Source organism: Azonexus sp., assembly GCF_041909095.1.
GTDB lineage: Bacteria > Pseudomonadota > Gammaproteobacteria > Burkholderiales > Rhodocyclaceae > Azonexus.
The window spans coordinates 167,324-221,604 of record NZ_JAYREB010000005.1; the positions used below are offsets into that span (position 1 = coordinate 167,324).

Below are 54,281 nucleotides of genomic sequence, written 5' to 3' on the forward strand. Positions count from 1 at the left end.
CGCCAGATCGGCGCGCAGCGCTGCCGCTCGCTTGCCACCACCGCCGCCGCCCTCGGCGCCAACCGCCGCGCCGGCCTCCCGCAACAAGCGGATGGTTTGCGGGTCGGCCGCCAGCATCCCGGCCAGCGCCATCATCTGCTGCTCCAGTTCGCCCTGCGACAACTCGTAGGCCGTCTTCAGACGCCGCGCCTCACTATCCAGGCTCTCGGCCAGCCGATCGTCGGCCAGCCGGGAACCGAGCAGCGCAACGCCGGCAAAAATGGACATCAGCAGCAGGCTGGCCAGCGCGACGATGACGCGATAGGACATGGGAGGGACGCCAAGTTGAACTCAGCGCATTATAGGCACCGCCCTCCCTTGCCAGTGTTGATATTTTTTGCAGAAAACCTTACCAGGCCGGCGTTGCGACCGCCGGCGGCGGCGCTGGCGGCTCCGGCAACCAGGCGCCACTGGCGGCATAAACTGCCAGCCCGGCCAGCGCCAGCGCCAGCAGCAGCGCCAGCCAGCCGCCGCCCCGGGCCGGCTCGCCGTCCGTCACTTCCTTCCAGCCGGTCACCATCGGCTTGACCAGGTTGTCCTTCTTCACCCGGGCGTAGAAGCCGATGGCCGCGACGTGCAGCACCACCAGCAGGATCAGCAGATTGATCACCAGCTTGTGCCAGCCGGTCGCCAGATTGCTCAGATCGCGGCCGACGAGCTCGTACAGCGGACCGACAAAGGCGATGTCGTCGTTGGCCACCAGCCCGGTCAGCAACTGGACGATCAGCACGCCGAGCAGGGCAAACACCGACAGCGCCCCCAGCGGATTGTGACCGACGCTGCCATGCTTCCCGCTGCGCAGGTAAGCCGCAATCCGCGCCGGCGTCGGAAAGAACTGGCCAAAACGGGCATAAGTCGAACCGACCACGCCCCAGACCAGGCGAAAGGCGATCAGGCCGGCCAGTCCGACGCCGATCCGCCCATGCCAGTCGATCAGGTTGCCACCGACCTTGCCAGTCACCACCAGGCCGACCACCGCCAGCACCAGCAACCAGTGGAACAAACGGGTCGGCAAGTCCCAGACCCGGATTTTCTTGCTGTTCATCTGCACACCTCTTCCATGCCCAGGCGCCAACGACAAGGGCGCCTTGCGGCGCCCCGGTCACTGCGTACGAGACGCCGGCGTATTACTTGTTGTCCTTGCGGTAATCGTCGTGGCAAGCCTTGCAGGTGCCACCGACCTTGCCGAACGCCGTCTTGACCGCAGCTGCGTCGCCGCTGGCGGCAACCTTGGCCAGTTCGTTGGCGGCCTGGTTGAAATCACCGGCCAGCTTGCCGACCTTCGGACCATCGGTGAACAGTTCCGGCTTGACACGGGTCTCGGCCCAGCCCTTGCCCTTGTCGCTACCCGGCACATAGAGGGCGCCCATCCCGGAATTGGCGATCGCCTGGATGACGTTGGCCGCCTTGACCACCTCATCCTTGTTATAGCTACCTTCCAGATTGGCCTTGATCCGGCCCATGCTCCAGCCCATCGTGGCATATGCCGACTGGCGCCACTTGATGGCGTCCTCGACCTTGACCTGGGCGTGTGCGGTGGCGACGGTCGCGGTGGCGACCAGGGCTAGCAGCAACTTGCGTTTCATCGTTGTATCTCCGTTGTGTTGAAGGAAAATGATTGATTTGTCGAACCACGACTCCCCCGAAGTTCCCTGGCGGATTATACGCAGCCGTCCTGCCCGCGCGCGGCTCGCTCGCTGACCGATATTCACGGAAACGTTGAATGAAATCGAACGATAAGCCAATGGCAATCATCCGCCGACACGGCAGCAGCACCGGTGAGCGCGCTTCCACGCTAAGCTGGCGGCACGACATCCTGCCGGAGTACGCATGAAACGCGACGCCAACTGCCCGCTCTGCGGCGCCAAACTACCACCGTCGGCCTGGCTCGACGCCTGCGACGAACTGCTCGACAGCGCCGCGGCCATCCTCGCCGCCCGCTGCCCGGCCTGCCAGGGCCGCCTCGAAATCCTGGCGCAAACCGGCAGTCTGCAGCTCGGCTACCGCAACGGCAAGCATTTCACCGCGGCGCTCAGCCTTGACTATCCCGGGCTGCAGGTCGAAATCACCGATGGTCGGCTCTATCTGCGGGCGGAGGAGCGGGAGTGGGTATTTGTCGAGGCGGAGGACTGAGCGGTTTCCGGGCTCAGCAGGCTCGGCACAGCGGCGACAAAGCGGGGACATGGGCAACGCGCCGGGTTCTGCGCCTAACGCGCTGGGAGGGGTTGGTTTTCGGATCCGCTGTTTTCTGCCGCTGAGCGGCGGGCGGCTTTGGTTTCTGAAGCGCTGTTTTCCGCGCCTGACGCGCGGGCGTACTTTTTCTTGTGTGGCTGAAGAAAAAGTAGCCAAAAAGAAGGCCACCCCCAGGTCGGCGCCGGGCTGCGCCCGGTCCCTTGCGCTACTCGGCGCGCCGGGCGGCTGCGGAACTCGGCCCTGCGGGCCTCAGACAGTCCTCGCCGACTTCCCCCGGCACCCCTGCGTTGCTCAGCGCCTCTCAGGGGGGCCCCGAAAAACGTCTCTGCTGAGCGGCCAAGGTTTAAACCTTCTCGTTTTCCGTTCCGCTCGGTTTGCCGGGCCACTTGGGAGGCGCCGAGCAACGCAGGCGTTGGCGGAAAAAGGGCGAGCACTGTCTGAGCCGCGCAGCGGCGAGTTGCGCAGCCCCCGCCAACGACGAGTAGCGCAGGGTACCCGCGTAGCGGGCGCCGACCTAGGGTCGCCTTCTTCTTTGGCTACTTTCTTCTTGGCGAAGCAAGAAGAAAGTACGCCCGCCGGTCAACGGCGGAACCCAGCGGCTCAGCAACCAAACACGCCCGCCCGTCAGGCGCAAAAAAACGGCGGTCGAAAAACCAAATCCGCCCGCGCCAGCAAGAAAATCAAGCTGCCTGAAACACAAAGGAAATCTTTTCTATCTTCCCGAATTCGATCTGCTGCTCGAGCGGAATGCGGAAATATTTCCCTTGCTCCGCATCCAGTGCAAACGGGATCTTCGTCCGGCCGATTTCCTTGTCCAGCACGTCGTACACCGTAACCTTGAGAAAGCCTTCCACCTTCCGTTCGGCAACGAGATAGGCGTCGATGCCGCGATTCTCGGGTTCCGTACCCGGCGGCGTTTCCTGAACCGCCGTCACCTGAACCCCAGCCGCCGCCAGCGAGGCATCCCCGGCGATGCGCTTGTCGGATTTCGCGACGCCTTTCTTGACCCCGTTGACGATATTGCCCAGGCCACTGGTCACGGATTCGGCCGCTGCGCCGCCCTTTTCTTCCAGCGCCGCACCGACCCCTTTGACGAGGTCGATTTTTTCCGCCGCCATTTCCTTGCCTTTTTCTTCTGCCGTCTTCGACGAACAGCCAAACGTCATGCAAGAAACAAGCACCGAAACCACCGCCAGAACGGGCCTTACCCGTCGATCAAAAAATTCCACGCTGCCACTCCCGAATAAAAATTATCGAGGCGGCATTATGAAATAAAACCCGGGATCAGGCGCGCAGCACAAGCATCACACCGCGAAAACGTGCTTCACCCGCAAGGCCGGCGCACCGGCCTCGATCTGCAGAAGACGGGCGATGTTCGGGTGCTTGCCGGGGTTGGCGCGTTCGTCTTCGCCATGCTCGGCGAAGATTTCGATGCCCTTCTTCGCGGCTTCGACGTTGATCGAGCCGTAGGTCTGAGCAAGGTGATTGTAGACAGCAAGCGAGCCCTGGCTGCCGGACTTGTTCTCGATGCTGGCGACGACATTGCCGTCGGCATCGAGCAGGTTGAGGGCGGCGAGGTGCGAAATACCGGGAAGTTTCTTGAGGTTTTCAGCGAAAGACATGGCAATCGGAATCAGGAAGAGGAAGAAGCGCGCCGCCAGCCGATCACCGCGCCCAGCGCGGCGAGAACAAGGGGCAACGCGAGCAGCAGCGCCTTGACCGAATCGGCGAGGTCGCCCCAGGCCAGCAGCACGGTGACCAGCAGCAGCCCTAGCGCCAGGCCACTGACGCCGCCCTTGAGCGCGCTACTGCTGACGCGCAGGCGAGCCAGACGGCGCAGGGTGGCGCAATTCGGACAGACGGTGGCGCCGTCCGGCGATTCGCCGCCGCAGTCGGGACAGGCCATCAGATGCGCTTGGCCAGTTCGGCCGCCTTGCCGGTGTAGTCCCAGGGCGTCAGCTTCAGGAGTTCGGCCTTGGCAGCTTCCGGGATATCCAGCGTGGACACGAAGGCCTGCATGCCGTCGCGCGAAACGCGGGTGCCGCGGGTCAGTTCCTTGAGCTTTTCGTAGGCATTGGGCACGGCATAGCGGCGCATCACCGTCTGGATCGGCTCGGCGAGCAGTTCCCAGTTGGCGTCGAGGTCGGCCTTCATCAGGTCGGCGTTGATTTCCAGCTTGCCCAGGCCCTTCAACAGCGAGTCGTAGCCGAGCAGCGTGTAGCCGAGGCCGACGCCCATGTTGCGGAGCACCGTCGAATCGGTGAGGTCGCGCTGCCAGCGCGAGATCGGCAGCTTTTCGGCGAGGAACTTGAGCATGGCGTTGGCCAGGCCGAGGTTGCCTTCGGAGTTTTCGAAGTCGATCGGGTTGACCTTGTGCGGCATGGTCGACGAGCCGATTTCGCCGGCCTTGACCTTCTGCTTGAAGAAACCGAGCGAGATGTAGCCCCAGACGTCGCGGTCGAGGTCGACCAGGATGCTGTTCGCCCGGGCGAAGGCGTCGAACAGCTCGGCCAGCGCGTCGTGCGGCTCAATCTGGATGGTGTAGGGATTGAAAGTCAGGCCGAGCGACTCGACGAAACGCTTGGCAAAGCCTTCCCAGTCGTAGCCGGGGTAGGCGGCGAGGTGGGCGTTGTAGTTGCCGACCGCGCCGTTGATCTTGCCGAGCAGCTCGACACCGGCGATGCGGGCGCGGGCGCGTTGCAGGCGGTAGGCCGTGTTGGCCATTTCCTTGCCCATCGTCGACGGCGTCGCCGGCTGGCCGTGCGTGCGGCTCATCATCGGGATGTCGGCGTAGGCGTGGGCCAGTTCGCGCAGTTTCTCGATGACCTTGTCGAGCGTCGGCAGCATCGCCTGTTCGCGGGCGCCCTGGCACATCAGCGCGTGCGACAGGTTGTTGATGTCTTCCGAGGTGCAGGCGAAGTGGATGAATTCGCTGACCTTGACCACTTCGGCATTGGCTTTGGTTTGTCCCTTGATCCAGTATTCGAGCGCCTTGACGTCATGGTTGGTGGTCGCTTCGATGGCCTTCACCTCGGCCGCCTGTTGCGGGCCGAAACCGGCAACCAGCGCATCGAGTTCGGCGATGGTGGCCGGCGAAAAGGCGGCGATTTCCGTGAAATGCGGCTCGGCGGCCAGCGCCTTGAGCCATTCGATCTCGACCTTGAGACGAGCGCGGATCAGGCCGAATTCGGAAAAGTGTTCGCGCAGCGCATCGACCTTGCCGGCGTAGCGGCCATCAAGCGGGGAAAGCGCGGTCAGGGGGTTGAATTCCATGGGAGCATCCTTATCGTTAAGGGCAGGATTTTACCCGCCCGACCTCACCCAGCGCCATACGCTATAATTGCGCACCCCAATCCCAGAGCCTGTAATGAAGCTGATCGGTTCGCACACCAGCCCCTACACCCGCAAAGTACGGGTCGTCCTGGCGGAAAAGAAGAAGGAATACGAATTCATCGTCGACCACCCGCGGAGTCCGGACAGCTCGGTGCCCGACCTCAATCCGCTGGGGCGCATCCCGACCCTGCTGCTCGACGACGACACGGCGCTCTTCGATTCCCGCGTAATCGTCGAACACATCGACAACATCACGCCGAACAACAAGCTGCTGCCGGCGCCCAACCGCGAACGCACCGAGGTCAAGCGCTGGGAGGCGCTGGCCGACGGACTGTGCGACGCCGCCGTCAGCGCCGTGATGGAAGGCCTGCGCCCGGCCAACGAACAAAGCCCGGACTGGATCGCCCGCCAGCGCGACGCCATCGCCCGCACCCTGCGCTTCATGGAAACCCACCTCGGCGAGAAAAGCTACTGCATGGGCACCCACTTCTCGCTCGCCGACATCGCCGTCGGCGTCGCCCTGGGCTACCTCTGCCTGCGCTTCCCCGACTTCGACTGGGCGACCGACCACCCGAACCTGGCCCGTCTGTACGAAAAACTGCTGCAGCGCCAGTCCTTCATCGACACCGTTCCCGTCGTCTGATCCCGAAAGCACAAGGGAGGCGCCGGCTGGCGCCTTTTTTTTCGAACTCGCGCCCCGCGGCGAGGTCAACCCGGCATTCCGGAGACAGGTAGACCCATGAACCACAAACTCGATTCCCTGTGCATCGCCCTTGCCGAGCGCGACCCGGAGACGCGCAGCCACTCGGACCGGGTGGCCGGGCTGGCCCTGGAGCTGGGTCGCCATATCGCGCTGCGCGACGACGAACTCGACCTGCTGGCGCTCGGTGCCTGCCTGCACGATATCGGCAAGATCGGCATTCCCGACCGCGTCCTGCTCAAGCCGGGACGCTTCGAGCCGGCGGAAAGGGAAACGATGCGCCAGCACACGCTGATCGGCGAACGCATCGTCCGCGCCGTCGATGACGAGCGGGCGTCGGAGCTGGCGGCGCTGGTCCGCCACCATCACGAAAATTTCGACGGTTCGGGCTATCCGGATGGCCTGCGCGGCACCGGTATTCCGCTGACGGCGCGGGTGCTGGCGCTGGCCGACAACTACGACGCGCTGGCGACCAGCCGCCCCTACCACCCGGGGCGGCCGCACCGGGAAATCATCGACATCCTGGCCGGGTCGGATGCCGAGAAGTTCGACCCCGACCTGCTACACGCCTTCCAGCATGTCATCGAACGCTCGGCAATGCGCGCTGGTTAGGGCTTCTCAAAGAATCACGCCGCCGCCCAGGCAGACCCGGCTTTCGTAAAGCACCACCGACTGGCCCGGGGTGAGCGCCCATTGCGGCTCGGCGAAGCGGATTTCACAGGCTTCGCCATCGACGCGCTCGATTTCACACGGCTGGTCGGCCGTCCGGTAGCGTGGCTTGGCGGTATAGACCCAGTGCGTGTGCGGCGCCCGTCCGGACACCCAGCTCAACTGCTCGGCGACCAGGCTGTCGCGCAGCAGCGCCGGATGATCGTGGCCCTGGACGACGTAGAGCACGTTCTTCTCCATGTCCTTGCCGGCGACGAACCAGGCGTCGTGGTCGCCGCCGCCGGGCTGGCCTTTTTCCTTCAGGCCGCCAATGTGCAGCCCCTTGCGCTGGCCGAGGGTGTGGTACATCAGGCCGTCGTGGCTACCGAGCACCTTGCCGTCGTCGAGGCGGCGGATTTCGCCCTGTTTCGGCGGCAGGTAGCGGCTGAGGAAGTCCTTGAACGGCCGCTCGCCGATGAAGCAGATGCCGGTCGAATCCTTCTTGGTGGCGACGTGCAGGCCTTCGGCCTCGGCGATCTTCCTGACCTCGCGCTTGTACAGGTCGGCGAGCGGAAACAGCGTCTTCGAGAGCTGCGCCTGGTTCAGGCGGTAGAGGAAGTAGCTCTGATCCTTGGTCCCGTCCTCGGCTTTCAGCAACTGGTACTCGCCGTTGAATTCGCGCACGCCGGCGTAGTGGCCGGTGGCGATCTTCTCGGCGCCGAGCTGCATGGCGTGGTCGAGGAAGGCCTTGAACTTGATTTCGGAGTTGCACAGGATGTCCGGGTTCGGCGTCCGTCCGGCCTGGTATTCGCGCAGGAACTCGGCAAACACGCGGTCGCGGTACTCGGCGGCAAAATTGACCACTTCGACGTCGATGCCGATCACGTCGGCGACGCTCATCACGTCGACCAGATCCTGGCGCGACGAGCAGTATTCGTCGTTGTCGTCGTCTTCCCAGTTCTTCATGAACAGGCCGATCACCTCCCAGCCCTGGCGCTTCAGCAACAGCGCCGCGACCGACGAATCGACACCGCCGGACAAACCGACCACTACCGTACCTTTAGACATCGGGCCCAGCCCCTTTCTTCCATTCTTCCAGCGGCAGGATCACCGCCGGTTCTCCGTTGTTCACAAACCAGCTGTCGACGACGTAATGACCGCCGCTCATCTCTTCGATCACCGCCGACCAGTGGTTGGCGATGAGACCGAGCAGATAGCGCGGCTCCGGCGCCAGCACCCGATGCCAGCGCAGGTAGCCGTAGCGCTGCAGCATCTCGAGCAGACGCGTCGTCGTCGTCGAATGGTCGATGCAATCCATCTTCCCCGACTCGTTGCCGTCGGCGTAGTTGCCGCCGCGGTCGTCATGCACCGGTGACTGTTCGCCGGCCCAGCGGTAAAGGCGGCCGATGACCTTGGCCAGAATGATGCGCTCATTGGCCGGATCACCAGCATACGCCAGCAGGCGTCGGATCTCCCCGAGTTGCCCGGACGAATAGCGGATTTCAGCCTGCGCCACGCAGCCATAACCGTAACAGACCACCACCGTCTCGTCGGCCACCGCTGCCCCGGCGAACAGCAAGGTGACGGCGGCGAGGGCATGCCGCCACATCAACCGTAATGCACCAGCAGGTCGAGCGGGTAACGCCGCCCGGCCAGATAGTCCTCGCAGCAACGCAGGATCAACGGACTACGATGCCGTTCCTGCGTCGCCCGAATTTCGTCGAGCGTCAGCCAGCGGGCGCCGACGATACCGTCATCGAGCTTGCGCTCGGGATCGTGACCGCGCAGCTCGCCGGCGAAGGCAAAGCGCAGGTAAGTCAGATCCTTGGTCGGATGCGGCCAGTTGTAGATGCCGACCAGGTGCGTCGGCTTGAAATCGTAGGCGGTTTCCTCGCGCGCCTCGCGCACCACCGCATCGACCAGCGCCTCGCCCGCCTCGAGATGACCGGCCGGCTGATTGAAGGCGAGCCCGGTCTCGGTTTCCTCCTCGACCAGCAAAAACCTGCCATCGCGATAGACGACGGCGGCAACGGTCACGTTCGGCTTCCAGATCATGCAAGGCTTCCTGCGTCAAAAGCATTATTTTAGCCGCTGATTTCGGCTAAAATTTCATGCTTTCAAGAGTGCATCACGGAGAATTCCACCATGTCCATGTCGGATCGCGACGGTTTCATTTGGCAGGATGGCAAGCTCGTGCCCTGGCGCGAAGCGACCACCCACGTCCTCACCCATTCCCTGCACTACGGCATGGGCGTCTTCGAGGGCGTGCGCGCCTACAAGACCGAATCCGGCACTGCGATCTTCCGCCTCAAGGAACATACCGAGCGCCTGTTCCGCTCGGCGCACATCTTCCAGATGCAGATGCCGTACTCGCAGGAAGAGCTGAACGAAGCGCAGAAGGAAGTGATCCGCGCCAACAAGCTGGAATCCGGCTACCTGCGCCCGCTCGCCTTCTACGGCTCGGAAAAGATGGGCGTCTCGCCGAAGGGCGCCAAGGTGCACGTGATCATCGCCGCCTGGCCCTGGGGCGCCTACCTCGGCGAGGAAGGCATGCAGCGCGGCATCCGCATCAAGACCTCGTCCTACACCCGCCACCACGTGAACATCACGATGGTGCGCGCCAAGGCTTCCGGCAACTACATGAACTCGATCCTCGCCAACAACGAGGCGACCACCGACGGTTACGACGAAGCCCTGCTCCTCGACCCGGAAGGCTATGCCTGCGAAGGCGCCGGCGAGAACCTGTTCATCGTCAAGAAGGGCAAGTTGTATACGCCGGACCTGACCGCCTGCCTGGAAGGCATCACCCGCGCCACGGTCATGCAGCTGGCCGGCGAACTGGGCATCGAGGTGATCGAGAAGCGCATCACCCGCGACGAAGTCTACTGCGCCGACGAAGCCTTCTTCACCGGTACCGCCGCCGAAGTGACGCCGATCCGCGAACTCGACAACCGGCAGATCGGCCCCGGCCACCGCGGCCCGATCACCAAGGCATTGCAGGAAAAATATTTCGACGTGGTCTATGGCCGCTCGGCGGCGCACGCCGACTGGCTGGCCCACGTCTGATCCAAGCTCAGGGAGAAAACGATGTCCGACCACAAGACCGTCGAAGTCAGCGCCGCCGACCTGCCGCTGCACTGCCCGCAGCCGGGTTCCGCGCTGTGGAGCCAGCACCCGCGCGTCTTCCTCGACGTGCTGAAGACCGGCGAAGCGGTCTGTCCCTACTGCGGCACCCGCTACACCTTCGCGGGCGAAGCGCCCAAGGGCCATCACTGAGCCAGAGGCGGCGGGTGTGAAACCCGCCGTTTTTCCATGAACAAGGCCCTGATCGTCGCGCCGTCCTGGATCGGCGACACCATCATGGCGCAGCCGCTGTTCGCGCGCCTGCGCGAACGCCATCCCGGCCTGCGCCTCGACGCCCTAGCCCCGCGCTGGGTGGCACCGGTACTGCGGCGCATGGCGGAGATCGACGACATCGTCGACAACCCCTTCGCCCACGGCGAACTCTCGCTCAAGGCGCGCTGGCGCCTCGGCCGCGAGCTTGCCGGGCGCGGCTACGACGCCGCCTGGGTCCTGCCCAACTCGCTGAAATCGGCACTGCTGCCGCTCTTTGCCGGCATTCCCCGACGCGTCGGCTTCACCGGCGAAGCACGCTACGGCCTGATCAACGTCCGCCACCATCTCGATGAAGCTGCACTGCCGCTGATGGTCGAGCGCTTCGCACAACTCGCCGCAGCGCCCGGTGGCGAGCTGCCACGGCCGATCCCGCATCCCCGGCTGCGCTCGACCGACAACGACCGGCAGCGGACGCTCTGCGAACTCGCCATGGTCCGCCCGGACAAGCTGGTCGCCTTCTGCCCGGGCGCCGAATACGGCCCGGCCAAGCGCTGGCCGGCGGCGCACTTCGCTGCCCTGGCGCGTGCCCTGGCCGACGCCGGCTACGTCGTCTGGCTGTTCGGCTCGCCGAAGGACCATGGTGTTGCCGAAGAAATCGCCGCCCTCGCCCCCGGCTGCTGCCGCAACCTGTGCGGCACCACCCGCCTCGACCAGGCCGTGGACCTGCTGGCGCTGGCCGACTTCGTCGTCTGCAACGACTCCGGGCTGATGCACGTCGCCGCCGCTGTCGACCGGCCGATCGTCGCCCTCTACGGCTCGTCGTCGCCCGGTTTCACGCCGCCGCTTTCCGAGCGCGCCGACATCCTCAGCCTCAAGCTCGACTGCAGCCCCTGCTTCAAGCGCGACTGCCCGCTCGGCCACCTCGACTGCCTGAACCGGCTGCTGCCGGCGCAGGTTTTCGCCGCCTGTCAGAAATGGATGCAAGCATGAGCCAGCCCACCCCGCCCTCCACCACCCTGGCCTCGCCGGACGACGTCGAGCACGCCTTCTACGACGCGCTGGCCAGCGGCGATGCCGACCTGCTGATGCATTGCTGGAGCGAGGAGGATGAAAGCGTCTGCGTCCACCCGACCGGCGCCCGGCTGACCGGCGTACCGCTGATCCGCGAAAGCTGGCGGGCGATCTTTGCCAGCACCCGGTTGCGCATCCACAGCGAAACCGTCGCCCGCTGGCAGGGATCGGTGATGGCGGTGCATCACCTGAGCGAAACCCTGTTCGTCGGCGACGATCCGGCGCCGCACGGGCCGCTCCACGTCACCCATGTCTATGTCCGCGGCGCCCATGGCTGGCGGCTCGCCTGCCGCCACGCCTCGGCGGCCGACGATGGCCACCAGGCGATGGCCGACGCCATCCCGCACACCCTGCATTGAGCCCCTACCGTGCCCCGGCCTGGCTGCCCGGCGGCCACGCCCAGACGCTGTGGCCGCTGCTGCGCAAGCCGCATCCGCTGCCGCTGCGCCGCGAACGCTGGGAAACGCCGGACGACGACTTCATCGACGTCGACTTCGTCGATGCCGCCGACACGGCGCCGACGCTGATCCTGTTCCATGGCCTGGAAGGCAGTTCGCGCAGCCATTACGCAATCTCCACCGCGCTCGCCTGCCACGCCATCGGCTGGCGTTGCGTGCTGCCGCATTTCCGCGGCTGCTCCGGTGAACTCAACCGCCAGCCGCGCGCCTACCATTCCGGTGATTCCGCCGAAATCGACTGGATTTTGCGCCGTGTCCAGGCGCGCTACGGCAGCCCGGTCCACGCCGCCGGCGTCTCGCTCGGTGGCAACGCGCTGCTCAAATGGGCCGGCGAACAAGGCGCAGCGGCCGCCGAGCTGGTCAGCGGGGTCGCCGCCTTCTGTCCGCCGCTCGATCTCGCCGCCTGCGGCCATCACCTGGCACAAGGCTTCAACCGCATTTACACGGCGCATTTCCTGAGCACGCTGAAGCGGGTCTCGGCCGAACGCCTGCGGCGCTTCCCCGGCCTCTTCGACGAAACCCGGATGCGCCGGGCGCGCACGCTGTGGGAATTCGACGATGCGGTGACCGGCCCGATCCACGGCTTTGCCGGCGCCGACGACTACTGGCGACGCAGTTCGGCCAAGGCCTATCTGCAATCGATCGCGCTGCCGGCGCTGGTCGTCAATCCGCGCAACGATCCCTTCCTGCCAGCCACCCACCTGCCGACCCCGGCCGACGCGGCTCCCGGCGTGCGCCTCGAACAGCCGGCCGGCGGTGGCCATGTCGGTTTCGTCGGCGGCGCCTTTCCGGGGCGGCTGGACTGGCTGGCGCAAAGACTCTTACACTTCTTCCTTTTCGAAACGTCATAAGCAGAGATCATGAGCCAAGCACTCCCCGCAGAAATCTTCAAGGCCTACGACATCCGTGGCATCGTCAACAAGTCGCTGACCGCCGACGTCGTGCGCCTGATCGGCCAGGCGCTTGGTTCGCTGGCGCTGGAACAAGGCCAGACGGCCATCGCCGTCGGGCGCGATGGCCGCCTCTCCGGCCCTGAACTGGCCGGGGCGCTGATGGACGGCATCGTGTCCACCGGCTGCGACGCGATCGACGTCGGCTGCGTGCCGACCCCGCTCACCTATTTCGCCGCCTACGAACTGGGCTGCCATTCCTGCGTCTCGGTCACCGGCAGCCACAACCCGCCGGATTACAACGGCCTGAAGATGGTGATCGGCGGCACGACGCTGGCGCTCGAGGCAATCCAGGATCTGAAGCGGCGCATCGAAGCCGGCAAGCTGAAATCCGGCCAGGGCAAGAAAACCAGCGCCGACGTGCTCGGCGCTTATGTCGAGAAGATCGTCGCCGACGTCAAGCTCGCCCGCCCGCTGAAGATCGTCATGGACTGCGGCAACGGCGTTGCCGGCGCGATTGCCCCGGAACTCTTCCAGCGCCTCGGTTGCGAGATCGTGCCGCTGTATTGCGAGGTCGACGGCAATTTCCCCAACCACCACCCGGACCCGTCGAAGCCGGAAAACCTGGCTGACGTCATCCAGGCGCTCAAGGACACCGACGCCGAACTGGGCATCGCCTTCGACGGCGACGGCGACCGCCTCGGCGTCGTCACCAAGGACGGCGAAATCATCTACCCGGATCGCCAGTTGATGCTCTTTGCCGCCGACGTGCTGTCGCGCGTGCCGGGCGGCACCATCATTTATGACGTCAAATGCACGCGCCTGCTGGCGCCGTGGATTCGCGAACATGGCGGCGTGCCGCTGATGTGGAACACCGGCCACGCGCTGGTCAAGGCCAAGCTGAAGGAAACCGGCGCCCCGCTGGCCGGCGAGATGTCCGGCCACACCTTCTTCAAGGAACGCTGGTACGGTTTCGACGACGGCCTGTACACCGGCGCCCGCCTGCTCGAAATATTGAGCCGCGCGGCCGATGCCAACGCACCACTGAAGGCGCTGCCGAACTCGCCGTCGACCCCGGAACTCAACATCAAGATGGCCGAAGGCGAACCCTTTGCACTGCTCGACAAGCTCAAGGCATCGGGCCAGTTTGCCGGCGCCAGCGAGGTGATCACCATCGACGGCGTGCGCGTCGAATATCCGGACGGCTTCGGCCTGGCCCGCCCGTCGAACACGACGCCGGTCGTCGTGCTGCGCTTCGAGGCCGACAACGACGCCGCGCTGGCTCGCATCCAGGACGCCTTCCGTCAGGCATTGAACGCCGTCTGGCCGGACATCGCCCTGCCCTTCTGAGGCGTTTCGTGAGCGTAGACGCCGATCAGCTGTTTCTCGGGCGGCAGCCCATCCTTGACCGCGAACAGCGGCTCTACGCTTACGAACTGCTCTTTCGCAGCGGCGGCCAGGACAACGCGGCGACTGTCACCGACGGCGTCGCCGCGACGGCAACGGTGATCGCCAACGCCTTCACCGAACTGGGCGTCGAAGCGGCGCTTGGCAGTTGCCGCGGCTTCATCAATGTCGACCAGGAATTCCTGTTCAGCGACATGCTGGAGCTGCTGCCCCGGCAGACGGTGGTACTGGAAATCCTCGAGACGGTGAAGCCGACGCCGGCCGTCATCGACCGCTGCCGGGCGCTGAAAGCCGCCGGCTTCACGCTGGCCCTCGACGACGTCATCGACTTCACGCCGGAATACGACGCCCTGCTGACCCTGGTCGATATCGTCAAGATCGACATCCAGGCACTCAGCCGCGTCCAGCTGATGCGGCTGACGCTGCAGCTGCGACCCAAAGGCAAGACCCTGCTCGCCGAGAAGGTCGACTCCCGGGAACAGATGGAACAATGCCTGCAGCTCGGCTTCTCCCTGTTCCAGGGCTATTTCTTCGCCCGACCGACGATCATCGCCGGCCGTCGCCTCGACCACTCGCAACTGTCGCTGATGAAGCTGATGGGACTGTTGCTCGCCGACGCCGCTACCGAGCAGATCGAAGCGGCGCTCAAATCGGAGCCCGGCCTCACCGTCAACCTGCTGCGCATGAGCAACTCGGTCGCCAGCGGCGCCACGGGCAGCATCAGCTCGCTCAACCAGGCGATCACCCTGCTCGGCCGCCGCCAGTTGCAACGCTGGCTGCAACTCCTGCTCTTCGCTTCCGGCAAACCCAATACCGACAACAATGCCCTGCTGCTCATGGCAGCCACCCGCGGCCGCCTGATGGAACTGCTCGCCGAAGAAATCCGGCCAGGCGATGCCGGTTTTGCCGATCAGGCCTTCATGGTGGGCATCATGTCGCTGATGCCGGCCCTGGTCGGCCTGCCGATCCGCGACATCGTCAGCCCCCTGCCGATCGCCGACAGCGTCAAGGCAGCGCTGTGCGAAGCCAGCGGCGTACTGGCCAGGCTGCTGGGCATCACCGAATGCAGCGAAAGCGGCGATCTGCCGGGGCTCGCCGAACAACTCGCGCAACAGCCCGGACTCGACGCCAGGGCACTGAACCGCGCGCAAACCGCTGCCCTGGCCTGGGCGGGAACGCTGACCGCGGGAAAATGAAAAGGGGGCCGCAGCCCCCTTACGTCGGACAGCTGGCGAAACTCAGAAGCGGTAACCGATGCCGATGCCGGCAGTGATCGGGTTGAGATCAAGCTTGCCGAGCTTGGTGCTGCCAAGTTTGACGTCGGTATCCATCTGGATGTACTTGACGTCCATGTTCAGCGACCAGTTCTTGTCCAGCGCGTAATCGAAACCCGCCTGTGCCGCCAGACCGACACTGGAGCGATCGACGCTGACGCCGGGAATATCGAAATTGCCACGCTTGTAAAACACCGTGTAGTTCAGGCCGAGACCGACATAAGGCTTGAAGGCACCGAGATTGGTGAAATGGTATTGCAGCATCAGCGACGGCGGCAGCGCCTTGATCGTACCGATCTTGCCCAGCACGGAGTCGATCTTCACTTTCTGCGGATAGGTCAGCACCAGTTCGGCAGCGATGTTCGGCGTGAAGAAGTAGCTGAGATCGACTTCCGGAATCCAGCGGTTCTGCGCCGTGACATCGAGCGCCTTGACCGTATCGCTCTGGCCGTTGTCGAAATTGATATGAACGGCGCGCGCCCGCACCATGAAACTCCCCTGATCGGCAGCCTGAACCGGCAGCGAAGCCGCCAGCGCGGCAGCAAGCAGGGCGGACGAAAGAACTGGCTTGAACATGAACACTCCCTTTGTCGTTGTAGAAAGTGATGATGCTAGCCCTCTGTACGCCCCACATATTGACCCAAATCAAAATGAAATAAACAATTTATAAACACTTTTCTGATAACAGAACGATGGCAACACCGTTTATTTCAAATTCGCGCGACGCTTCGTTACACACCGGTGCGCGCAAAACACAAAACTGCCGGCAGCTTGGGCGACAATAGGCGCTTTGCAGAACAACATCACCCACTCATGATCAGAGAGTCCAAGCCCTTTTCCTCTCACCTCCGCTTTTCCCGCACCCCGCAGGGCATCGTCGGCAAACTGCTGACCGCGCTGCTCAGTGTCGGCCTGCTGATCCTGGGCGTGATGTTTTCGCTGGTGGCACTGGCCGTGGCGGCGGTGATCGGCCTGGCGTTTGCCGGCTGGTTCTGGTGGAAGACGCGTGCGCTGCGCCAGGTAATGCGCGAAGCGGCACCGACCGCCACGCCTGCGGCGCATGCCGCAGACGGCGAGATCATCGACGGGGAATGCGTCCGCGAAAGCGAGCCCCGCGAACTGCTGCGCTGAGCGCTCAGCGCAGCTTCGGATTCAACGAGCCGCGGTTGTAATCCTTGTCGCCCGGCATCACGTAGCGGCCGATGCCGCCGAACACGATGCCCTGCGATTCGACCGGACGAGTCTGGTTTTCCGGGTAGTCGGCGGCCACTTTCTGCGCGGCGGCCGCCTTCGCCTGGTCCACATACTCCCAGCGCCCATTGGGGAACAGCCGAACCGGCTGGCCGTCGGCGGTCACCGCCTCGAGCGGCGTCCGGTCGAGTCCATCGGCCAGCGCCGGCCCGCAGGCCAGCGCGGCGATCAGCAACAACACCCGCGTCACAGCTTGCCTTCGACCCAGGCCTGGACCGAGGCCAGCGCCGCCGGCAGATTCTCCGGCTGGGTGCCGCCGGCCTGCGCCATGTCCGGCCGCCCGCCGCCCTTGCCGCCGACCTGCTGGGCGACCAGGTTGACCAGTTCGCCGGCCTTGACCTTGCCAGTCAGGTCGGCGGTGACGCCGGCGATCAGCGTCACCTTGCCATCAGCCACCGAAGCCAGCACGATGGCCGCCGACTTCAGCTTGTCCTTCAACTTGTCCATCGTCTCGCGCAGCGTCGCCACGTCGGCGCCGTCGAGTGTGGTCGCCAACAGCCTGGCGCCCTTGACCTCGACCGCCTGCGCCAGCAGGTCGTCGCCCTGCGAAGCGGCGAGCTTCGACTTGAGGCGGGCGACCTCCTTTTCCAGCGCGCGGACATGGTCGAGGATGCCGGCAACGCGTTCGCCGATGTCGTCCGGCTGCGTCTTCAACAGCGCCGAAATGCCGGCGACGCGGCTTTCCTGGGTCTGCACATAGGCCAGCGCGTTGTTGCCGGTGATCGCTTCGACACGGCGCACGCCGGCAGCAACGCCGGCTTCGGAAACGATCTTGAACAGGCCGATGTCGCCGCTGCGGGCGACGTGGGTGCCGCCGCACAGTTCCTTGGAAGAACCGATGGCGACGACGCGCACTTCGTCGCCGTACTTCTCGCCGAAGAGCATCATCGCGCCCGACTTCTGGGCGTCGTCGATGCCCATCACGCGGCTGTCGGTGGCGGCGTTGGCGAGGATCTCGGCGTTGACGATTTCCTCGACCTCACGGATTTCCTCGGCAGTCATCGGCGAATTGTGCGCGAAGTCGAAGCGGGTCTTGTCCGGATCGACCTGCGAGCCCTTCTGCTGAACGTGGGCGCCGAGCACTTCGCGCAGCGCCTTGTGCATCAGGTGGGTGACCGAGTGGTTGCGGGCGGTAGCGGCGCGGGCAACGGTATCGACCTTGGCGCCGACTTCCTGGCCGACGACCAGCTTGCCGGTCTTCAGGATGCCGTGGTGGCCGAACACCGCAGCCTGGATCTTCAGCGTGTCCTCGACGGCGAAGATGCCGCCAGCGCCCTTGAGTTCGCCGCGGTCGCCGCACTGGCCGCCGGATTCGGCGTAGAACGGGGTGTGATCGAGAACGACGACGCCGAGGTCGCCTTCGTGCAGTTCAGCGACCGCCGCGCCGTCCTTGTACAGCGCCAGCACCTTGCCCTTGGCTTCGAGCGACTCGTAGCCGTGGAAGGTCGTTTCGGCGCCGGCGTATTCCAGATTGACCGCCATCTTGAACTTGCCGGCTGCGCGAGCCTGTTCCTTCTGGCGGGCCATTGCGGCATCGAAGGCGGCGCCGTCGACAGTGACCTTGCGTTCGCGGCAGATGTCGGCGGTCAGGTCGAGTGGGAAGCCGTAGGTGTCGTGCAGCTTGAAGGCGGTTTCGCCGTTGAACACCGTGACGCCCTTGGCGGCCATCGCCGCGAGTTCGCCTTCGAGGATTTCCATGCCGTTCTCGATCGTCGCGAAGAAGCGGTCTTCTTCCTGCTTCAGCGTGGCGACGACCTTGGCCTGGTTTTCCTTGAGTTCCGGATAGGCTTCGCCCATCTCGCCGACCAGGTCGGGCACCATCTTGTGGAAGAAGGCGGCGCGGGCGCCGAGCTTGTAGCCGTGGCGGATGGCGCGACGGATGATGCGGCGCAGCACGTAGCCTCGGCCTTCGTTGCCCGGGATAACGCCGTCGGCGATCAGGAAGGAGCAGGCGCGGATGTGGTCGGCCAGCACCTTGAGCGATGGGGAATTCATGTCGGCGTCGCTGGTTTCGCGGGCGGCGGCGGCGATCAGCGCCTGGAACAGGTCGATCTCGTAGTTGGCATGCACGCCCTGCAGCACGGCGGAAATGCGCTCCAGACCCATGCCGGTGTCCACCGACGGCTTGGGCAGCGGGTGCATGACGCCCTGCTCGTCGCGGTTGAACTGCATGAAGACGTTGTTCCAGATTTCGATGAAGCGGTCGCCGTCTTCTTCCGGCGATCCCGGGGGGCCGCCCCAGTGCTTTTCGCCGTGGTCGTAGAAGATTTCGGTGCAGGGGCCGCAAGGGCCGGTGTCGCCCATCATCCAGAAGTTGTCGGAGGCGTAGCGGGCGCCCTTGTTGTCGCCGATGCGCACGATCTTCTCGGCCGGCACGCCGACTTCCTTGTGCCAGATGTCGTAGGCCTCGTCGTCCTCGGCGTAGACCGTGACCATCAGCTTGTCCTTGGGCAGGCCATAGACCTCGGTGAGCAGTTCCCAGGCGTACTTGATCGCGTCGCGCTTGAAGTAATCGCCGAAGCTGAAGTTGCCGAGCATCTCGAAGAAGGTGTGGTGGCGGGCGGTGTAGCCGACGTTCTCGAGGTCGTTGTGCTTGCCGCCGGCGCGCACGCATTTCTGCGAGGTGGTCGCGCGGCTGTAGGGGCGCTTGTCGAATCCGAGGAAGACGTCCTTGAACTGGTTCATGCCGGCGTTGGTGAACAGCAGCGTCGGGTCGTCGTGCGGCACGAGCGACGACGAGGCGACGATCTGGTGCCCCTTGGCGGCGAAGAAGTCGAGGAATTTCTGGCGGATTTCGGCGCTTTTCATGGAGTTTCTGCCCGACGGGCTCGCTAAATACGGAATCCGTGATTTTAAAAGAAAAACCCGCCGGACGGCGGGTTTGTCCGCCCAATACCGCGGGCGGCGTCGGCAGGTGCGCTTTACATGCCGTAGCGGGCGTAACGCTCGTGCTGCCAGCCCCTGCCCTGCCAGCGAGCATGCTGGCGGTCGTGCTTCTGGCGCTGGATGCGCACACTTTCCCGCGCCTGTGCCTGGCGCAGCATTGCCCGCTCGTGCCGGGTGACGACGCCGTCGGCCTTGACTCGGGCCTCCATGCGGGCGATCCGGTGCTGTCCGCGCTGCAACTGCATCGCCTCGTGCCGGGTCAGGCTACCCCGGGCGACGCCCTGCTCGATGCGCTGCTGCTGGCGGAACTGCTCGTGATCGACGCGCGGCGTGCCTTGGCCGGCCAGGGCAAGCCCGCTGACGGCCAGGGACAGGGTGACAACGAGAAGGGAACGGATGGCTTTCATGATGATTCTCCTTGCTGGGGTTTTGACGCTTCCCATTGAAGCGCCGAACGGGCAGGAAATCACGCCGCCAATGCAAGGCTTTGTAAGCAAAGGTCGCTGCCGGCCGGTGGTGAAACAGCTTGTTGCAACCCGCGGTGCCTTAGCCGTTGGCGGAGCGATCGGCTAGCGCCTGCGGCAGGAAGCGGTCGAGCGGGTCGACGAAGACCCCTGCAACGCCGATCCCGAACAGGTAATCGGCCAGCGCCGGTGTCTGCAGCGTGTAGGCGCGCACCGCCAGCCCGAGCCCGGCACATTCGCCGACCAGCCCCGGCGTCACCAGCGCCAGGTCGAGGTGCAGGGCAACGACGCCGAGCCGCCGCGCAGTCGAGCGCCAATCATCGGGCAATCCATCGAGCAGCCAGGCACGCGGCAAATCGGGCAGTTCGGCCTGCAGCACCTGCAATGCGGTATGCGAAAACGAGGAAAACAGCGGCGGCACGCCCGACCAGCCGGCCTTGACTGCCGCCGCCACGCACGCTGCGGTCTCCCGCTCGCGCCCGGCCGCGGGTTTGACCTCGATGTTGGCGAGCAGCCCGAGTTCGCCGCACAGGCGGGCGGCCTGAGCGAAACGCGGCGGCGGTTCGCCGCCGGCGTCGAGGGCGAACAGGGTCGCGTCGTCGGTCGTCGCGACGGCGCCACTGCCGTTGGTGGTGCGCTCCAGCGTCTCGTCGTGGATCAACAGCGGCGTACCGGAGCCCGAGAGCATGACATCGAACTCGACCGCCTGGTAGCCGAGTCGGGCCGCCAGCCGGATGCCGGCCAGCGTGTTTTCCGGCGCCAGCGTGCCACCGCCGCGATGCGCAAAATAGCGCGGCGGTGGCGCAAGCATCAGAAGGGTTGCAGCTTCTTCAGTGCCGGCTGCGCCTTGAGCAAGGAATTACCGCGCGTCACGGCAGTATCGAGCGCCGCCTTGGCCGGCTTGCGGTCAGCCCAGACCGCGGCGAGTTCCTCGTCGGCGATCAGGCGCGTATCGTCGACCCGGCTGACCTGCGCCACCGGCCCGCTGCCGGGCCCACGCAACGAGGCGTAGGCGGCTTCCAGCGCCTGCCGGCCATCCTGCAGCAGACGGCTGAGCGACGCCAGACGGGCGGCTTCGGTCAGCGGCAGACCGCCGTGATTACGCACCAGTTCGACCTGGATTTCCGGCGACAGCAGGTAATTGACGAACTTGGCCGCCTGCTTGTACTCGGCTGCCGGCTTGCCGGCACCGACCCACAGCGAGGAACCGTCAACCAGGGTCGGCCGGCGGCCACCATAGACGTCGTCGTGGTAAGGCATCGGCGCGACGCCCAGCTCGACGCCGCGGGCGTCCTGAAAGTCGGCGTACTCGCGCGAATCGGTGGTGATGATCGCGCATTCGCCTTCCTTGAAACGCGCGCTCGCCTCGTCGGCGTTGCCGTACTGACGGAAATAACGCGCCTTGCTCCAGGTCGCCATCATCGCCACATGCTTGACCTGCGGCAGGCCGTTGAATTTCAGGCCGGTCTTGGCGTCGACCGCGGGCACGCCGGAGACCGCGCTGACGTTGTCGATATGCACCCAGGTCGGCCAGGACGACGCGTAAGGACAGTCGTAACCGGCCGACTGCAGCTTGTCGAGGTAACCCTGCATTTCGAACCAGGTCTTCGGCGGCTGCTCGGGATCGAGCCCGGCCTTGCGGAAGGCCAGCTTGTTGTAGAACATCACGGGCGTCGAGTAGAGCACCGGCAGCGCGACCAGGCGCCCCTTGCCGTCGGTGACGCTCGGCTTGAGAACTTCCGACAGTTGCACCGACAGACCCACACCGGCCTTGCTCATCATCGAGTAGAGCGGCACGAAGGCTTTCGGCTGACTGAAGACATCCTCGGTCTGGAAACGACTGAGGAGGTTCAGCGTCGCCGGCTTGTCCCCCTTGTGCAACCTAACCAGCTTGATCTCGCCGCCGGTTTCCTTGTGAAAACGCTCGATCACGGCCGCCAGCTTGGCTTCGTTGGCGGCATCGAGGTTGTGTGCCAGGGTCGGCACGGTGGCAGGTGCCGGCGCCGGCTTGGCGGCAACGACCGAAACGGGAAGCAGCGCAGTGGCGGCAACCAGCAAAACACGAAAAACTTGCGACATCTGAGCCATCCTGCAAACAAAACGTGGTGAATTATAGCCCCCGGAAGGGCCGCCGATTTTTCACAGTTGGTGACAGTTGTGCGAAAATCCGGCCATGAATCTGCGCCTCCTGCTCCTCGCCCTGTCCGTCATTGCGCTACCCGGCTGCGACCAGGTTGCCGGCAAGCTCGGCCTCGAGGACCCGGCCGTCAAGGCCGCCAAGAACGAAGCAGAAGGCAAGGCGGTGGGCAGCGCCTGCCGCCACTCCGGACGGGCGATCGAGGACTGCTACTCGATCTACAGCTGGTTGCCCAAGGCCAGCATTTACGAAGGCTGGCGCGAGATGGACGAATACATGCGGGAAAACAAGCTGGAGACCATCGTCCCGCAACTGCCACCACCGGAACCGCCGGGCAGCAAGAAGAAACGCGCCGCACCCGCCGCTGCTGAAGCGGAAGCGACAGCACCCGCCAAGACTGGCGACGCAGCGACGCCTGCCGCCGACCAGAACAACAAGGAAACAACGGCCGAACACGGGAAATCGTGATCGACCACAACCTGCAGGAGGGAAGGGACGCGATGAATCGCCAGCCAAAATTCCTGCGCGGCATCCGTGGCAAACTGATCGTGATTTTCGTCCTGATCAAGGTCATTCCCCTGTTGCTGCTCGCCTGGTTCGCCTGGTACACGGCGCGCCAGCTCGGCGCCGAGGTTTCGGTCAAGGCGGCAGGCATGGCCGACACCTCGCTGCAGACCATCCAGGAAATCGGCAAGACCGTCACCGATGACTCGATTCGCGCCCTCGACGAGCGTTCGCGTGAAGCGATCGAGACGCTGACCACCGACGCCGCCCGCAACATTGCCCGCTTCCTCTACGCCCGCGACACCGACATCCTGCAGGCGGCCGACAGCGAACTGTCGGAAGCCGCCTTCCGCCGCTTCCTCGCCCAGCACCAGCGCACCCTGTACCGCCACGGGCCATGGAAACTGGCCCCTGACGGCAAATCCTGGGAACCGGTAGAAGCGATGACGCGCGAAGCCAAGGTAACGCGCCCGGTGCTGCCCGACAACGCCCGCGATTTCCACGCCAGGGCGCCGGAATACCTGGGCGAGCCCGAGCAGCGCCCGCTGTTCGTCGAGATGAGTTTCGTCGACCTTGCCGGCAACGAGAAGATCAAGGCCACCGTCGGCGACCTCACCGAGCGCACGCTGAAGAACATCGCCGACCGGCGCAACACCTTCGTCAAGGCAGAAACCTATTTCCCCGAACTGCAAAAGCTCAAACCCGGCGAAATCTATGTATCGGAAGTCATCGGCGCCTATGTCCGCACCGACCTGATCGGCCCCTACCTGCCCGAACGCCTGGAGAAGATCGGCACCCCGTTCGCGCCCGAGAAGGCCGCCTACGCCGGCACCGAGAACCCGGTCGGCCAGCGTTTCCGCGGCATCGTCCGCTGGGCGATGCCGGTCGTCCGCAACGGCCGCGTCACCGGCTACGTGACGCTGGCGCTCGACCACGACCACATCCGCCAGTTCACCGACCGGCTGATGCCGACCGCCGAACGCTACACGCCGATCATCGACGCGATCAAGGGCAACTACGCCTTCATCTGGGACCACAAGAGCCGCGCCATCTCGCATCCGCGCGACTACATGATCGTCGGCTACGACCCGCAGACCGGCGACCCCGTCCCGCCCTGGCTGGACAGCGAACTGTACGGCGAGTGGCAGGCGAGCGGCAAGCCGGCGCACGAATTCCTCACCGGTATCGAACCCTTCCGCGACCAGAACCTGAAACGCAAGCCGGCCAAGGAACAGATCAAGGCCGGACAACTCGGTCTCGACTGCCGCTACCTCAACTTCTCGCCGCAATGCGACGGCTGGAACGCGCTGACCGAACACGGCGGCTCGGGCTCCTTCGTGATCTTCTTCTCCGACCTCTGGAAACTCACCACCGCCGCCGCCATTCCCTATTACACCGGCCAGTACGGCAGGACGCCGCAGGGCTTCGGTTTCGTGACGATAGGCGCCAACGTCGATGACTTCCACGCCGCAGCGACCGAAACGGCCGCCAAGATCAACACCCTGGTCGCCGAGAAGGATCGCCAGTTCAAGGCGCAGCGCAGCGACCTGCTCGACGGCATCGCCGACAGCCTGCGCACGACGGCGATCGGTCTCTGGGGATCGACGCTGGCGATGGTCGCCGTCGTCATCTTCATCGCCATCTGGATCGCCAACCTGCTCACCGGCCGCATCACCTCGATGATTGCCGGCATCCGCGCCTTCCGCGACGGCGACCTCGGCCGCCGCCTCGACGACCACGCCAGCGACGAAATGGGCGAAATGGCCCGTTCCTTCAACGCGATGGCCGATTCCGTCGAGGAATCCTTCCGCCGCCTCGACGAAGCCCGGCAGAAGGCCGAGGAAGCCAGCCATGCGAAAACCGCCTTCCTCGCCACCGTCTCGCACGAACTGCGCACGCCGCTCAACGGCATCCTCGGCTTCGCCGACCTGCTGCGCGGCGAACTGGCCGATACCGAACAGGCCGAATACGCCAGCATCATCCACCAGAGTGGCCAGCACCTGCTGGCGCTGGTCAGCGAGATTCTCGACCTGGCCAAGATCGAAGCCGGCGAGATGCAGTTCCAGTACGACGAACTACCGCTGCACGGCTTCCTGGAAGCCGTCATTGCGCTGCACCGCGCCAATGCTGAAGCCAAGGGATTGAGCCTGGTGCTGGAACTGGCCGACGACCTGCCGAATTTCCTGCACGCCGACCCCCACCGGCTGCGCCAGATACTCAACAACCTGCTGGGCAACGCCGTGAAATTCACCGAAACCGGCAGCGTCACGCTGGCGGCGCAACGCGCCGCGGGCATGGTGGCGATTTCGGTACGCGACACCGGACCAGGCATCGCCCCCGAATACCAGGAAGTGGTCTTCGAGAAATTCAAGCAACTGGAGAATTTCCTCACCCGCGAACACGGCGGCACCGGCCTCGGGCTGGCGCTGGTCAGGCAACTGACGGAACATATGGGCGGCCGGGTCGAACTGGTGTCGCAGCCCGGTGCCGGTTCCACCTTCACCATCTACCTGCCGGAAAAGGACAGCAATGCCTGAGCGTCACGCCCTGATCGTCGACGATCACCCAACCAATCGCATGATCGCCGGCGCCCTGCTGCGCAAGCTCGGCTGGCAGACGCAGGAAGCCGAAACCGGGGCCACCGCGCTCGAACTCGCCGGACAACGCGATTTCCAGCTGGTCCTGCTCGACATCAGCATGCCCGGCCTGAGCGGCGAAGAAACCTGCCAGGCCTTGCGCCAGCGCTACGGCGAGCGGCCGATCCGCATCATCGCCTACACCGCCCACGCCTTTCCCGAAGAGCGCGCAGCCTTCCTGGCCGCCGGTTTCGACGACATCCTGGTGAAACCGATCAGCCGCGACCGCCTCGAAGCACTGGTCAGCGACCTCTGAGCCGCCCGCCGGCGATTGCAGCGCAATCGCATCGGCTGTCGCCTTCGCGCGTATAATCCTGCCCCATGTCTGAAATCAATACTCTGGCCGATCCCGCATCCGCCCAAGCCCCCGCAGAACCTGCTGCCGACCTCACCTTTGCCGAACTCGGCCTGGCCCCCGAACTGCTGCGCGCCGTCACCGAGATGGGCTACAGCAAGCCGACACCGATCCAGGCCAAGGCCATCCCGCTGGTCATCAGCGGCAAGGACATCATGGGCGGCGCCCAGACCGGCACCGGCAAGACCGCCGCGTTCACCCTGCCGATCCTGCAGCGCATTCTGCCCTTCGCCAGCAGCAGCCCGTCGCCGGCCAAACACCCGGTACGCGCGCTGATCCTGGCGCCGACCCGCGAACTGGCGATGCAGGTGTTCGAGTCGGTCAAGGACTACAGCAAGCACACGCCGATCCGCGCCCTGTGCGCTTTCGGCGGTGTCGACATCAAGCCGCAGATCGCCGAACTGAAGAAGGGCGTCGAAATCCTCGTCGCCACGCCGGGGCGGCTGCTCGACCACGTCGAATCGAAAAGCGTCAGCTTCAACTCGGTGCAGGCGCTGGTCCTCGACGAAGCCGACCGCATGCTCGACATGGGCTTCATCCCCGACGTCACGCGCATCCTCAACATGCTGCCGCAGCAACGGCAGAGCCTGCTCTTTTCGGCCACCTTCTCGGAAGAGATCAAGAAGCTTGCCGATACCATGCTGAAGTCGCCGGTGCTGGTCGAAGTCGCCCGCCGCAACCAGGTTTCCGAAACCATCACCCACCGCGTGCACCCGGTTTCCGAATACGGCAAACGCGGCCTGCTGACCAAGCTGCTGAAATCCGGCGAAATCCGCCAGTGCATCGTCTTCATGCGTACCAAGCAAGGTTGTTCAAGGCTGACCCGCGAACTGCAGCGCGCCGGCATCAAAGCCGACGCGATCCACGGCGACAAGAGCCAGCTCGACCGGATCAAGGCCCTCGAAGCCTTCAAGGGCGGCGAGACGCACGCGCTCATCGCCACCGATGTCGCCGCCCGCGGCCTCGACGTCGACGATCTGCCCTACGTGATCAACTACGAACTGCCGCACACGCCGGAAGACTACGTGCACCGCATCGGCCGCACCGGCCGCGCCGGCAAGATGGGCAACGCCATCTCGCTGGTCAGTGCGCACGAGGTCGGTTATCTGGTCGATATCGAAAAGCTGATCAAGCGGCCGATCGAGCAGATCGAAGTGGCCGGTTTCGAACCCGAAGCGGAATACGAATACCCGCCGGGCAACAAGAAGAAACGCAGCGCCCCGCCGCCGCGGGCGCCGATCGCCAGCCGTCCGGAACGCGCGGAACGCAGCGAACGGCCGCAGCGCACCCGACGCAACCCGATGATCGCCGCCGACGGCTTCGACTTCAGCAAGCCCTACGAATCGACCAAACCGCAGGGCGAGATTCCCGATTCGCCGCAGGCACCGGCCAAGGCCGATCCGCACAAGCCGAAACGGGTGGTTGCCGCACTGCTCGGCGGCCTCGGCCGCAAGTCCTGAACTGCCTCAGCGAGCCGGCGTTGCCGGCTTGAGCAGGCGGATCACTGCCAGAGACAGGTTGTCGCCGCCGCCCGCCCCGCGCCGCCGCGCCTCTTCGATGATCGTCTCGCAGGCCTGGCGCGCCGTGTTGTCGGCCAGCGCGGCACCCAGTTCGGTTTCGTCGAAATAGCCCCAGACTCCGTCCGAGCACAGCATGAAGCTGTCGCCGGGCTGCAGGTCGGTGGTTTCGCCGAAGGTGAATAAGGGTTCGTCCTGGCCACCGAGCGAGGTCACCAGGATGTTGCGGTTGGGATGAGTCAGCGCCTGCGCCGCGGTGATCTTGCCCTGCGCCACCAGATGCTCGACATAGGAGTGGTCAACCGTGCGCGTCAGCAACTGGCGACCGCGGTAGGCGTAGAAACGGCTGTCGCCGCAATAGCCCCAGCTGAGCTTGCCCGGCTGCAGCAGCAGCATCACCGCCGTGCTGTGCGGGTCCTTCTCGTTCATGAAACGCGACGCCTTGATCATCGTGTGCGCCTCGCGCATGCTGTTTTCCAGCAGCCATTGGGCGCTTTCCTCGCTCGGCGCGAAATGCTCGAGATTGTTGCGCGCGGTATGGATCACCTGCTCAGCCGCCAGGGCGCCGCCGGTATGGCCGCCCATGCCGTCGGCGACGACGGCCAGTGCCACGCCCCGGCTGCGCGGATGCGGCAGGATCGCCACCCGATCCTGCTGTTCGCGCCGGTCTCCCTGATGTTGTGCCGCGCAGGCATCAATGGCTATCGCCATCTTTCCTCCCGTTTTGCCAGGAAGATTAGCATGAATCACACTCGCTGAATCAAACCTGGGCAGCGCTGTTGAAACGCTCCAGCACGACATCGATGAATTCCGGCAGCGAGTCGTCGTCGAGACCGAGTTCCGGCAGCAGCACGCCGCGCACCTCGTCCCATTCGGGATTGGGGATGCGCTGGTCGCGGGCGTGGATGTCGATCGCCAGCGCCAGGATCGCCACCAGACTGCGCGCCTCGTGGTCGCCGAGTTCGGCCAGCGCATGCTGGTAGCGGATGGCGTCGCAGATGAAGCCGGGCAGGCACCAGTGGCGGGCGACCAGGTAACCGACCACGGCGTGATCGGTATTGAACTTGCGGTCCTCTTCCCGCCAGTCCACCCAGTGCCCCGGCGTCGCCAGCCGCAACTCCATGCCGTAGCTGGGAAAACGCTGCAGCAGCAAAGGCACGCCGCAGGCGTGGAAGATGCCGGCCAGGTAGGCCTGATCGGGAAAGATGTTGCAAACGGCAACGCGCTCCTCGGCGATCAGCATCGCCAACTGGCCGACCGCCTGCGAACGCGACCAGAAAGCCTCGTAGATCCGCTTGTCGGCAGCCGGCTTGCCGGCGTCGATCAAGGCAATCGCCTGCACCAGGTTGAAGGTCTGCTTGACGCCGACCGCGTGCAGGATCTGTTCGATGGTATCGAAAGGCTGGTGCTGGCGATACGCCGCATTGCCGACCACCTTGAACAGCATCGCGCTCAGCCCCGGATCCTGCTGGATGGTCCTGGCCAGACGGCGCACATCGTATTCCTGGCGGTTCATCATCCGCCGCATCTCGTCGAGGACGCGCGGCTGCGGCGGAATCTTGATGCCACCCTCGAGGACGCGCCGCACCCGGGCAGCATCTTCCGCCCCCAGCGAACGCGTGATTTCCGGCACCGAACTCCCCTTGCTGCTCATTCCAAAGCCTCGTCAATCAATTCTATCCAATGGCGCACCGGCGTTGTCGCACCTGCCTGCAGATGCGTCAGGCAGCCGATGTTGGCGGTGGCGATCAATGCCGGACCGCCGGCGGACAACGCCGCCAGCTTGTTGGCGCGCAATCGTTGCGACAGTTCCGGCTGCAGCACCGAATACGTTCCCGCCGAACCGCAACACAGGTGGCCGTCGGCCACCGGCGTCAACACGTACCCGGCCGCTACCAGGAGATTTTCCGCCACACCACGTATCTTCAATCCGTGTTGCAAGGTGCATGGCGACTGAAAGGCGAGCTTGCCACGTTCGGCCGGGGCCAGCAAGGCGCGCAAGCGACCGCCTTCGGCAGCGACCACTTCCGACGGGTCGCGGCACAGCGCGCTGACCCGTGCCGCTTTTTCGGCGTAGTCCGCATCGTCGGCCAGCAGGTGGCCATAATCGCGCACCTGGACGCCGCAACCGGAAGCGGTGACGACGATGGCCTCGACGCCGGCCTCGACATGCGGCCACCAGGCGTCGATGTTGCGCCGCATATCGGCGCGGGCGGCGGCCTGATCGTTCAGGTGGTGACGCACGGCGCCGCAGCAGCCGGCTTTCTTCTCTTCGAACAACTCAATGCCCAGGCGGTCGAGCACGCGCGCCGTCGCCGCATTGATGTTCGGCGCCAGCGCAGGCTGGACGCAGCCGGCCAGTGCCAGCATGCGCCGGGAGTGCTTGCCTTTCGCCGGCCACGGCTTGGCCTCGGCCGAGGCCGGCGGCAGCTTGTCGGCGAGCCGTGACGGCAGCAGCGGCTTGAGCGCGCGCCCCAGCGCCACCGCCGGCCCGAACAGCGCCGGTTCGGGCAACACGGCTTTCAGCAGGGCGCGCGGCAGCGCCTCGCTCAAGGGGCGCTTCAGCTTGTCCTCGACGAGCTGGCGCCCGATGTCGAGCAGGTGGCCGTAGTCGACGCCGGACGGGCAGGTCGACTCGCAGGAACGGCAGGTCAGGCAGCGGTCGAGGTGGAGCCGGGTCTTTTCAGTCACCGGCTGGCCTTCGAGCACCTGCTTGATCAGGTAGATGCGGCCGCGCGGCCCGTCGAGTTCGTCGCCGAGCAACTGGTAGGTCGGGCAGGTGGCGGTGCAGAAACCGCAGTGCACGCACTTGCGCAGGATTTCGCCGGCCACCTGGCCGGCGTGCGTGTCGCGGTATTCGTCGGCGATCCGGCAGTCCATCAGAACTCCGCGTAAAGTCGGCCGGGATTGAGGATGGCGGCCGGGTCGAAGACCTTCTTCAGCCGCCGGTGCAGCGCAAGCAGCGCCGGCGCCAGCGGCGTGAACGGATCGACGCGGCAGCGCAGCGATTCCGGCGCCCGGTACAGCGTCGCGTGGCCGCCAGCGGCGCTGGCAGCACTACGGATCGCCGCCGCGTCGAGGTCACCGGCGTACCAGCGCAGGGCGCCGCCCCATTCGATGGCGCTCAGTCCGTCGACCGCCAGGGCCGGCGCCGTGGATGGCAGGGCGACGCGCCACAACACCGGCGCCGCGTAGGCGGCGTGGCGCTGTTCGCGGATGTCTTCCCAGATACGCCCGGCATCGGCCAGCGGCTTGCCGCCCAGCTTGCGCGCCGCCGCGTCGACCGCCGCCGCCGCACCGGACAGGCGCAGCCACAGTCGCCCCTCATGCCAGAACGAAGCAGACACCGGCAGCGGCTGCGCGCCCCAGTCATTCAGCCGGCGCACCGCCTCGTCGGCGGCGCAGGAGAATTCCAGCGTCGTCTCGGCGACCGGTTTGGGCAGCACCTTCAGCGTTGCCTCGGCAATCGCGCCGAGCGTGCCCAGGCTACCGGCGATCAGCCGCGAGACGTCGTAGCCGGCGACGTTCTTCATCACCTGGCCGCCAAAATTCAGCACCTGACCGCGACCATCGACCAATTTGACGCCAAGCACGAAGTCGCGCACCGCCCCCGCCTGCATGCGGCGTGGGCCGGAGAGACCGGCGGCGATGCAGCCGCCGAGCGTCGCCCCGGCAAAACGCGGCGGCTCGAAAGCGAGCATCTGGCCATGTTCGGCCAGCGCCGCCTCGATTTCGGCAAGCGGCGTGCCGCATTTGGCGGTCACGTAAAGTTCGGTCGGCTCGTAATCGACGATGCCGCGATGCCCGCTCAGGTCAAGCACCTCGCCGGCCAAGAGGCCGCCGTAGAAATCCTTGCTGCCGGCGCCGCGCAGGCGCAGCGGCGTGTGCCCGGCGTGGGCGGCGCGGACGGCGGCGACGATTTCGTCCAGCGTCATCAGAAGCGCTCCAGGTCGGGAAATTTCAGCTCGCCGCGATGCACGTGCATGCGCCCGTACTCGGCACAGCGGTGCAGGCTGGGAATCGCCTTTTCCGGGTTGAGCAGGCGTTTCTCGTCGAAGGCCGCCTTCACCGCGTGGAAGGTCTCCAGCTCGGGCGTCGCGTATTGCACGCACATCTGCTTGATTTTCTCGATGCCGACGCCGTGCTCGCCGGTGATCGAACCGCCAAGCGCCACCGACAGCTCCAGGATCTCGGCGCCGAAAGCCTCGGCCTTCTCCCAGTCACCGGGCAGCGACATGTCGTACATGATCAGCGGATGCAGGTTGCCGTCGCCGGCGTGGAAGACGTTGGCGCAGCGCAGACCGTATTTCGTTTCCATGGCGGCGATAGCCGACAGCATCTCGGCCAGGCGCTTGCGCGGAATGGTGCCGTCCATGCAGTAATAATCCGGCGTGATCCGGCCGACCGCCGGAAACGCCGCCTTGCGCCCGGCCCAGAACCTGAGCCGCTCGGCTTCCGACTGCGAGACGCGGATGTCGCGGGCGCCACAACCGGTGAGCACGGCGCGCACGCGAGCGATTTCCTCGGCGACTTCCTCCGGCGTGCCGTCCGACTCGCAGAGCAGGATGGCGGCGGCGTCGAGGTCGTAGCCGGCCTTGACGAAGGGCTCGACGGCGGCGGTCGCCGGCTTGTCCATCATCTCCAGCCCGGCCGGGATGATGCCGGCGGCGATGATCGCGGCGACCGCGTCGCCGGCCTTCGCCACGTCGTCGAACGAAGCCATCACCACTTGGGCGAGTTCCGGCTTGGGCACCAGCTTCACCGTCACTTCGGTGACCACGCCGAGCAGCCCTTCCGAGCCGATGCACAGGGCGAGCAGGTCGTAGCCGGGCGCATCCGGCGCGCCGGAACCGATCTCGAAAATCTCGCCCTCGATGCTGACCATGCGCACGCGCAGCACGTTATGCACGGTCAGGCCGTATTTCAGGCAATGCACGCCGCCCGAGTTTTCGGCGACGTTGCCGCCGAGCGTGCAGGCGATCTGCGACGAAGGGTCGGGCGCGTAATAGAGGCCGAACGGCGCCGCCGCTTCCGACACCGCCAGGTTGCGCACACCGGGCTGGACGACGGCGGTACGGCTGGCGCGGTCAACCTGGAGAATCTTGTTGAAGCGCGCCAGCGACAGCACGACGCCGTCGGCGTGCGGCATCGCGCCGCCGGACAGGCCGGTGCCGGCACCACGCGCGACCACCGGCACGCCGAGCTGGTGGCAGGTGCGCAGCACGTCGACCACTTGCCCCTCGTTTTCCGGCAGGCAAACAGCCAGCGGCATCTCGCGGTAGGCGGTGAGACCGTCGCACTCGTAAGGACGCAAGTCCTCGGCCTCGACCAGCAGGCAATGGGGCGGCAGCACGTTGCGCAGGCGGCGGACCAGGGTGGCGGGATCGCAGCGGGGTGTCTCGTCGGAGCTCATGTGGCGAATTCTAAAGCGCAACGGGACAAAGACCTATCGGGAAAACCCGCGTCCGGACATGCAAAATTTTACTTTTGGCATAGATCGGCTCAATATAATTTCGCCAACACCCCTTCTCTCATTCTGTACTGGAAACGCACGCATGGCCGCATGGAGATCGCCAGCCAACCGGCAACTGCTCGAAAGGATGCTTGCAGCATTGGAGCAGCGGCACCCCAGCATCCCGGAGAGCGAGATCGTCGCCGCCGAGAGCCTCTCGCTGAACTGGCCCAACCTCAAGACCTGCCTCGCCGAATCGCTGGGCTGCGACGACGAGACCCGCTGCCAGTCGATGATGCGCGAGCTGGCGGCCACCGACACGCCGTTCATGCTCTTTTCCTACCAGTTCGGCACGCTGCGCAACCAGTTGCTCAAGCTGGCGCTGGAAGACGGCGCGATCGCCGATGCCCAGCAGGTCATGGCCTTGTTCGAGGAGATGGAAGAGAACTTCGCCGCGGTCTACCTGGAAATCTTCCTCAACCGCCTCGGCACCCGCAACCACCTCCGGCTGTCGCACATCCGCGCGCTCAACGACAAGAACCTGCTGAGCTATTTCGAAAGCCATCTCGAATGGATGGCGGCGCTGATCGAAGCCACCCGCGCCCGCGACCCGCTACAAATGCCGGAGCTCAACCCGAATCACTGCCAGTTCGGCCGCTGGCTGAACGACGAAGGCGCCCGCCTGATTCGCGACAACAGCCACATCGCCGAAATCCGCGAACTGCACGAGGCGATGCACCACATCATCGCCGAAATCGACGAGCTGATCGTCCAGCCGCGCGCCAGCGGCCCGGTCTACGCGATCCTGAAGAAGGCGGAAACCTATTCGCTCGAACTGGGCAACGAAATCTCGCTGCTCAACAGCATCGTCATCATGAGCGTCTACAGCAAGGACACGCTGACCGGCTTCCTCAGCCGGCGCTTCCTCGACCGCGTCCTGGCCAACCAGATGGAGATCGCCAAGGCGACCGAGTCGGCATTCTCGGTGATCATGTTCGACATCGACCACTTCAAGGATCTCAACGACCGCTACGGCCACCAGACCGGCGACCTGGCGCTCGAACACCTGGCCGGCATCGTCCGCGACACGCTGCGCCAGTCCGACCTGATCTTCCGCTACGGCGGCGAAGAGTTCCTCCTCGTCTGCCCATCGACCAGGCAGGCGCAGGCGCGCCTGCTGGCCGAGAAGCTGCGCCTGCGCATCGAAGCCTGCCCGGTGCCGCATGACCCGCCGCTGCCGCTCAGCGCCAGCTTCGGCGTCAGCGAGGTGGCACCGGCCTCCTACGAAATCGTCGACACCCGGCTGGTCCATGAAGTGATCGCCGCCTGCGACGGCAAGCTCTACGCCGCCAAGCGCGGCGGCCGCAACCGCGTCGTCTGACGCCGCTTCAGGCGATCAGGATGGCGCGAAAATCGTTGACGTTGGTCAGCGTCGGCCCGGTCAGCAGCAGGTCGCCGAGCGCCGAAAAATAGCCCCAGGCATCGTTGGCCGCCAGCGCGGCGGGGCCGTCGAGCCCGAGCGCCTTCGCCCGGGCCAGCGTATCGGAGGCGACGAAGGCACCGGCGTTGTCCTCGGTGCCGTCGATGCCGTCGCTGTCGGCAGCCAGCGCGTGGATGCCGGGCGCACCGCCAAGCGCCAGCGTCAGCCCGAGCAGGAATTCGCTGTTGCGCCCACCACGACCGCCGGCGCCACGCACCGTCACCGTCGTTTCGCCACCGGATAGCAGAACGCAAGGCGGCTTCGCCGGGAAACCGTGACGGGCGCAGGCCAGCGCGATGCCGGCGTGCACCCGGCCGGCTTCGCGCGCCTCGCCTTCCAGCGCGTCGCCGAGGAGCAGCGGCGTGACGCCGCAACGCCGCGCTTCGGCCGCCGCCGCTTCGAGCATCTGGCGTGGCGAGGCAATCAGGCGGTAAGTCGCGCCGGCGAGCCGCGGATCGTCGGGCTTTGGCGTCTCGGCGGCACTGCTGGCGAGCCAGGCGCGCAGCGGCGCGGCGAGCGGAATCGCGTAGGCGTCGAGGACGCGCAGGGCATCCGCCGTCGTCGTCGGATCGCCGACCGTCGGCCCGGAAGCGATCACCGCCGGGTCGTCGCCGGGCACGTCGGAAATCGCCAGCGTCAGCACCGGCGCCGGCCAAGCGGTAAGCGCCAGGCGGCCGCCCTTGATCGCCGAGAGGTGCTTGCGCACGCAGTTGATTTCGTTGATCGGCGCCCCCGAGCGCAACAGGGCGTCAGTGAGCGCCCGCTTCTGCGCCAGCGTGATACCCGGCGCCGGGGCCGCCAGCAGCGCCGAACCGCCGCCGGAAATCAGCGCCAGCACGCGGTCGTTCGCGTTCAGCCCGGCAAGCAGAGCCAGGATGCGCGCCGCTGCCGCCTCGCCAGCGGCATCCGGCACCGGATGCGCCGCTTCGACGATCTCGATGCGCGAGCACGGCACGCCGTGCCCGTAGCGGGTGACGACCAGCCCGGAGAGCGGGCCGGGCCAATGCTCCTCGACCGCCTTCGCCATCGCCGCCGAGGCCTTGCCGGCGCCGACGACAAGCAGCCGGCCACCCGGCCCCGGCGCTTCGATGGCGGCCAGCGCCGGCGGCACGCAGCGCGCCGGATCGGCCGCAGCCAGCCCGGCGTCAAACAGGCGGCGCAGGAAGGCGCGCGGGTCGTCGCCCCAGGCGCTCATCGCGGCATCCAGCCGAGGCCGGCCTCGGTCGTCGTCAGCGGCTTGTATTCGCAGCCGACCCAGCCGGCGTAAGCAAGCCGGTCAAGCAGCGCGAACAGGAAGGGGTAATTGATCTCGCCGCTGCCCGGCTCGTGGCGTCCCGGGTTGTCGGCGATCTGGATGTGGCCGATACGCGCGAAGTTGGCCTCGATGCAGCGCGCCAGGTCGCCCTGGATGATCTGCACGTGGTAGAGGTCGAGCTGCAGGCGGACGTTGGGGCGGTCGATCGCATCGAGCAGGGCGAGCGCCCGATGGATGTCGTCGAGCCAGTAGCCGGGCATGTCGATGCGGCTGTTGATCGGCTCGATCAGCACCGTCGCGCCGATGCTGGCGAAGCGCTCGGCGGCGTGGCGCAGGTTGGCAACGTAGGTGGCGGTCAGCTCGGCCTCGTCAACGCCAGCTGGGCGCAGGCCGGCCATGCAGTGCACCTGCTGGCAGCCGAGCGCCTGCGCGTAGGCCAGCGCGGTGTCTACGCCGGCAGCGAACTCGTGCTCGCGCCCCGGCAGGCAGGCGATACCGCGTTCGCCGGCGTCCCAGTCGCCGGGCGGCAGGTTGAACAGCACCTGCTGCAGCCCGGCGTCGCGCAGCCAGCCGGCAATCTCGGCAGCCGGCCAGCCGTAAGGAAAAAGGTACTCGACGCCGGCAAAGCCGGCCGCCGCGGCGCGCGCGAAACGTTCCGGGAAAGGCACATCGGCAAACAGAAAACTCAGGTTGGCGGCGAACTTTGGCATGGTAGCGACAGTCTGTGCGGGGCTGGAAAGTATAATTCGCCGTTCACCAAGGAGAAGGCAGACGTGGAAAACAACGAACAAAACGAACGCAAAGGCGATGAACGCAAAGGCAATCGCCTGTCGAAAATCGTCACCCGCACCGGCGACGCCGGCACCACCGGGCTCGGCGACGGCAGCCGGACGACCAAGGACAGCCTGCGCATCGCCGCCATCGGCGACGTCGACGAACTCAATTCCAGCCTCGGCGTGCTGCTCTGCGAGGAGTTACCGGAAACCGTGCGCGCCGCCCTGCTCGACATTCAGCACGACCTCTTCGACCTCGGCGGCGAACTTTGCCTGCCCGGCATGGCGATCATGAAGGACGCCCAGGTCGAACGCCTGGAAGCACTGGCCGACAGCTTCAACAACGAACTGCCGATGCTCAAGGAGTTCATCCTGCCCGGCGGCACCCGCCCGGCGGCGCTCGCCCACCTGAGCCGCACCGTCTGCCGCCGCGCCGAGCGGGCGATGGTCGCCCTGCACCACGCCGAGTCGCTGTCCGATGCCGCGCGCCGCTACATCAACCGGCTGTCCGACCTGCTGTTCGTCTTCGGACGCAGCCTCAACCGCGCCGGCGGGCGCGGCGACGTGCTCTGGCAGAAGGGCAAGAACGCCGCCTGAGGTTTGAGCGCAGCGGCGTGACCGAGCGCTAATTCAAACGCAGTTTTCCCCGACAGGCATCGTGTATCGCGTCGTCACCAAATACCGCAACGGCACCGCCCGCCCCGTCGTCGAACATGGACCATGGCATCCGACCCGCCAAACCGCCGACGACTGGGCGCAAATCCTGCGCGCGCACGGCTACGTCGCCCACATCGAGTCGCAGGGCGGCCTGATCGATGCCGGTCTCAGCGGCGGCCCGTCCGACAACGGCGACCTGCTGGCCGCCCTGTCGAGCATGGCCTGAGGTTCAGCCGGCCGCTCAGGGGGTCGCGACCAGCAGTGCTTGGCGCTGCGCCGTGAATTCCCACCAGGGCCGCGGCGGCCCGCCGTCGACGAAGTCGACGACCGACATGAAGACGTCGATCACGCAGGGATCGTGGCGCTGGCCGCTGAGTTCGCACAGGCGCCGGTACATCGCGAACGGGCACTGCCCGGCCAGTTCGCCGGGCGAGGCATAGCCGAGCAGGCGCAAATCCGCCGCCATTGCCGGCCCGACGTTGGGCAGGTCGGTGAATTTGCGCACGCTGGCGCGGTCGACCCTGGCCGGGTGCATTTTCCCGTTCGTCTCAGCGGATGTCGGGATTCTGCCGCTGGGCGCAGGCCAGCAACTCGTCCGCCAGTTCGGCCCGCCCTTGCCGCGCGAAAAAGCGGCTCATATCCGCCAGCGCCACCGGATCGCCCAGTTGCGCCGCCCGCCAGCGCAGGGAAGTGACCAGCGACTGCGTCGATTCCGCCACCGGCGCACCGTCGTAAGCCGAAGTCGCGGCGACCAGTCCGGCCAGCTTGGCGTAGCCGGACGGGATTTGGTGCTTGAGCAGCCAGGCGATGGCGGGTTGCGCCGCCTCCCAGTCCTCGTCGTCCAGCGCCGCACTCGCCAGGCGCGCCGCCGCCCGCCAGTGGCCCCGCGTGGCCGCCTCGACGTAGGCCATTTCCTGCTCGCGTCCGCGCGGCTTGCCCAGCGCCAGATCGAACCATTCCGCGGCTTCCGCCGACGGCGCCGGCAAATCGAGCGGATGGCAGGCAAAGTCTGCCTCCGGGAAACGCGCCGCCGGCGTGTTCGCCCAGGCGTATTGCTCGCGCAAGGCTTCCTTCAGCACCAACTCCTGCTGCGCCGGTGGAATCTCCTTCTCCACCCATTCGGCACGCGCCTGCCGGAACTCGCGTTGCGCCTCGGCCTCGCGGGCGCTGGCCTCGGCCTCACGCTTTTGCGCCTCGCTATCCTCGCGTTCGGATACCTGCACACAGGCGGCGAATTGATCCGCTTTCTTCTTCCAGCAGTTCTCCGCCACCTTGACCCGATAGACGCCCCACAGGGTTTCCAGCAGGTAGTCGGTGACGCCCGGCCTGGCCACCAGGCTGGCCCGCCCCCGGTTGTCGGTCATCCCCTGCTTCAGCACCGTGCCGTCGGGCAGCAGCCAGCGATAGACATAGGCCAGATGCCCTTCGCCGATCTGCAGATAAGGCGCCGCCTGAGCGGACGCTCCCCACAACCCGAGGAGCAGCCCGCTGGCCAGTTTCCGCATTCCTACGCCAGCGCTTAGCCGCATCCGCCCATCCTCTTTATCCGCATTTGGCAGTCGTTTCATTCGTGTTCGCACTTCATGCCGGCGATGCCCAACCTGACGCCGTTCGGCAGCAGGCGCTCGCTCAGTTCGCAGCGCCGCACCCCGCCTGGCAACTGGCGGGTCAATTGCAGCGTGCTGTTGCTATAGGAGCAGGCCACCCAGTATGTTGCCGACGCTTGTGCAGGAAACAGCCAGGAGGAGGTCCGCAACTGCTTCTTGCGACTGGTCCGGTCGGGTACCAGGCTGGCCATTTCCGCCGGCGGCCCGGAGAAGACGCTGATCGAATCGAGAAATTTCCCGCGCTTGCCGAGATCGCTCTCGACCCGCCATGCATCGTCCGCCGTGCTCAGCGACTCGACTGCGGCGATGCTCTCCGGACAGACAATCACCAACTCGCCCGCCGCCGCGCCAACGCACGGCAAGGCAATGGCCGCGATGAAAAGAACCTTTGCTTGATGCTTCATCATTCACTCGATCACGTAAAAATGGATCGCCGCGTTGCTGCGCGGATATTCCGGCTGGTTGACCCGGATGACCCGCTCCAGCACCTCGCCCTGCTTGTTCCACTGGTCGAGCACCCGGATCCCGCTTGCATCATGGCTCAAGTAGATGGCGGCGTGCTTGCCATGGGAATCGGTCGGGTAACGCCCGTTCTTGTCGAAGGTCGCGATCGCCGTGCCTCGCGGAATGCTCCCCGGTTTCGCCTCGATGACCTGCACGCCCTTTTTCCAGGACACCGTCTGCGGTGCATTGGTCGCCTGCCGGACAAACTCGACGCACTCGGTATTTCCTTTGGCATTGACGAATTTCGCTTTCCCGAAAACGTCCTTCTCCGCCAGCTTCAATTTATAGGCCACGGTTCGCATCTCCCATTTCAGCGCAACACCCGGACGCAGCGGCGCCCGGCCTTGAGGTTCGGCGACGAGAGCGGCCACGACGCCAAAACAGCGGCACATTATGAATTTATCATCAACAGCCAGACAAGAAGAGGATGACATAACGGCCACCCAAGGCTTCGGGCTAGACGGACAAGAGCACTGGCTCAGGACGGGCTAGCGCTGGAACGCCGCATGATTTCCTCGTATGCCTCGTCCGGACACAATGCCTTTGTGATGAACCCGTCAAAACGGGCTCGGTCAGGAAAATCCAGATGCTGGAACCTGACTAGGTGGCCGTCATACTCGATGAACAAGGACACGGGTTTTCCAGCATCATCTGCATAACCATTGACGGTCAGGCAACCGCGACCCGCTGCCAACTTTTTCTCGTAGTGCGAATGCTCCCTGACAACAGCCCCACCCCACATCAATACCTTGACCTCTTGCTCGGAAGCAATGTCGATATCCTCCAGCACTGCGGGCGAAAATATCTCCGCTCGCTGCGCCAAGACGCTACCGCCAAGAACCGCTTGACGATAACGCAGGTAGGCATTGTGCAGCGGCTCATCGGAATGTTCAGCGGAATTACCGGCGCACGCTGAAACGAACAACCCCACCAGTACAAACAAAAAGACGCGCCACACCGTCAGTACCCCATTGCCCGCTGCAACTCCAGGTCAGCGGCCGGACGCTGTCCTTTAATGTGCCGCGCCGCCCGACACACAAGTCCAGAACAGGCGGTAATCAGCTTGACGATATTGAAACTTCCGGACACCGTAAGCATGCCGCCGCCTTTGACGCCTACTCCAGCGGTATAGTGGATATCGCCGTTCTCGTAACCAGTAAAATTTACCGTCAGCCGACGCATCGCGACGCCGATCTTTTCTAGCGCTGGAGTGCCAGACAATCGAACAACCCCCGCCCTACCGGTCAGTTCTGCGTTGCCGTCTTGATCAACAGTCAGCCTGAACGCCCCAACATCCCTGACAATCTTTGTCGTCAAGCCGTCGTTGGCAGAGTAGGCAAGCTCAATCAGTCTGGCGATCGTCAGCCTGATTTCCGCATCGGTCGAGGTAGTCATCACAATCAACTAAAATGCTTTTGGGATAAGCATCCTAGCACACCCCCAAGCCCCGTGATAGCGGCCTCTCTCTTTTGCTTACGGCCGGGCTGGAAAACATTATGGGAATAATTCACTCATCTCAACAGCCAGCACGCCACGCCGGATTAGTCCTCATCTTGAGGTGGAATTGCCTCCAATCGCTCAACAATAGGTTTGATGTGTTTGGCAACAGTTATAGGAGTTGTCTGGGATACCAAGAAGAGTGCGAAAAAGAACATCAACGTGCCCAAGCCGATGAATATCGCCACCTGTTGAAACGATGCCCCCTTGACTGTAGTCGGAAGCATAAAGGCGAGAAGCGCAAAAACCGCAACCAAGACTGCAAACGACCAGTTAAACAAATGTTCGATCTTGTCGCTGCGCGTGATTCGAATCAGCAACTTGCCGTCTTTCATGGTGGTATGTTTTCGGGCGCGGGCAAATTGGAATGTTTGAAGTTCTCCATCGGACCTATCCACCAAGGATTTGATCTTCTCTCGCAGGGCGCGATCGGCTGAAATTCCGGTTACTCGCTTGAAGACCAGATAGTTCAATTCTTCTTCTAGAACTGATCGGGCCGCATCTCTAACGACATCAATTTTCAATGCATCCTTGACAAACTCTTCTCGTCTAGTACCGCGACGTTCAAAAAACTCAAGGATTGCACGAAGATTCACTACTACTGCAATGGCGACGACGAGAATAACTACGAGCCAGTTTCCGTTCTCAAGGCTTTTCAATAGGGTATCTAAAATTTTGTCGAGCATGGGCGAAGGTGTGGGGCTAACGGCGCTGTAGAAAAAGTCTCTTTAGGCCAAGATCGTGCCGCGAACCCAATGGAATATCAAGAGCCCGATGATCACCAGGCGTAGCGCTAGGCGCTCGCCTCACCCCTGATTCCGCGTCACCGCATCGCGGAACCTGACCAGCGCGATGACGAAGAAGACAGCGCCGATGGCGGTCATTGCGGCGAGGTCGCGCCAGACGATTTCGAGGCCGGCGCCACGGTAGAGGATGCCCTGGGCGAGGCGGACGAAATAGGTGGTGGGGGCAGCGAGCATCAGGTCCTGCACTGCCTGCGGCATGCTTTCGCGCGGCGAGATACCGCCGGAGAGCATGAGCAGCGGGATGATGCTGAGGATGACGAGGAGGCCGAACTGCGGCATCGAGCGGGCGAGCGTGCCGAGGAAGATGCCGATCGACGCGGCGGCGAACAGGTAGCAGGCGGCGGCGGCGAGGAAGAGCGGCAACGAACCGGCGATCGGCACCTGCAGCACGCGTTCGACCATCACCGCCAGCGCGAAGGCGACGCCGAGCAGCACGGCCAGCCCGTTGGCCCAGATCTTGGCGAGCATGATCTCGAACGGGGTGAGCGGCATCACCAGCAGGTGCTCGACGGTGCCGTGCTCGCGTTCGCGGATGAAGGCGGCGCCGACCAGGATGATGGTCAGCATGGTGACGTTGTTGATCGCTTCCATGACGCCGCCGAACCAGAAGCCCTTGAGGTTGGGATTGAAGCGGACGCGGGTGACGAGACGCACCGGGCCGGCGCTTTCGTCGCGCGTGCCGGTGAGGTATTCGTTGATTTCGCCGAGCGCGATGCGCTTGATGTAGGTAGCGCCGATGAAGGCCTGGCTCATGATCGTCGCGTCGATGTTGAGCTGCAGGTCGGGCACCTTGCCGGCGCGCAGGTCGCGCTGGAAGTTGGCGGGGATGACCAGCGCGAAGTTGTAGCGGCCGGCGTCCAGCCCGGGGTCCATGGCGGCCAGTTCGATGCGCTCGGGCGGGCGGAAGAAAGGCGGGTAGAAGGCATCGACAAGGCGCTGCGAGAGCGGCGAGCGGTCTTCATCGACGACGGCCAGCGGCGCGTTGTGCAGTTCCTGCGAGACGCCGGTGGCGGCCGTGTAGATGGCGCCGGAGAAGGCCCAGCAGATGAGCACGAGCAGGGTCTTGTCGGCCCACAGGCTCTTCAGTTCCTTGAGGCCGAGGCGGTAGATGTTGGCGAGGCTGTGCAGGCGCATGATCAGTCTTCCTGCTTTTTCAGCAGCGCCACCGAGAGCGCGGTGAGCACCGGGATGAAGGCGGCCAGCGCGAGGAATTGCGGCAACAGGTCGGTAAGGCCAAGCGCCTTGGTATAGACGCCCCGGCTGATGACCAGGAAGTAGCTGGCCGGGAAGAGCTGGCCGATCCAGTAACTGACGCCTTCGAGCGCACCAACCGGGGTGGTCAGCCCGGAGAAGCTGACGGTGGGCAGGATGGTCAGGATGGCGGTGCCGAACAGCGCGGCGATCTGGGTTTTGGTGAAGGTCGAGATGAGCAGACCGACGCCGGTGGTGGCGACGACGTAGAGCGTGGCGCCGAGCGCCAGCGCGGCGAAGCTGCCCTTGAGCGGCACCTGGAACACCCATTGCGCCTGCAGGACAAGAACGAGGAAGCTGATCAGCGAGACGGCGACGTAGGGCAGTTGCTTGCCGAGCAGGAATTCAAGGCGGCTGACCGGCGTCACGTAGAGGTTGGTGATCGAGCCGAGTTCCTTTTCGCGCACCACGCCGAGCGCCATCAGGATGGCGGAAATGAAGATGAGGAGGATGGGAATCACCGCCGGCACCATGGCGTAGATGCTCTTGACGTCCTGGTTGTAGCGGAAGCGCGAGACGATGTTGGCCGGGTAGGCGCTTTCGACACCGGTGTTTTCGCGGATCAGGCGCTGCACGTAGAGGAGATGCATGCCTTCGGCGTAGCCGCGCACGGTTTCGCCGCGATAGGGCATGGCGCCGTCGACCTGGAGGCCGACTTCGGGCCAGTGGCCGCGCCGCAGGTCGCGCCCGAAGCCGGGCGGGATGTCCACCGCCAGCGCCAGTTCACCGTTGCGCAGGCGGCGCTCGAGGTCGGCGTCGTCGAGGATCGGCGGCTGCTCGATGAAATAGCGCGAGCCGGCGATGTTCTCGATGTAGGCGCGGCTTTCCGGCGACTGGTCGCGGTCGAGCGCGGCGAAGCGCAGGCCTTCGACGTCGAGCGAAATGCCGAAGCCGAGCACCAGCATGAGCAGCGCCGAGCCGAGCAGGGCGAAGGCAAGGCGGATCGGGTCGCGGCGCAGTTCCAGCGTTTCGCGGTAGGCGTAGCCGTACAGGCGGCGCCCGCTGAAGAGGCTGCGCCGCTTGCGGTCGACTGCGGTTTTTGGCGAAATTTCCGCGTCGACCGCAGGCGGCGCTTCGGCGGCCGGCGCGCGGGCGCCGGTCGCTTCTTCCAGATAGTCAATGAAGGCCGCTTCCAGCGTCGCCGCGCCGCGCTGCGCCACCAGCCCGGCCGGGGTGTCGCTGGCCAGCACGCGGCCGGCATGCATCAGCGAGATGCGGTCGCAGCGCTCGGCCTCGTTCATGAAGTGGGTCGAGATGAAGATGGTGACGCCCTGCTGGCGCGACAGTTCGACCAGCAGCGCCCAGAACTCGTCGCGCGCCACCGGGTCGACGCCGGAGGTCGGTTCGTCGAGGATCAGGAGTTTTGGTTCATGGACCACGGCCACTGCCAGCGACAGCCGCTGGCGGATGCCGAGCGGCAGCTCGGCGGCGGCCTGGTCGGCGTATTCGGCGAGGCCGAAGCGTTCGCTCAGTTCGGCAACGCGGGCGATGCGGCGGGCGTCCGGCAAGTGGAACAGGCGGGCGTGCAGGTGGAGGTTCTCGGCCACGGTCAGTTCGCCGTAGAGCGAGAAGGCCTGCGACATGTAGCCAACCTGTTTGCGCGTCTCCAGGTCACGCGCGTCGACCGGCCGGCCAAACAGCCTGGCCTGCCCTTCGCTGGGCGGCAAGAGGCCGGTCAGCATCTTCATCGTCGTCGTCTTGCCGCAACCGTTGGAGCCGAGGAAGCCGAAGATTTCGCCGCGGCCGATGCGAAAACTGACGCGGTCGACGGCGGTAAAGTCGCCAAAACGCTGGACCAGCCCTTCGGCTTCGATCGCCCAGTCGTCGCCATCGGCAACGCGCGGCGGAATGACCAGCTCGCGGTGCGCCTGCCGGCGGGTTTCCGGCAACAGCGCGATGAAGGCGGCGTCGAGCGTCGTCTGGCCGGTGCGCGCGCGCAATTCGGCCGGCGCACCGGTGCCGATGACGCGCCCGGCGTCCATCGCCACCAGCCAGTCGAAGCGCTCGGCTTCTTCCATGTAGGCGGTGGCAACGAGCACGCTCATGCCCGGCCGGCGGGCGCGGATGCTGTCGATCAGCTCCCAGAACTGGCGGCGCGACAGCGGATCGACGCCGGTCGTCGGCTCGTCGAGGATGAGCAGGTCGGGATCGTGGATCAGCGCGCAACAGAGGCCGAGCTTCTGCTTCATGCCGCCGGAGAGCTTGGCCGCCGGGCGCTCGGCAAACGGCGTCAGGCCGGTGGCGGCGAGCAATTCGGCGATGCGCCGCTGACGTTCGTTTTTGCCTTGGCCGAACAGTCGACCGAAGAAGTCGACGTTCTCGAAGACCGACAGCGTCGGGTAAAGGTTCTTGCCCAGGCCCTGCGGCATGTAGGCGATGCGCGGCTGGACGCCGTTACGGAAACGCCGCTCGCCGATATTGCCGCCAAGCACCTCGACCTGCCCCGCCTGGAGTTTGCGCGCCCCGGCGACCAGTGCCAGCAGCGACGACTTGCCGACCCCGTCGGGGCCGATCAGGCCGACCATGCAACCGGCCGGCAGGCTGACGTCAACGGCGTCGAGCGCGGCAACGCCGGCGTAGCGCAGGCTGACGCCCTGCAGGCGGGCGACCGGCGCGCTGTCCACGACGCCTTACTCCGCTGCGACTTGCAGATTGGCCGGCCAGACGGCGTCGGCGTCGGCGTCGACGCGAACCCAGGCGACGCCGGGCATGCCGCCCTTGGCAAGGTCGCGGTGCGCGGCCAGCCAGGCCGGATCGGCGCGCAGCTTGACGCGGAACATCAGCTTCTGCCGCTCGCTCTGCGTTTCCACCTCGCGCGGCGTGAACTGCGCTTTTGGCGCGACGAAGGTGACGCGGGCCGGAATCGGCTGCCCGGGCAAGGCATCGAGGACGATGCGCGCTTCGGCACCGAGCGCGACGCGGCCGGCGGTTTCGGTAGACAGATAGATGCTCATGAACATGTCGTCGAGATCGACCAGCGTCAGCGCCTTGCCGCCTGCCGCCAGCACCTCGCCCGGCTCGGCCAGACGGTAGAGGACGCGGCCGCTAACCGGCGCCTTCAGTTCGCTATCGGCGAGCGTCGCCTGCAATGCCTCGACCCGCGCCTGCGCCGCCGCCACCGCCGCTTCGGCCTCGCCGACCTTGCCCTGTGCCTGGGCAACGCCGGCCCGCGCGCCGCTCATGCCGGTGGCGTCGCTATCTAGCTTGTTGCGACTGATGAAGCCGCGTTCGACCAGTTCTTCGGAACGACGCAGCGTCTTGCCGGCCAGCGCCAGATCAGACTGCGACTTGCGCACACCGGCCCGCGCCTGGACCAGCGCCTGCTCGGCCTGCCCGACCAGGGCCTGGGCGGCACGCAACTGGGCGCGCAGCTCATCGGCGTCGAGCCGCCCGACCACGGCCCCGGCTTCGACCCGGTCGCCTTCGTGCGGCAGGAGTTCGGCCAACCGGCCGGCGATCTTGCTCGCCACATCAACTTCGGTTGCCTCCAGCCGGCCGTTGCCGGACGCCAGTCCGGCGGGAAAGGCCGGCGGACGCTGCAGGAAAAGGTAGAGCGCTAGCGCGGCAACTACCGCCAGAATCAGCAAGGCCAAGGCTCTGGCAAGGCGCATCGGTTTCATGGGACACCCCGACGAGTTAATGACCGAACGGTCACTAGTTGTTCCGATTATAGGCCCGATACCCTGCAGCGGCCAAGCTTCCAGGCATCCGCCAGGACCCCGCCAAAGACTCTATAATGTTTCCCCCGGCAGGCCGCACGACCGCCGTTCCAATGCCCACCCTCCGCGTTGCCTGGCAACGCCGAACCGACTCCCGGCGTCGCCAGGCCAGGCGACACTCAGGCACCATGCGACTGACCTTACTGCTGCTCCCCTGCGCCCTGTTGCTGACTTCCTGCGAAGAGCCGGTACCGGCCGCCCCCGCCGTACCGGTGCCAGCACAAACCCTTGCCGAAGGACCGATCACCCCGATCCCGACCGACCTGCCGGTCGATCCCGACAAGGCAGCACTTGGCCGGGCGCTCTTCCACGACCCCCGCCTCTCCCGCAACGACAGCATCGCCTGCGCGCATTGTCATCCGCTCGACCGTTACGGCATGGACGGCCAGGCGACCTCGACCGGTATCGACGGACGCCGGGGCAGCCTCAACACCCCCAGCGTATACAACAGCCGCCTCAACTTCCGGCAGTTCTGGGACGGCCGCGCCGCCAGCCTGGAAGAACAGGTCGACGGCCCGCTCACCCACCCCGCCGAAATGGACAGCAACTGGCCAGCGGCGCTGGCCAAGCTGGGCGCCGACCCGGCCCTGCAGGCTATGGCCCACCAGGCATTCGGCAGGGAGATCGACGCCGATGTCGTGCGCGGCGCACTGGCAGCCTTCCAGGAAACCCTGATCACCCCCGACGCGCCGTTCGACCGCTACCTGCGCGGCGATACGCAAGCGCTTGACGAGCGTGCCCGCGAGGGCTGGCGCCTGTTCCGCGAACTCGGTTGCGTCAGTTGCCACCAGGGAAGCAACATCGGCGGCAACATGTACGCCCGACTCGGCCTGTTCGACAGCTACTTCAGCGAGCGCAACCCGCAACCGACCGACCTCGGACGCTACAACGTCACCGGCAAGGAGGCCGACCGCTACAAGTTCAAGGTCCCCAGCCTGCGCAATGTCGCCCGCACCGCCCCCTATTTCCACGATGGCGGCGTCGCCACGCTGCCACAGGCGGTCGAAATGATCGCCAGCACTCAGCTCGGTCTGCAGCTCAGCACCGAGGAACGCGACCTGCTCGTCGCCTTCCTCGAAAGCCTGACCGGCCGCCTGCCGGAAGGCACGCCGTGAACCGGCGCAAGCTCCCGGCCAGCTTCCTGGTCGCCGCCCTGGCCTTCCTGGCAACGCTGGGCGCCCTGCTCTACAGCGGGCTCGGCGAACGCCCGGGCAATCTGCACGCCGCCCGCGCGGCGGCCGCCGACCTGCTGCTGATCGACAGCCAGTTCCGCGAATCCTTGCTGCGCAACCGCTTCGGCATCGATCCCAACTTCGATACCCTGGTCGCCCAGCAGGCCAGCCTGCGGCAAGGCCTGACCCGCCTGCAGGCGCAGCCGGCGGCGGGCGAAATCGAGGCCGCAATCGCCGCCTACCGCGCCATGCAGGATGCCGAAAGCGAACAGGTCGAGGCGTTCAAGTCGCTCAACGCCTCCTTGCGCAACGCCATGCGCTATTACCAGTTCGAAGCGCGCCGGCAGATCGAAACCCTGCCCGATACACCGGCCAATCGCCAGCTCAAGCTGGAACTGCACCGTTTCTCGCTCGATGCCGTCCGCCTGATCGGCGGCGAGCAGGACAGCACGCTACGGCGCACGGTCAGCGCCGTCGAAGCAGCGCTGGACTCGGCCGCCGAGCGCCTGCCCGAACGGGGCCCGACCTTCCGCCGCCTGCACCAGCACGTACGCCACATCGACCGCGACGTCCCGCAACTGCTCGCCGCCACCCATGCCCTGCTCGGCGACGGCAAACGTGCACAACTCAACCGCATCCAGCAACTGGCCGACGACGCTCTGGCGCGCGAAGCGCGACGGGCCACGCAACAGCGCCTGCTGTTCGGCGCCACCGCGCTGCTGCTGCTGGCGGTGCTGGCTCTCGGCGGCCGCCGCTACTTCCGCGACGTCTCGGCCCGCCTCTCCGCCGAAGAGAAGATGCGCGAGCTGACGCAGGCCGTCGAACAGAGCCCCAACCTGATCCTGGTCACCGACCTCGAAGGCAACATCGAATATGTCAACGCCGCCCTGACCACGGTCACCGGCTACAGCAACGGCGAAGCCGTCGGCGCCAACATGCGCCTGCTGCGCTCCGGCAAGACGCCACCGGAAACCTACCGCGACCTCTGGCAAACCCTGCACGCCGGCGGCATCTGGCGCGGCGAATTCATCAACCGGCGCAAGGACGGCAGCGAATACACCGGCGCCGCCATCATCGGCCCGGTTCGCCAGCCGGACGGCAGGATCACCAACTACGTCGGCGTCCAGGAAGACATTACCGAAAGCAAGCGCATCGCCGCCGAACTCGAGCGCCATCAGAGCCATCTCGAAGAACTGGTCGCCCAGCGCACCGCCCAACTGGCCCAGGCACTGACCGCCGCTGAAGCCGCCAACGTCGCCAAGAGCCGCTTCCTCGCCGCAATGAGCCACGAACTGCGCACACCGATGAACGGCATCCTCGGCATGGCGCAACTGCTGCTCAGCGGCCCGTTGAGCGAACAGGAAACGCGGGAGTACTCGCGGACCATCTTCCACTCCGGCCAGACCCTGCTTACCCTGCTCAACGACATCCTCGACCTGTCCAAGGTGGAGGCCGGCAAGCTGACGCTCGAAGCCGGGGTCATCGCACCGGCCGAAATCCTGCGCGAAACCGAAGCACTGTTTGCCGGCAACGCCCAGGCCAAGGGCCTGCAATTGACTGCCCGCTGGCTCGGCCCCGAACACCAGCGCTACCACGGCGACCCGCATCGTCTGCGACAGATGCTGAGCAACTTGGTGAATAACGCAATCAAGTTCACCGAGCACGGCGAAGTCCGCATCGAGGCCAGCGAACTGGCGGCCGACGCTGCGGCGCCGCAACTTGAATTTGCCGTCAGCGATACCGGCATCGGCATCGCCGGGGAAAAACACGCGCTCCTCTTCCAGCCTTTCAGCCAGGTGGACAGTTCAACCACTCGTCAGTTTGGCGGCACCGGGCTCGGCCTCTCCATCGTCCGCAGTCTCGCCCGCCAGATGGGCGGCGAAGTCGGTCTGAGCAGCACGCCCGGGAGCGGATCGCGCTTCTGGTTTCGCATCCCCCGGCTAGCCCTGTCTGAAAACCCCGATACCCGGGCAACGGCGCGCCCCGAGGGCAGCAGCACGCCGCCGGCCGGCCCGCCGCAACTTTGCGGACGCGTCCTGATCGTCGAGGACAACCGGACCAACCAGCGGGTCGCCGGCGCCCTGCTCAAGAAGTTGGGGCTGCAGTCGGTGATTGCCGAAAACGGCCAGCAAGCGGTCGAACGGGTGATCAACGAAGCAGATACGATCGACCTCATCCTGATGGACATCCAGATGCCGGTGCTCGACGGTTACGGCGCCACCCGCCAGATCCGCGCCTGGGAACAGGAAAGGCAGCGACCAGCGCTGCCGATCATCGCCCTGACGGCCGACGCCTTCCCGGAAGACCAGGCGCGCTGCCGGGAAGCCGGCATGGATGATTATCTGGCCAAACCGGTACATATCGACGCGCTGACCGCCGCGCTGAGCCGATACCTGAAGAATTCGGGGACGCGTACGGCAAGTGGGGGAACCACGGAAAAACCGGAACAAGACTACCGGAACACGGAATAAATCCGTAAGCCGGAACGGCCGCCGAAACCTTGCGAGGGCAGCGACGACAGTCTGAGCGGCGCTGAGCTGACCGCGAGACGATCTTGTTTTTATTTTTGAATCAGCGGCTTATGGCGGGTCCGGTGAGATTCGAACTCACGATGGGTTTCCCCACGCCGGTTTTCAAGACCGGTGCATTCAACCGCTCTGCCACAGACCCGTTTGCGGCCGGCATGATAGCACAGCGTTTCGCCGGCCATGGCATTTGAAACTTGCCCCCGTCTCGGCTAGTCTTAGCCCTCGTCACAACCTGAAACGGAGTATTCCGACCATGACCACCAATTTCGAAATCGCCCGCCAGGGTGCCGGTACTTACGCGACGCAGCAGAACCGCGTGCTGCGCAATACCTACATGCTGCTCGGCCTGTCGATGGTGCCGACCGTACTCGGCGCGCTGGCCGGAATCCAGATGGGCTTCTCCTTCTTCGCCGGCAGCCCGCTGATCTCCTTCGTCCTGTTCATGGCCATCGCCTTCGGCTTCATGTGGGGGATCGAGAAGAACAAGGATCGTGGCCTCGGTGTCGCCCTGCTGCTCGGCTTCACCTTCTTCATGGGCCTGATGCTGTCGCGCATCCTGCAGTTCGCGCTCGGCTTCTCCAACGGCGGTTCGATGATCGCCCTGGCGGCCGGCGGTACCGGCGCCATCTTCTTCGTGCTGTCCTCGGTCGCCGCCACCAGCAAGCGCGATTTCACCGGCATGGGCAAGTTCCTGTTCGCCGGCGTCATCCTCGTCCTGCTGGCCATCGTCGCCAACATCTTCTTCCAGATTCCGGCGCTGTCGCTGGCGATCTCGGCGGCTGTCGTCGGCATCTTCTCGGCCTACATCCTGTACGACATCAGCCGCATCGTGCAGGGTGGCGAGACCAACTACGTCTCCGCCACGCTGGCCGTCTATCTCGACGTGTACAACGTCTTCGTCGGCCTGCTGCAGCTGATCATGGCGCTGACCGGCGAACGCGACTGAGTTAAGCCCACTGCGGGGCGAGGGCGGCTGCGGCCGCCCTTTTTCATGGCCGCTCGAACAAGGCGATCGACTCGACGTGGGCGGTATGCGGGAACATGTTGACGATGCCCGCCGCCGCCAGCCGGTAACCGTTAACCGAAGCCAGCACGCCGGCGTCGCGGGCGAGCGTCGCCGGATTGCAGGAAACGTAGACCAGGCGCCGCGGCGCATCTGCACCGAGCGCCTTGCACAATTCGACGGCGCCTTCGCGCGGCGGGTCGATCAGCATCTTGTCGAAGCGACCCAGCCTGGCCAGCGATTCCTCGGTGCAGTCAAAGAGGTTGGCAACACCGAATTCAACCCGTTCGCCGAGGCCGTTGGCGATCGCCGCCTCGCGCCCGCGAGCGACCAGCGCCGGACTGCCTTCGATGCCGAGCACGGTGGCGCCGCTGCGGGCAATCGGCAGGGTGAAGTTGCCCAGACCGCAGAACATGTCGGCGATCCGCTCGCCCGGCTGCGGATCGAGCAGGCGCAGGGCACGGCGGACCATGACGCGATTCACCGCATGGTTGACCTGGGTGAAATCGGTCGGCCGGAAATCGAGTTCGAGACCGAATTCGGGCAGCGTGTAGGAAAGCCGCGGCCCGGGCAGCGGATGGAAGCGCTGCGCGCTGTCCGGCCCCTTCGGTTGCAGGTAGATCACCACGGCGTGCCGGTCGGCGAAGGCGCGCAGGGCTTTCTCGTCGGCTGCGGTGAGCGGCGCCAGGATGCGCAGGACCAGCGTCGTGCAGTGTTCGCCGACGGCGACCTCGATCTGCGGCAGGCGGTCGGCGATGCTCAGCCCGCCGATCAGCTCGCGCAGCGGCATGAGCAGGTCGGAAACGTGCGGTGGCAGGACCAGGCAGCTATGGATGTCGGCGATGTAGCTGCTGCGCCATTCGTGGAAGCCGATCAGCATGCCGCCACGCGACTCGACCTTGCGCACGCCCAGCCGCGCCCGGTGACGATAGCCCCAGGGGGCGCCGTGGATCGGCGGCAGGATGGTCTCGGCGCGGACGCGGCCGATGTGCCACAGGCTGTCTTCGAGCACCCTCTGCTTGGCGGCAATCTGCGCCGACGGCTCCATGTGCTGCATCGCGCATCCGCCGCAGATGCCAAAATGCGGGCAAGCCGGCGCGACGCGGGCGACCGACGGCTTCAAGACCTGCACCAGGTGCGCCAGCTCGTACTTCGGCTTGCGCCGGAAACTGGCGTATTCGACCGTTTCCCCAGGCAGGGCCCCGTCGACGAAGATGGCCTTGCCGTCTTCGCGGACAATGCCGCGGGCTTCGTGGTCCAGCGATTCGACTTTCCCGATCGGCACGGTCGTCTCCGATAAAAGCGCGAATTCTAGCAATCGGGTATATTTGACGCCATGGCTCGCGAACTGATCGAATCCTGGACCGACTACCTGGCCGCCGTCGACCGGTTGCTGCCGCTCGCCACGCACCAGCTCTGGATCTACGACGAGGATCTGGCGCACCTGGGCCTGGAGGGCAGCAGCCGTCTGGAACAACTCAGTCAATTGCTGACCGGCGCCAAGGAACAGCCGCTACGCATCGCCTTGCGCGACGGGGCACACTTCCAGACCCGCAGCCCACGCCTGCAACGTCTGCTGGCCCCATGGATGCACCGGTGCGAGGTGCGGCAGACGCCGCCGGCGCTGGCCCATCTGCGCGACGGGATGATCATCGCCGACCGCCGGCACGCCCTGATCCGTCTTGAAAAGAACCTGCCGCGCAGCGTCCTGCTGATCGACGACCCGCTTGCTGCAATGCCATATTTGGAACGTTTCGAAGAAATCTGGCAGGCATCCCGGAAAAATTTGCTGCAAACCGCCCTCGGACTGTGACATTTGCGTATTGCGCCGCGCTGCACAATTTTTTTTGCGCTATAATTTTCGGCGGTTCGGTGTAAACCGGCCGAACATATCTATTCGGATTTATTTGCTTCTTGTCGATAAGGAAATCTCATGAACAAGTCCATTCTCGCCGCCGCCCTGTTTGCCCTCGCCCTGACCGCCTGCGGTCAGAAGGAAGAACCGGTTGCTGCTGCCCCGGCTCCGGCCCAAGAACAAGCTGCCGCTCCGGCCGCCGCTCCGGCTGCTGCCCCGGCTGACGCCGCCGCTCCGGCCGCCGCTCCGGCTGACGCTGCTGCCGCTCCGGCTGCTGCCCCGGCTGCCGACGCTGCCGCCGCTGCTGTCGTTGACGCCGCCAAGGCTGCCGTCACCGAAGAAGTCAAGAAGTAATCTGGCTTGACCAGGCAATAAAAAACGGGGCTTCGGCCCCGTTTTTTATTACCCTGACGCCGTGATCCGGTCACGGCGTCAATACCGGCTGTTTCTTACTGCAACTGCTGCTGCAACAGCGTGAGAATCTTCTTGGCCGTCTCCGACTTGTCGGTACCGCCTTCGCTGGTCAGGACCTGCACGCTGGAACTGCTGCCACCGCCATCCTCGACGTGGATACGGTATTGCTCGCGGGAAACCGCCGATTTTTCATCGCTTTTCCAGAACGCCAGACGCGACAGCAAGCCCTCGCTCTTCTTGTTGGCATTGTCCTGTTCAGGATCGACGTAACGAACGAAGTAGATGCCACGCGAGCGATCGCGGTCCTCGACCGTGAAACCGACGCGGTCGAGCGCCAGACCGACGCGGCGCCAGGCGCGGTCGAAACGGTCAAAGACTTCGAGCTTGCCGCTGCCATCGTCAGCCCGCGTCAGGCGCGCGCGCGGCTCGGACTTGGGCGTCGTCAGTGCGGCTTCGGCACGTTTTTCCTCGGCGCCCAGACGGACCATCAGGCGGCGCAGCATTTCCGCTTCCAGTTCCGGGTCGGCGGCCCGCGGTTGCCAGCGGGTATCTTCCTTGGCGGCCGAGGTGTAAACCTCTTCCATCGCCCGGTGGCTGATGTAGATCTCGGTCGTTCCCGGCTGCGCCCCCGGCTCGAGGCGGGTACGGAACTTGTCGCGCTCGCCACTGGAATACAGGGAGTCGAGAACCCGGCCGAGGGTGTTGCGAATGATGTCGGACGGAATCTTGGCGCGGTTTTCCGCCCAGTCGGTCTCCATCACACCGGCTTCCGGACGCTCGATATTGACGAGGAAACCGGTTTCCTGCCAGAACTCCTTGATCGGGTCCCACAGGGCATCCGGTGCCGAATTGACGACCAGCCAGCGCTGGCTGCCGGAACGCTCGACGCGCACTTTGTCCACGCTCGGCAGCACCGCCGATTGCCCGGCCTGGGCTTCCGGTGCCCGCTCGGCGGCGTAGGCCGAGAAGGTCGCCGAACCCTTGCCGGCATCGTCCGGCACCAGGTAGCGGTCGTCGCGGCTCAACTGGGTGAGATCCGGCGGCACTTCGAGGGTCGGCACCTTGCCCGCCGACTTGTATTCGATCTTGCGCGACTCGGGAATGATGTTGCCGCTGCAGCCTGCCACGGCGACCGCGACGAGACAGAGGGTGAGGCCGGAAATCCGGTGATTCATGGTCTTCATGCTTTCTTTCATACCTCGATACCAG

The 54,281-nt window shown here is 65.4% G+C and carries 59 protein-coding genes and 1 tRNA gene (2 of these 60 running past the window's edge); 23 read left to right on the plus strand and 37 right to left on the minus strand.

The genetic code is table 11. The annotated features are described in order from the left end of the window. The 3 genes from ACE3OV_RS11725 to ACE3OV_RS11735 form a co-directional block, all read right to left on the minus strand. On the minus strand, positions 1–309 hold the beginning of the coding sequence (locus ACE3OV_RS11725; protein ID WP_374327320.1) for a diguanylate cyclase. Its footprint begins 1,722 nt before the window's first position; only the first 309 of its 2,031 coding nucleotides appear in the window; its start codon is at positions 307–309; its stop codon lies off the left edge, out of view. Positions 310–388: 79 nt separating this feature from the next. Beyond that, positions 389–1,084 (minus strand): cytochrome b/b6 domain-containing protein, encoded by a 696-nt coding sequence (locus ACE3OV_RS11730; RefSeq protein ID WP_374327322.1) that lies wholly within the window; start codon positions 1,082–1,084, stop codon positions 389–391. A gap of 82 nt (positions 1,085–1,166) precedes the next feature. Beyond that, entirely contained in the window at positions 1,167–1,625 is a 459-nt protein-coding gene (locus ACE3OV_RS11735) for a cytochrome c (RefSeq protein WP_374327324.1), read from the minus strand. A gap of 244 nt (positions 1,626–1,869) precedes the next feature. Between ACE3OV_RS11735 and ACE3OV_RS11740 the strand changes: the two genes are divergently transcribed. After that, positions 1,870–2,172, plus strand: coding sequence for a hypothetical protein (locus tag ACE3OV_RS11740; protein WP_374327325.1), 303 nt, complete (start codon positions 1,870–1,872; stop codon positions 2,170–2,172). Between the two features lie 740 nt (positions 2,173–2,912). Here the strand turns inward: ACE3OV_RS11740 and ACE3OV_RS11745 are convergent. From ACE3OV_RS11745 to purB, 4 genes are all read right to left on the minus strand, one after another. Further along, positions 2,913–3,461: a hypothetical protein gene (locus ACE3OV_RS11745; RefSeq protein ID WP_374327326.1), complete on the minus strand. Its 549-nt coding sequence runs from the start codon at positions 3,459–3,461 to the stop codon at positions 2,913–2,915. A 75-nt stretch (positions 3,462–3,536) separates the two neighbouring features. Next, positions 3,537–3,854: a DUF2322 family protein gene (locus ACE3OV_RS11750; RefSeq protein ID WP_374327327.1), complete on the minus strand. Its 318-nt coding sequence runs from the start codon at positions 3,852–3,854 to the stop codon at positions 3,537–3,539. An 11-nt stretch (positions 3,855–3,865) separates the two neighbouring features. Next, the gene (locus ACE3OV_RS11755) at positions 3,866–4,138 is read right to left on the minus strand and encodes a hypothetical protein (protein WP_374327328.1); all 273 of its coding nucleotides are present in this window, start codon (positions 4,136–4,138) and stop codon (positions 3,866–3,868) included. Further along, on the minus strand, positions 4,138–5,505 hold the full coding sequence (gene purB / locus ACE3OV_RS11760; protein WP_374327330.1) for an adenylosuccinate lyase: 1,368 nt from the start codon (positions 5,503–5,505) through the stop codon (positions 4,138–4,140). Before purB ends, ACE3OV_RS11755 begins: the two co-directional genes overlap by 1 nt. Positions 5,506–5,599: 94 nt before the next feature. On the opposite strand from purB, the gene ACE3OV_RS11765 reads away from it, so the two are divergent. Both ACE3OV_RS11765 and ACE3OV_RS11770 read left to right on the plus strand, forming a co-directional pair. Continuing rightward, positions 5,600–6,208 carry a glutathione S-transferase gene (locus tag ACE3OV_RS11765; RefSeq protein WP_374327332.1) on the plus strand — a complete coding sequence of 203 codons (609 nt, stop codon included), beginning with the start codon at positions 5,600–5,602 and terminating at the stop codon, positions 6,206–6,208. A gap of 96 nt (positions 6,209–6,304) precedes the next feature. Continuing rightward, positions 6,305–6,877, plus strand: coding sequence for an HD-GYP domain-containing protein (locus ACE3OV_RS11770; protein WP_374327334.1), 573 nt, complete (start codon positions 6,305–6,307; stop codon positions 6,875–6,877). 6 nt (positions 6,878–6,883) lie between these two features. Here ACE3OV_RS11770 and mnmA read toward each other — a convergent pair whose 3' ends face one another. Genes mnmA through ACE3OV_RS11785 form a run of 3 tightly spaced genes read right to left on the minus strand, consistent with a single transcriptional unit; the run spans position 6,884 to position 8,968 of the window. Further along, the gene (gene mnmA, locus ACE3OV_RS11775) at positions 6,884–7,981 is read right to left on the minus strand and encodes a tRNA 2-thiouridine(34) synthase MnmA (RefSeq protein WP_374327336.1); all 1,098 of its coding nucleotides are present in this window, start codon (positions 7,979–7,981) and stop codon (positions 6,884–6,886) included. Beyond that, the gene (locus ACE3OV_RS11780) at positions 7,974–8,522 is read right to left on the minus strand and encodes a hypothetical protein (protein ID WP_374327338.1); all 549 of its coding nucleotides are present in this window, start codon (positions 8,520–8,522) and stop codon (positions 7,974–7,976) included. Before ACE3OV_RS11780 ends, mnmA begins: the two co-directional genes overlap by 8 nt. Continuing rightward, the gene (locus ACE3OV_RS11785; RefSeq protein ID WP_374327339.1) at positions 8,522–8,968 is read right to left on the minus strand and encodes an NUDIX hydrolase; all 447 of its coding nucleotides are present in this window, start codon (positions 8,966–8,968) and stop codon (positions 8,522–8,524) included. The genes ACE3OV_RS11780 and ACE3OV_RS11785 overlap by 1 nt, the downstream gene beginning before the upstream one ends. 90 nt (positions 8,969–9,058) lie before the next feature. Between ACE3OV_RS11785 and ACE3OV_RS11790 the strand changes: the two genes are divergently transcribed. Genes ACE3OV_RS11790 through ACE3OV_RS11820 form a run of 7 tightly spaced genes read left to right on the plus strand, consistent with a single transcriptional unit; the run spans position 9,059 to position 15,271 of the window. Then, positions 9,059–9,979, plus strand: a complete 921-nt coding sequence (locus ACE3OV_RS11790) for a branched-chain amino acid transaminase (protein ID WP_374327340.1) — start codon at positions 9,059–9,061, stop codon at positions 9,977–9,979. Positions 9,980–10,000: 21 nt separating this feature from the next. Next, positions 10,001–10,189 (plus strand): zinc-finger domain-containing protein, encoded by a 189-nt coding sequence (locus ACE3OV_RS11795; RefSeq protein WP_374327341.1) that lies wholly within the window; start codon positions 10,001–10,003, stop codon positions 10,187–10,189. A 36-nt stretch (positions 10,190–10,225) separates the two neighbouring features. Further along, positions 10,226–11,239 carry a lipopolysaccharide heptosyltransferase II gene (gene waaF, locus ACE3OV_RS11800; protein ID WP_374327342.1) on the plus strand — a complete coding sequence of 338 codons (1,014 nt, stop codon included), beginning with the start codon at positions 10,226–10,228 and terminating at the stop codon, positions 11,237–11,239. After that, a complete protein-coding gene (locus tag ACE3OV_RS11805) occupies positions 11,236–11,679 on the plus strand; it encodes a nuclear transport factor 2 family protein (RefSeq protein ID WP_374327343.1) in 444 nt (147 codons plus the stop codon). The genes waaF and ACE3OV_RS11805 overlap by 4 nt, the downstream gene beginning before the upstream one ends. Next, positions 11,676–12,629, plus strand: a complete 954-nt coding sequence (locus ACE3OV_RS11810; RefSeq protein ID WP_374327344.1) for a YheT family hydrolase — start codon at positions 11,676–11,678, stop codon at positions 12,627–12,629. Before ACE3OV_RS11805 ends, ACE3OV_RS11810 begins: the two co-directional genes overlap by 4 nt. A gap of 9 nt (positions 12,630–12,638) precedes the next feature. Further along, a complete protein-coding gene (locus tag ACE3OV_RS11815; RefSeq protein ID WP_374327345.1) occupies positions 12,639–14,018 on the plus strand; it encodes a phosphomannomutase/phosphoglucomutase in 1,380 nt (459 codons plus the stop codon). An 8-nt stretch (positions 14,019–14,026) separates the two neighbouring features. Further along, positions 14,027–15,271, plus strand: a complete 1,245-nt coding sequence (locus ACE3OV_RS11820; protein ID WP_374327347.1) for an EAL and HDOD domain-containing protein — start codon at positions 14,027–14,029, stop codon at positions 15,269–15,271. Positions 15,272–15,313: 42 nt separating this feature from the next. Here the strand turns inward: ACE3OV_RS11820 and ACE3OV_RS11825 are convergent, their stop codons facing one another. Then, complete coding sequence (locus ACE3OV_RS11825) at positions 15,314–15,925, minus strand: OmpW family protein (RefSeq protein WP_374327349.1); 612 nt, start codon at positions 15,923–15,925, stop codon at positions 15,314–15,316. A 237-nt stretch (positions 15,926–16,162) separates the two neighbouring features. Here ACE3OV_RS11825 and ACE3OV_RS11830 point away from each other — a divergent pair, with 237 nt between their 5' ends. Then, complete coding sequence (locus tag ACE3OV_RS11830; RefSeq protein WP_374327350.1) at positions 16,163–16,480, plus strand: hypothetical protein; 318 nt, start codon at positions 16,163–16,165, stop codon at positions 16,478–16,480. 4 nt (positions 16,481–16,484) lie between these two features. Here the strand turns inward: ACE3OV_RS11830 and ACE3OV_RS11835 are convergent, their stop codons facing one another. The 5 genes from ACE3OV_RS11835 to ACE3OV_RS11855 all read right to left on the minus strand — a co-directional run bounded on the left by ACE3OV_RS11835 (position 16,485) and on the right by ACE3OV_RS11855 (position 22,029). After that, complete coding sequence (locus ACE3OV_RS11835; RefSeq protein WP_374327352.1) at positions 16,485–16,781, minus strand: hypothetical protein; 297 nt, start codon at positions 16,779–16,781, stop codon at positions 16,485–16,487. 5 nt (positions 16,782–16,786) lie between these two features. Then, positions 16,787–19,408, minus strand: a complete 2,622-nt coding sequence (gene alaS / locus ACE3OV_RS11840) for an alanine--tRNA ligase (protein ID WP_374327354.1) — start codon at positions 19,406–19,408, stop codon at positions 16,787–16,789. Between the two features lie 113 nt (positions 19,409–19,521). Further along, positions 19,522–19,893, minus strand: coding sequence for a hypothetical protein (locus ACE3OV_RS11845; protein WP_374327355.1), 372 nt, complete (start codon positions 19,891–19,893; stop codon positions 19,522–19,524). A 139-nt stretch (positions 19,894–20,032) separates the two neighbouring features. Then, positions 20,033–20,761 carry a glycerophosphodiester phosphodiesterase family protein gene (locus ACE3OV_RS11850; RefSeq protein ID WP_374327356.1) on the minus strand — a complete coding sequence of 243 codons (729 nt, stop codon included), beginning with the start codon at positions 20,759–20,761 and terminating at the stop codon, positions 20,033–20,035. Beyond that, positions 20,761–22,029 carry an extracellular solute-binding protein gene (locus tag ACE3OV_RS11855; protein ID WP_374327357.1) on the minus strand — a complete coding sequence of 423 codons (1,269 nt, stop codon included), beginning with the start codon at positions 22,027–22,029 and terminating at the stop codon, positions 20,761–20,763. Before ACE3OV_RS11855 ends, ACE3OV_RS11850 begins: the two co-directional genes overlap by 1 nt. A gap of 94 nt (positions 22,030–22,123) precedes the next feature. On the opposite strand from ACE3OV_RS11855, the gene ACE3OV_RS11860 reads away from it, so the two are divergent. The 4 genes from ACE3OV_RS11860 to ACE3OV_RS11875 all read left to right on the plus strand — a co-directional run bounded on the left by ACE3OV_RS11860 (position 22,124) and on the right by ACE3OV_RS11875 (position 27,042). Next, the gene (locus tag ACE3OV_RS11860) at positions 22,124–22,555 is read left to right on the plus strand and encodes a hypothetical protein (protein WP_374327359.1); all 432 of its coding nucleotides are present in this window, start codon (positions 22,124–22,126) and stop codon (positions 22,553–22,555) included. A 32-nt stretch (positions 22,556–22,587) separates the two neighbouring features. Then, positions 22,588–25,128 carry a sensor histidine kinase gene (locus ACE3OV_RS11865; protein ID WP_374327360.1) on the plus strand — a complete coding sequence of 847 codons (2,541 nt, stop codon included), beginning with the start codon at positions 22,588–22,590 and terminating at the stop codon, positions 25,126–25,128. Next, on the plus strand, positions 25,121–25,483 hold the full coding sequence (locus tag ACE3OV_RS11870) for a response regulator (RefSeq protein WP_374327361.1): 363 nt from the start codon (positions 25,121–25,123) through the stop codon (positions 25,481–25,483). Before ACE3OV_RS11865 ends, ACE3OV_RS11870 begins: the two co-directional genes overlap by 8 nt. Positions 25,484–25,668: 185 nt before the next feature. After that, positions 25,669–27,042 (plus strand): DEAD/DEAH box helicase, encoded by a 1,374-nt coding sequence (locus ACE3OV_RS11875; RefSeq protein WP_374327451.1) that lies wholly within the window; start codon positions 25,669–25,671, stop codon positions 27,040–27,042. A gap of 6 nt (positions 27,043–27,048) precedes the next feature. Here ACE3OV_RS11875 and ACE3OV_RS11880 read toward each other — a convergent pair whose 3' ends face one another. From ACE3OV_RS11880 to ACE3OV_RS11900, 5 genes are read right to left on the minus strand one after another with little or no spacing between them, the layout of a single operon-like run. Then, positions 27,049–27,810 (minus strand): PP2C family serine/threonine-protein phosphatase, encoded by a 762-nt coding sequence (locus ACE3OV_RS11880; protein ID WP_374327362.1) that lies wholly within the window; start codon positions 27,808–27,810, stop codon positions 27,049–27,051. Positions 27,811–27,859: 49 nt separating this feature from the next. Beyond that, positions 27,860–28,753, minus strand: a complete 894-nt coding sequence (locus ACE3OV_RS11885; RefSeq protein WP_374327363.1) for an HDOD domain-containing protein — start codon at positions 28,751–28,753, stop codon at positions 27,860–27,862. Further along, complete coding sequence (gene glcF, locus ACE3OV_RS11890) at positions 28,750–29,979, minus strand: glycolate oxidase subunit GlcF (protein WP_374327365.1); 1,230 nt, start codon at positions 29,977–29,979, stop codon at positions 28,750–28,752. The genes ACE3OV_RS11885 and glcF overlap by 4 nt, the downstream gene beginning before the upstream one ends. After that, on the minus strand, positions 29,979–31,034 hold the full coding sequence (glcE, locus tag ACE3OV_RS11895; RefSeq protein ID WP_374327367.1) for a glycolate oxidase subunit GlcE: 1,056 nt from the start codon (positions 31,032–31,034) through the stop codon (positions 29,979–29,981). The genes glcF and glcE overlap by 1 nt, the downstream gene beginning before the upstream one ends. After that, the gene (locus tag ACE3OV_RS11900) at positions 31,034–32,512 is read right to left on the minus strand and encodes an FAD-linked oxidase C-terminal domain-containing protein (protein WP_374327368.1); all 1,479 of its coding nucleotides are present in this window, start codon (positions 32,510–32,512) and stop codon (positions 31,034–31,036) included. Before ACE3OV_RS11900 ends, glcE begins: the two co-directional genes overlap by 1 nt. Positions 32,513–32,654: 142 nt before the next feature. On the opposite strand from ACE3OV_RS11900, the gene ACE3OV_RS11905 reads away from it, so the two are divergent. Continuing rightward, the gene (locus ACE3OV_RS11905) at positions 32,655–33,932 is read left to right on the plus strand and encodes a diguanylate cyclase (RefSeq protein WP_374327370.1); all 1,278 of its coding nucleotides are present in this window, start codon (positions 32,655–32,657) and stop codon (positions 33,930–33,932) included. Between the two features lie 7 nt (positions 33,933–33,939). Here the strand turns inward: ACE3OV_RS11905 and ACE3OV_RS11910 are convergent, their stop codons facing one another. Together ACE3OV_RS11910 and hyi are read right to left on the minus strand one after the other, a co-directional pair. After that, on the minus strand, positions 33,940–35,226 hold the full coding sequence (locus ACE3OV_RS11910) for a glycerate kinase (protein ID WP_374327371.1): 1,287 nt from the start codon (positions 35,224–35,226) through the stop codon (positions 33,940–33,942). After that, the gene (hyi, locus tag ACE3OV_RS11915; RefSeq protein WP_374327372.1) at positions 35,223–35,996 is read right to left on the minus strand and encodes a hydroxypyruvate isomerase; all 774 of its coding nucleotides are present in this window, start codon (positions 35,994–35,996) and stop codon (positions 35,223–35,225) included. Before hyi ends, ACE3OV_RS11910 begins: the two co-directional genes overlap by 4 nt. 63 nt (positions 35,997–36,059) lie before the next feature. On the opposite strand from hyi, the gene ACE3OV_RS11920 reads away from it, so the two are divergent. Together ACE3OV_RS11920 and ACE3OV_RS11925 are read left to right on the plus strand one after the other, a co-directional pair. Beyond that, positions 36,060–36,656, plus strand: coding sequence for a cob(I)yrinic acid a,c-diamide adenosyltransferase (locus ACE3OV_RS11920; protein ID WP_374327373.1), 597 nt, complete (start codon positions 36,060–36,062; stop codon positions 36,654–36,656). Positions 36,657–36,717: 61 nt separating this feature from the next. Next, on the plus strand, positions 36,718–36,942 hold the full coding sequence (locus ACE3OV_RS11925; protein ID WP_374327374.1) for a hypothetical protein: 225 nt from the start codon (positions 36,718–36,720) through the stop codon (positions 36,940–36,942). 15 nt (positions 36,943–36,957) lie between these two features. Here ACE3OV_RS11925 and ACE3OV_RS11930 read toward each other — a convergent pair whose 3' ends face one another. From ACE3OV_RS11930 to ACE3OV_RS11975, 10 genes are all read right to left on the minus strand, one after another. Then, positions 36,958–37,251, minus strand: coding sequence for a helix-hairpin-helix domain-containing protein (locus ACE3OV_RS11930; protein WP_374327375.1), 294 nt, complete (start codon positions 37,249–37,251; stop codon positions 36,958–36,960). A 13-nt stretch (positions 37,252–37,264) separates the two neighbouring features. Beyond that, on the minus strand, positions 37,265–38,221 hold the full coding sequence (locus ACE3OV_RS11935; protein WP_374327376.1) for a hypothetical protein: 957 nt from the start codon (positions 38,219–38,221) through the stop codon (positions 37,265–37,267). A gap of 59 nt (positions 38,222–38,280) precedes the next feature. After that, entirely contained in the window at positions 38,281–38,727 is a 447-nt protein-coding gene (locus tag ACE3OV_RS11940; RefSeq protein WP_374327377.1) for an STY0301 family protein, read from the minus strand. Positions 38,728–38,730: 3 nt separating this feature from the next. Beyond that, positions 38,731–39,198 carry a BPSL0067 family protein gene (locus ACE3OV_RS11945; RefSeq protein ID WP_374327378.1) on the minus strand — a complete coding sequence of 156 codons (468 nt, stop codon included), beginning with the start codon at positions 39,196–39,198 and terminating at the stop codon, positions 38,731–38,733. Positions 39,199–39,305: 107 nt separating this feature from the next. Further along, on the minus strand, positions 39,306–39,785 hold the full coding sequence (locus ACE3OV_RS11950; protein ID WP_374327379.1) for a hypothetical protein: 480 nt from the start codon (positions 39,783–39,785) through the stop codon (positions 39,306–39,308). A gap of 2 nt (positions 39,786–39,787) precedes the next feature. Beyond that, positions 39,788–40,222: a hypothetical protein gene (locus ACE3OV_RS11955; protein ID WP_374327381.1), complete on the minus strand. Its 435-nt coding sequence runs from the start codon at positions 40,220–40,222 to the stop codon at positions 39,788–39,790. A 146-nt stretch (positions 40,223–40,368) separates the two neighbouring features. Then, entirely contained in the window at positions 40,369–41,010 is a 642-nt protein-coding gene (locus tag ACE3OV_RS11960) for a hypothetical protein (protein WP_374327382.1), read from the minus strand. A 120-nt stretch (positions 41,011–41,130) separates the two neighbouring features. Further along, on the minus strand, positions 41,131–42,264 hold the full coding sequence (locus ACE3OV_RS11965; protein WP_374327383.1) for an ABC transporter permease: 1,134 nt from the start codon (positions 42,262–42,264) through the stop codon (positions 41,131–41,133). A gap of 2 nt (positions 42,265–42,266) precedes the next feature. Beyond that, positions 42,267–45,005, minus strand: a complete 2,739-nt coding sequence (gene rbbA, locus ACE3OV_RS11970; protein WP_374327384.1) for a ribosome-associated ATPase/putative transporter RbbA — start codon at positions 45,003–45,005, stop codon at positions 42,267–42,269. A gap of 6 nt (positions 45,006–45,011) precedes the next feature. After that, positions 45,012–46,001, minus strand: coding sequence for an HlyD family secretion protein (locus tag ACE3OV_RS11975; RefSeq protein ID WP_374327385.1), 990 nt, complete (start codon positions 45,999–46,001; stop codon positions 45,012–45,014). A 227-nt stretch (positions 46,002–46,228) separates the two neighbouring features. Here ACE3OV_RS11975 and ACE3OV_RS11980 point away from each other — a divergent pair, with 227 nt between their 5' ends. Then, the gene (locus tag ACE3OV_RS11980) at positions 46,229–47,215 is read left to right on the plus strand and encodes a cytochrome-c peroxidase (protein ID WP_374327387.1); all 987 of its coding nucleotides are present in this window, start codon (positions 46,229–46,231) and stop codon (positions 47,213–47,215) included. Continuing rightward, entirely contained in the window at positions 47,212–49,743 is a 2,532-nt protein-coding gene (locus ACE3OV_RS11985) for an ATP-binding protein (protein WP_374327389.1), read from the plus strand. The genes ACE3OV_RS11980 and ACE3OV_RS11985 overlap by 4 nt, the downstream gene beginning before the upstream one ends. 111 nt (positions 49,744–49,854) lie before the next feature. On the opposite strand, the gene ACE3OV_RS11990 is transcribed toward ACE3OV_RS11985, so the two are convergent. Then, a tRNA-Ser gene (locus ACE3OV_RS11990) sits at positions 49,855–49,942 on the minus strand. A 111-nt stretch (positions 49,943–50,053) separates the two neighbouring features. Between ACE3OV_RS11990 and ACE3OV_RS11995 the strand changes: the two genes are divergently transcribed. Then, a complete protein-coding gene (locus ACE3OV_RS11995; protein ID WP_374327391.1) occupies positions 50,054–50,746 on the plus strand; it encodes a Bax inhibitor-1/YccA family protein in 693 nt (230 codons plus the stop codon). 43 nt (positions 50,747–50,789) lie between these two features. Here ACE3OV_RS11995 and rlmD read toward each other — a convergent pair whose 3' ends face one another. Then, positions 50,790–52,088, minus strand: coding sequence for a 23S rRNA (uracil(1939)-C(5))-methyltransferase RlmD (gene rlmD, locus ACE3OV_RS12000; protein WP_374327393.1), 1,299 nt, complete (start codon positions 52,086–52,088; stop codon positions 50,790–50,792). 51 nt (positions 52,089–52,139) lie between these two features. Here rlmD and ACE3OV_RS12005 point away from each other — a divergent pair, with 51 nt between their 5' ends. Together ACE3OV_RS12005 and ACE3OV_RS12010 are read left to right on the plus strand one after the other, a co-directional pair. Beyond that, positions 52,140–52,616 (plus strand): hypothetical protein, encoded by a 477-nt coding sequence (locus ACE3OV_RS12005; protein ID WP_374327394.1) that lies wholly within the window; start codon positions 52,140–52,142, stop codon positions 52,614–52,616. 120 nt (positions 52,617–52,736) lie between these two features. Next, complete coding sequence (locus ACE3OV_RS12010) at positions 52,737–53,012, plus strand: hypothetical protein (protein ID WP_374327396.1); 276 nt, start codon at positions 52,737–52,739, stop codon at positions 53,010–53,012. 95 nt (positions 53,013–53,107) lie between these two features. On the opposite strand, the gene bamC is transcribed toward ACE3OV_RS12010, so the two are convergent. Continuing rightward, entirely contained in the window at positions 53,108–54,247 is a 1,140-nt protein-coding gene (gene bamC / locus ACE3OV_RS12015; protein WP_374327452.1) for an outer membrane protein assembly factor BamC, read from the minus strand. A gap of 17 nt (positions 54,248–54,264) precedes the next feature. Beyond that, positions 54,265–54,281, minus strand: partial view of a 4-hydroxy-tetrahydrodipicolinate synthase gene (gene dapA, locus ACE3OV_RS12020; protein ID WP_374327397.1) — the 3' portion only. It continues 862 nt past the right edge of the window; the window shows 17 of its 879 coding nt (coding positions 863–879); its start codon lies beyond the right edge, outside the window; the stop codon is at positions 54,265–54,267.

Excerpts from the sequence above, each read along its gene's own strand:
- ACE3OV_RS11730 (WP_374327322.1), bottom strand. The coding sequence starts at position 1,084 with ATGAACAGCAAGAAAATCCGGGTCTGGGACTTGCCGACCCGTTTGTTC.
- ACE3OV_RS11735 (WP_374327324.1), bottom strand. The coding sequence starts at position 1,625 with ATGAAACGCAAGTTGCTGCTAGCCCTGGTCGCCACCGCGACCGTCGCC.
- ACE3OV_RS11740 (WP_374327325.1), top strand. The coding sequence starts at position 1,870 with ATGAAACGCGACGCCAACTGCCCGCTCTGCGGCGCCAAACTACCACCG.
- ACE3OV_RS11750 (WP_374327327.1), bottom strand. The coding sequence starts at position 3,854 with ATGTCTTTCGCTGAAAACCTCAAGAAACTTCCCGGTATTTCGCACCTC.
- ACE3OV_RS11755 (WP_374327328.1), bottom strand. The coding sequence starts at position 4,138 with ATGGCCTGTCCCGACTGCGGCGGCGAATCGCCGGACGGCGCCACCGTC.
- purB (WP_374327330.1), bottom strand. The coding sequence starts at position 5,505 with ATGGAATTCAACCCCCTGACCGCGCTTTCCCCGCTTGATGGCCGCTAC.
- ACE3OV_RS11765 (WP_374327332.1), top strand. The coding sequence starts at position 5,600 with ATGAAGCTGATCGGTTCGCACACCAGCCCCTACACCCGCAAAGTACGG.
- ACE3OV_RS11770 (WP_374327334.1), top strand. The coding sequence starts at position 6,305 with ATGAACCACAAACTCGATTCCCTGTGCATCGCCCTTGCCGAGCGCGAC.
- mnmA (WP_374327336.1), bottom strand. The coding sequence starts at position 7,981 with ATGTCTAAAGGTACGGTAGTGGTCGGTTTGTCCGGCGGTGTCGATTCG.
- ACE3OV_RS11780 (WP_374327338.1), bottom strand. The coding sequence starts at position 8,522 with ATGTGGCGGCATGCCCTCGCCGCCGTCACCTTGCTGTTCGCCGGGGCA.
- ACE3OV_RS11785 (WP_374327339.1), bottom strand. The coding sequence starts at position 8,968 with ATGATCTGGAAGCCGAACGTGACCGTTGCCGCCGTCGTCTATCGCGAT.
- ACE3OV_RS11790 (WP_374327340.1), top strand. The coding sequence starts at position 9,059 with ATGTCCATGTCGGATCGCGACGGTTTCATTTGGCAGGATGGCAAGCTC.
- ACE3OV_RS11795 (WP_374327341.1), top strand. The coding sequence starts at position 10,001 with ATGTCCGACCACAAGACCGTCGAAGTCAGCGCCGCCGACCTGCCGCTG.
- waaF (WP_374327342.1), top strand. The coding sequence starts at position 10,226 with ATGAACAAGGCCCTGATCGTCGCGCCGTCCTGGATCGGCGACACCATC.
- ACE3OV_RS11805 (WP_374327343.1), top strand. The coding sequence starts at position 11,236 with ATGAGCCAGCCCACCCCGCCCTCCACCACCCTGGCCTCGCCGGACGAC.
- ACE3OV_RS11815 (WP_374327345.1), top strand. The coding sequence starts at position 12,639 with ATGAGCCAAGCACTCCCCGCAGAAATCTTCAAGGCCTACGACATCCGT.
- ACE3OV_RS11825 (WP_374327349.1), bottom strand. The coding sequence starts at position 15,925 with ATGTTCAAGCCAGTTCTTTCGTCCGCCCTGCTTGCTGCCGCGCTGGCG.
- ACE3OV_RS11830 (WP_374327350.1), top strand. The coding sequence starts at position 16,163 with ATGATCAGAGAGTCCAAGCCCTTTTCCTCTCACCTCCGCTTTTCCCGC.
- alaS (WP_374327354.1), bottom strand. The coding sequence starts at position 19,408 with ATGAAAAGCGCCGAAATCCGCCAGAAATTCCTCGACTTCTTCGCCGCC.
- ACE3OV_RS11845 (WP_374327355.1), bottom strand. The coding sequence starts at position 19,893 with ATGAAAGCCATCCGTTCCCTTCTCGTTGTCACCCTGTCCCTGGCCGTC.
- ACE3OV_RS11850 (WP_374327356.1), bottom strand. The coding sequence starts at position 20,761 with ATGCTTGCGCCACCGCCGCGCTATTTTGCGCATCGCGGCGGTGGCACG.
- ACE3OV_RS11855 (WP_374327357.1), bottom strand. The coding sequence starts at position 22,029 with ATGTCGCAAGTTTTTCGTGTTTTGCTGGTTGCCGCCACTGCGCTGCTT.
- ACE3OV_RS11860 (WP_374327359.1), top strand. The coding sequence starts at position 22,124 with ATGAATCTGCGCCTCCTGCTCCTCGCCCTGTCCGTCATTGCGCTACCC.
- ACE3OV_RS11865 (WP_374327360.1), top strand. The coding sequence starts at position 22,588 with ATGAATCGCCAGCCAAAATTCCTGCGCGGCATCCGTGGCAAACTGATC.
- ACE3OV_RS11870 (WP_374327361.1), top strand. The coding sequence starts at position 25,121 with ATGCCTGAGCGTCACGCCCTGATCGTCGACGATCACCCAACCAATCGC.
- ACE3OV_RS11875 (WP_374327451.1), top strand. The coding sequence starts at position 25,669 with ATGGGCTACAGCAAGCCGACACCGATCCAGGCCAAGGCCATCCCGCTG.
- ACE3OV_RS11880 (WP_374327362.1), bottom strand. The coding sequence starts at position 27,810 with ATGGCGATAGCCATTGATGCCTGCGCGGCACAACATCAGGGAGACCGG.
- ACE3OV_RS11885 (WP_374327363.1), bottom strand. The coding sequence starts at position 28,753 with ATGAGCAGCAAGGGGAGTTCGGTGCCGGAAATCACGCGTTCGCTGGGG.
- glcF (WP_374327365.1), bottom strand. The coding sequence starts at position 29,979 with ATGGACTGCCGGATCGCCGACGAATACCGCGACACGCACGCCGGCCAG.
- glcE (WP_374327367.1), bottom strand. The coding sequence starts at position 31,034 with ATGACGCTGGACGAAATCGTCGCCGCCGTCCGCGCCGCCCACGCCGGG.
- ACE3OV_RS11900 (WP_374327368.1), bottom strand. The coding sequence starts at position 32,512 with ATGAGCTCCGACGAGACACCCCGCTGCGATCCCGCCACCCTGGTCCGC.
- ACE3OV_RS11905 (WP_374327370.1), top strand. The coding sequence starts at position 32,655 with ATGGCCGCATGGAGATCGCCAGCCAACCGGCAACTGCTCGAAAGGATG.
- ACE3OV_RS11910 (WP_374327371.1), bottom strand. The coding sequence starts at position 35,226 with ATGAGCGCCTGGGGCGACGACCCGCGCGCCTTCCTGCGCCGCCTGTTT.
- hyi (WP_374327372.1), bottom strand. The coding sequence starts at position 35,996 with ATGCCAAAGTTCGCCGCCAACCTGAGTTTTCTGTTTGCCGATGTGCCT.
- ACE3OV_RS11930 (WP_374327375.1), bottom strand. The coding sequence starts at position 37,251 with ATGCACCCGGCCAGGGTCGACCGCGCCAGCGTGCGCAAATTCACCGAC.
- ACE3OV_RS11935 (WP_374327376.1), bottom strand. The coding sequence starts at position 38,221 with ATGCGGAAACTGGCCAGCGGGCTGCTCCTCGGGTTGTGGGGAGCGTCC.
- ACE3OV_RS11940 (WP_374327377.1), bottom strand. The coding sequence starts at position 38,727 with ATGAAGCATCAAGCAAAGGTTCTTTTCATCGCGGCCATTGCCTTGCCG.
- ACE3OV_RS11955 (WP_374327381.1), bottom strand. The coding sequence starts at position 40,222 with ATGACTACCTCGACCGATGCGGAAATCAGGCTGACGATCGCCAGACTG.
- ACE3OV_RS11960 (WP_374327382.1), bottom strand. The coding sequence starts at position 41,010 with ATGCTCGACAAAATTTTAGATACCCTATTGAAAAGCCTTGAGAACGGA.
- ACE3OV_RS11965 (WP_374327383.1), bottom strand. The coding sequence starts at position 42,264 with ATGCGCCTGCACAGCCTCGCCAACATCTACCGCCTCGGCCTCAAGGAA.
- ACE3OV_RS11975 (WP_374327385.1), bottom strand. The coding sequence starts at position 46,001 with ATGAAACCGATGCGCCTTGCCAGAGCCTTGGCCTTGCTGATTCTGGCG.
- ACE3OV_RS11980 (WP_374327387.1), top strand. The coding sequence starts at position 46,229 with ATGCGACTGACCTTACTGCTGCTCCCCTGCGCCCTGTTGCTGACTTCC.
- ACE3OV_RS11995 (WP_374327391.1), top strand. The coding sequence starts at position 50,054 with ATGACCACCAATTTCGAAATCGCCCGCCAGGGTGCCGGTACTTACGCG.
- ACE3OV_RS12005 (WP_374327394.1), top strand. The coding sequence starts at position 52,140 with ATGGCTCGCGAACTGATCGAATCCTGGACCGACTACCTGGCCGCCGTC.
- ACE3OV_RS12010 (WP_374327396.1), top strand. The coding sequence starts at position 52,737 with ATGAACAAGTCCATTCTCGCCGCCGCCCTGTTTGCCCTCGCCCTGACC.
- bamC (WP_374327452.1), bottom strand. The coding sequence starts at position 54,247 with ATGAATCACCGGATTTCCGGCCTCACCCTCTGTCTCGTCGCGGTCGCC.